We start from the raw sequence: 57,671 nt of genomic DNA on the forward strand, positions 1-57,671 counted from the left end.
CAAAAGCGGTATGTCGGTGAGGTTGTCTGGATATCGTCCGTGCCATCTACCCCTCGGGCGTCCGGCCCCCCGCGCGGCGGCGCGGGTGCCGGCGCCTTGGCGGCGGCCTTGGGAGCGGGCGCCTTCTTGGGAGGCTGCGGAATCGCGGTGTCCGACTCCTTGCTCAGCTCGGGCTTGCCCGCCTCGGGCGCGGCGGCCGGAACCTTCGCGGTCGCCGCGTCGGCGGCGGGGATCTGCGCGGTCTCGGCGGCGCCGGAACCACTGTCGGAACCGCTCCCAGGGGCTACGGCCTCGGCCTTGGTGGTGGCCTCGTCTTCGGTTGTCTTGTCCTGGGCGGCGTCATCCGACATGGATCGATCCCCACCTTTCCCGGCGCGCTGCGGACGCGCCGTCTCGGTTCAGTTCAGCGAGTATGCCGGAACCGGCGGCCATCGCCGCCGGTAGCCGGATTTTTGCACCGCTGCGCGGTGGAGTTCTGTTATTTGATGGGCGGCAGCGTCCGCTCGCTCGGATCGGCGCCGGCCGGCGGAAGTGCGCCGTTGTCCGGCACATTCGGCCGCGGGGCGTTGCCCGAGCCACGGATCTGGGTGCCCGCGTCCGGATTGACGCAGTAACCGGTCCACTTCGGCAGTGAACCCTCGGTCGCGGCTTCGTTGCGCACCTTGGCGGTGGGGTATTCGCAGCTCGGTCGCGGCCAGATATCCAGGATTGTGTAGAACTCGCCGTCATGGGCGGGTACGCCCATGGCCGAGGTGCCCACCACGAGCGAGGGGAACAACGCTCGCAGCGCCGGAGCCCGCAATTGCGCGGCCTTGGTGACGGCGGCGAAATTGGCGGCCAGGCTGCTCATCGGGTCCGCGGTGCGGTCCAGGACCGCACCGAGCGACTCGAACTGCCCGGGTGCCTGCTCCAGGATCGTCTGGAGCTCGGCGTTGGCATCGTTGAACTGCCGGAACAGAACGGACGAGTTACGAGTCAGCGTACCCAGATCCGGCTGCGCGAGCGAGGTCGTGGCGTTGATGGTCTGCAGATTGCGGATCAGGTTGGTCGTCTGCGGCAGCAGATTGTCCAGACCGGTGGTGGCCAGGCTGATCCCGTCGATCAGCGAGCGCAGCTGATCCGGGCCCCCCGACAGGGCCGTGTCGAGCTCGGTCAGGATGACGCTGAACTGATCCGGGTTCACCTGCGCGATGAGCTCGCTGGCGTTGTCGAGCACCGACCACACCGGGGTCGGCGTCTTGACCTTCTCCTTGTCGAACTGCACGACCGACCCGTTGTCCAGGAACGGCGCGCCGTCCGAGGCGGGACGGAAGTCGATGTACTGCTCACCGGCGCCGGACAGCGCGCCGACCGACACCACGGTGTCCTTGGGAATGCGGTACTTCGAATCGATTTCGACGGTCGCCGCCAGCGCCGAGCCCTTGTCCACCAGCTTGATCTCGGTGACCTTGCCGACGCGGTAGCCGCGCAGGGTCACGTCGTTGCCGGCCTGCAGCCCGCCGGATCGGTCGAGATTGACCGTGACCCGGTAGGTTTCGCGGGTCGGGTTGATCCGCATGACGCTCACGGCCAGGTACGCCGCGCCGAGCAGCAGGATCAGGACCAGGGCTCCGTTGGAGACCAGGTTCTTGTGGTTCTTCACCCAGTTCACCGGTGGCCCCCGTTGATTCTGCCTTGGACGATCTGCAGCACCTGGATGAGGCTGCCGGCGAAATCGTTGAGATCGCGGAGATCCTGCCACTTGCTGTTGGCCGGATCGGTGAGCGCGCCGATGTCGAGCATGCTCAGGGTCGCGCCGACCGCGAGCGTGTTGCCCTTGAACGAGGCGTCGGCCAGCGGCCGGATCTCGTGCAGGGCGTCGAGCATCGGGCCGAAGTCCTGTTCTGTGCGCGCGAGGGCGTTCATCAGCTGGTGCACGTTGTCGAGCAGGCTGGCCAGCTGATCCTGGGTGGTGTTGGCGTAATCGCCCAGGGCCGCACTGGTTGTGGACACCTTGGTCAGCAGTTCGCCGATGGCCTGGTTGTTCTCGGCGATGGCGCCGATCATGCCGGGCAGCGTGTCCGCGACCTGGCCCAGCTCACCGCGATTGGTCTCGAGCGTGTCCGCGAGCGCGCCGAAGTTGGCGAGCACGTTGTCGATGTTCTGGCTGTTGGCGTTGAGACTGCCCACGACGCCGGTCATCTCGGTGATCAGGTGCGCGAGTTGCGGACCCTTGCCACCCACGATGGAGTCCATCTCCGCCATGAGCTTGGACAGGCTCGCGATGCCACCGCCGTTGAACAGCAACGACACCGAGAGCAGCAGCTCTTCGACGGTCGCGCCGGCCGAGGTCTGGGTGAGCTCGTCGCCGTCCTTCAGGGGCGTGCCCGCCACGTCGGACTTGGGCTTGGACACCGCGACGAAGACGTCACCGAGCGGGGTGGCCTGGCGCAGTTCGGCGGTGGAGTTGGCGGGTAGCTCGATGTCCTTGCGGATGTCGAGGTCGACGATCGCCTTGAAATCCTTCGTCGTGATCTTGGTGACCACGCCGACGTCCGAGCCGCCGATCTTGACCTTCGCCTGATCGGGCAGGTTGAGCGCGTTGTCGAACACCGCGTGCACGGTGTAGGTGTCATCGCCCGCACCGGGTTTGGGCAGCGGCAGGCTCTCCACGGTCAGGCCGCAGCCCGACGTGGCGAGCGCGGTGGTGGCCGCCAGGGCCACCACGACGCGGCGGGTCCGGGTGCTCGCCCGCAGCTGGGCCACGAATCGATTGTTCATCGCGTCAGTCCCAACATCGCGGCGGTCAGACCGAAATCGGGTCCCATGTCCTCGATCTTTCCGGTGCGGCAGCCGTCCGCCTTCATCTGCACCCGCTCACAGAACAGGCTGATGATCTCGCCGGACAGCGCGGTGCCGATCAGGCCGTGCAGGCGGATGAAGCCCTTCTCCCGGTTCACCGAACGGTCCAGGTTCTGCATGAGCAGCGGGGCCACGTCCACGACCTCGGTCACGCCGGCCGCGTTGTCGCGCAGCTGCTGGGTGACCGCGGTGAGTCCGGTGAGCGTGCCGTTGAGCTGGTCGGCGTACTGCGAGAACGCGCCACTGGTGTTGCCCAGGAAGCCGTTCAGCTGATCCAGGGTGGCCTGCAGACCCGGGGCCTGCTCGGCGAGCAGCGAGCTCATCTGGGTCAGGCGGTTGCTGAAGTCGCGCACCGACTGGTCGTTGTCGGCCAGCATCGTGGTGAGCTCGTTCAGCTTGATGATGATGGTCGAGACGGCGTCCTTGTTGTCGACGCCGATCTTCAACGCGCCCGAGAGCGAGTTGAGCACGTCGCGCAGCTTCTCGCCGTTGCCGTTCATCATCGGGTAGAGCACGCGGCCCGACAGCGGGCCGATGCCCTCCTGGCCCTCCTGCGGCTTGAGCGCCGCGGAGAAGGCGTCGATGGTCTTGATCATGGTGTCCAGCTCGACCGGGGTCTTGGTCTGCTGGACGGTCAGGTGCGCGCCGTCCTTCAACTTCTCGCCGCCGGTGTAGCGCGGGGCGAGCTCGATGTGCCGGTCGGTCACGATGGACGGCGAGATCAGTGCCGCGACAACGTTCTTCGGCAGTTCGACGCCCTTGTCCACGGTCATGTGGACCTCGACGTACTGGCCCTTGGGCACGATCTTGTCGACCTTGCCGACCTCGAGGCCGAGGACGGTGATCGGGTTGCCCTCGAACATGCCCGCGATATTGAGGAAGTCGGCGGTGATGTGCTGGGTCTGCCCGACCGCGTCCTTCACCCCGAGCGGGACGACGGAGCAGCTGGCCACCGCCAGCGTCGCCGCACCGACCATGGCGGCCTTGGTGATTCGGGCGAAGCTTCTGGATGTCATTTCTGCACGCACCCCTCGATCACCTGGACGGAGCACAGCCAGTTGTCCGGGAACAGCCACGGCAGCGCGACCTCGCCGTAGTTGCCGTTGCCGAAGACGTTGTTGAACTGCCGCACCGCTGGCGGCATGATCTGCAGCAGCCGGTCCAGGTTGTCCTTGTTCTTCTGCAGACCGTCGGCCATGGTGTTCAGCTGGATCAGGGTCGGGCCGAAGAGATCGTTGTTCTCGGTTCCGATGGCCTGCAGCTGCCCGCTGAGCGCGGCGATGTTGTCCAGCAGGGTGCGCAGCAGCGTCTGGCGCTCCATGACCCGGCTCGCGATCGCCTCACCCTGGGTGATGACCAGCAGCACGCTGTTGCGGTTGTCGCCCAGGATGCGGGTCACCCGGTCCAGGTCCTTGAGCAGCTGATCGACCGCGTCCTTGCGATCGTTCATGGTCTTGGCCAGCGCGCCGATGGAGTCGAGCGCCTGCACCGTGAGCTGCGGGGTGTCGCCCAGCTGCTGGTTGATCAGATTGAGCGATTCGGCGAGCTTGACCGTGTCCAGGTTCTCGAACTTCGGCGTGCCCTCCTGCACCACATCGGACAGGTTGTACGGAACCGAGGTGTTGGACTTGGGGATTCGCTTGCCCGGCAGGCCGGAACCGTCGCCCGGGTCCAGGTCCAGGAACCGCGCGCCCAGCAGCGTCGCCATCTTGATGGAGGCGCGGGCATCCGGGCCCAGCTTCACATCGTCGTTGATGGCGAGGGTGATCAGCACGTGGTCGCCCTCGAGCTCGGCGCCGGCGACCCGGCCCACCGAGACGCCGGACACGGCCACCTTGTCACCGACCTTGATGCCCGCGGTCTGCGCGAACTCGGTCTTGATGCTCTGCTCGCCGACACCGATCATCTTGAACACGCTCGACGCCAGCAGCAGGCCGACGACGACCGCGGCGCCGAGCACGCCGAGCCAGAAATTGCGGTTGGATTCGAAGCGGGACTTCAGTTTCGCCATCATGGCCGGCACACCGCCGAGTGGTTGTTGCCGCCGATCTGACTGAACAGACCGCGCGGGAAGAGGACTCCGTAGAGCGAGACATCCAGGGTGCACAGGTACGCGTTGGCGTATGCGCCGTTCTGGGTGAACTTGCCGACGTCGGAGAGGATGCCGGGCAGATCCACCGCGACCTGGTCCAGCTTGTCGCCGTTGGCGAGCAGCAGGGTCAGCGCGTCACGGGTGGAGGTCTGCGCCAGGGCCAGCTTGGGCTGGATCAGCCCCATCATGCCGACCAGGGCGGTCGTGGCGTCGGCGATCTGCACCGTCGAGGCCTGCAGCGACTGGCCCTGCTCGTACAGCCCGCCGATGAGCGAACGGGTCTGGGTCACCAGGGTTTCCAGTTCGTCGCCGCGCTTGGCCAGGCCGGACATCACGCCGGACAGGTTGGTGATCACGTCCGAGAGGATCGCGTCGCGCCGCTGGAAGTCGCTCGCCAGCGCCGCGGACTGGGTGATGAACGCGGACAGCGAGACGTTGTCGCCCTGCAACGCCTGGATGAAGGTGTTGGACAGGTTGTTCACCTGCTCCGGCTGCAGCACCTCGAACAGCGGCTGGAAACCGTTGAGCAGCCCCGAGATGTCGAACGACGGCTCGGTGCGCTCGAGCGGAATCGAGGCCTTGTTCTTGAGCGGCGTGTGATCGCCGCCCTTCTTGTCCGGGGCCAGCGCGATGTAGCGCTGCCCGATCAGGTTCTGGTACCGGACCAGCGCCTTGGTGTCGCCGAACAGCGTCTGATCGCGCTGCACGATGAAGGTGACCTTGGCGTCGTTCTTCTTGTCCAGCTCGATGGTCTCGACCTTGCCGACGCGCACGCCCGCCATGCGGACGTCGTCGCCCTCGCGCAGGCCGAGCACATCGCTGAAGGTGGCCGTGTAGGTGTTGGTCTTCCCGTCCACGGTGCGCGCCAGCGTGTTCCAGATGACCGTGGTCACCAGGATCGCCACCACGGCGAAGAGGGTGAAGCCGATCAGCGGTTTGCGAATGCTCATCGACCGGCCCCGGTTTCGGTCACTTGCAACGTTCCACCCCTAAGGATCGAGCTGAGCAGCAGGTACTCGCCGGCGGTCGGCCGCCGGCCCAGGATCTGGGTGATGGCGTCGTCGGAGTTGTAGGAGATCGGACCGGCGGCCGGGGCCGCGGCGGGCGCGGCAGCGGGTGCCGCGGGTGCGGCCGGCGGCACCAGGTTCGGGAACAGGCCCTGCAGCGGGGTGCCCGCGAAGGGGTTGCCCGCCTGCGGATCCGGCTGGGTGATCTCCCCGCCGGTGGTCAGGCCCGGCAGGCCCGCCAGGCCCGGCGGCAGCGTGAACGGGCCCAGCCCGGCGGCCGAGTCCAGGGCCTTGGGCCGCATCGACTCCGGCAGCGTGCCCGGATCCGAGACCAGCGGCGCGGTGCCACAGCTCGGGGCGGCCAGCTCGCCGTAGCGCGGGCAGTCGTCCCGGGTCCACGGCTTGTACGGGGTGAAGGTCAGGCCCAGGTTCCAGACCATCTGCCGCTGCGGCCCCCAGGTGAAGGTCGTCATCAGCTTGCGGACCGACTCGTTCAGGTTCTTGATGGCCAGCGGGATCGCGTTCGGGTCGTCCGAGAGCGCGCCGAACAGCTCGCTGGTGCCCGAGGTGACCTGCTTGCCCACATCGGGATTGCGCGCGAAGAGGGTGTTGACCTTGTCGACGGTCCCCGACGCACCCGCGATGAGCGAGATGAGCTCGCCGCGGCGGTCGGAGATGGTCTGCGCGGTCTTCACCGAATCCGCCAGCACGCCCATGAGTTCGGGCGCGGACTGGTTCAGCGCGTGGAACGAATCGGAGAAGTCGGTGAGCATGACGCCCAGATCCGGAATCGACTCGTCCACCGCGAGCAGCCACCGGTCCACGCGCTCGATCGTCGAGCCGGGCATGCGGCCGCTGCCGTCCAGCGCGTAGGACAGGGTGCCCAGCACCCGGCCGAACTGGATGGGATCGATCTTGCTGAGGATGTTGCGCACCGTGGTGAGCGTGTCCTGCAGTGCGATCGTGCCTTTGGAGCGGTCCTCCTCGATCTGCGACCCCTCCTTCAGGTGGGCGGCGTCGCTGCCGTTGTAGACCAGTTCCACCGAGGTGACGGCGAAGAGGTTGGACGGCACGACGCGCGCCGTCACGTTCGCCGGGATGCCGTCGGTGAACTCCGGCTTCATCTCGATGTGCACTTCTTGCAGCTCGCCCTTGGCGGCCACCGAGACGTCCTTGACCGCGCCCACGAGCACGCCGCGGAACTTCACGTCGGCGTTCTCGGGCAGCCCGTCACCGGTGGTGGTGAGATTCGCGGTGACGTTGATCTTTTCGACGAAATAGCCCTTGTACCGGGCCATCAGGAATCCCAGAATGATCGCGAAGACCACGAGTCCCGCGACACCCGCTATGAGCAGCTGTCGCATCGTCGGTCCGCGCCCGCTCGGATCGATGATCATCGTGTGCGCCCCCTATCCCGAGATCCGGATACCGGGGTCGACGCCCCAGATCGCCAAGGTCATGAACAGGTCCGCGAATACCACCGCGATGATGCAGAGCTTGATCGCGCGACCGGCCGCCACACCCACGCCCTCGGGGCCGCCGGAGGCGAAGAACCCGTAGTAGCACTGGATGAAGGTGGTGATCGCGACGAAGATGATCGCCTTCGCCAGTGAGTACAGCACATCCTGGGGTATCAGGAACTGATAGAAGTAGTGCTGGAACGTGCCGGACGCGGTGCCGCCGATCAATTGCACGGTCAGCGAGCAGGAGATGTAAGCCAGCGGCAGCGCCAGGCAGTACAGCGGCACGATGGCGATCATGGCCGCGATCATGCGGGTGCTCACCAGGTATGGAAGCGGCCGGATCGCAACCGATTCCAGCGCGTCGACCTCCTCGGAGATGCGCATGGCGCCCAGCTGCGCGGTGAAGCGGCAGCCGGCCTGGGCCGCGAAGGCGAGGGTGGCGAGCATGGGCCCGAGTTCACGCGTGGTGGCGAACGCGGAGATGGCGCCGGTGAGCGGGCTGAGTCCGAGCAGGTTCAGCGAGGTGTGGCCCTGGATGGCGACGGTCATGCCGCCGAACGCCGACAGGATGAGCACGACGCCGATGGTGCCGCCGCCGACCACGAGATTGCCGTTGCCCCAGGTGACGTCGGACAGCAGTCGCCAGACCTCTTTGGGGTAGTGCTTGAACGCCATCGGCATGGAGCCGACCGAGCGCAGGAAGAAGAAGACCTGATGCCCGATGCGCGCCAGGAAGTCTCGGGGCGAGTTGGCGACGCCCCGGATGCGTTGGAACGGCCGCAGCAGCGGCGGTACATACGTTGCTGACACGACTCAGACCATCTGTGGTGGGAACAGGGAGTTGTAGACCTGCGTGAGGATCAGGTTCACGCCGAAGAGCATCACGGCGGACATGACGACCGCGGTGTTCACCGCGTTGGCGACGCCGCCCGGGCCGCCGCGCGCGTTGAGGCCGGCGTCGCAGGCGATGATCGCGGCGAGCACGCCGAAGATGAGCGACTTGAGCAGCGCGACGAACAGGTCGGTCGTGATCGCGAACGAGGCGAAGGTGCCGATGTAGGAACCGGGGGTGCCGCCCTGGGCGAAGATGTTGAACACGTAGCCGGTCAGGAAGCCGACGAACACCACGAAACCGCAGAGCAGGACCGAGACCAGCATGGCCGCGCCCAGTCGCGGGGCGACCAGGCGGCGCATGGGATCCACGCCCATCACCTTCATGGCGTCGATCTCCTCGCGGATGGTGCGCGAGCCGAGGTCGGCGCAAATCGCCGAGCCGACCGCGCCCGCGATCATGAGCGAGGTGACCAGCGGCGCGCCCTGCTGAATGATGCCGAGGCCGTTGGCCGCACCGATGAACGAGGTGGCGCCGACCTGCCCGGCGACCGAGCCGACCTGGATCGAGACGATGACGCCGATCGGGATGGCCACCAGCAGGGTGGGCGCCGCGGCGACATTGGTCATGAAGGCGCACTGCCGGATGAACTCCGCGAACGGGAAGCGCTTGCGGAAGATCGCGATGAAGAGCTCCGCGATGGCCGACACGCCCATGGCGATCATTCGCCCGCCGGTCTCCAGGGACCGCTTGGGGTGATCATCCCAGTAGCCCTTGGCCCAGTCGACCGCACCACTCACCTTCGACCCGGCTGGGCTCCCCTGCCCGTCCTGGCTCTTGGTCAACTGCACTGACTACCCCTCTCGACGCCGGGATACCCGCCTCCGACGACTGTTTGCTTGACGCACCTTACTACGGAGTTAGGAAAAACACATCACGCTCTTGTGGTTCCGGTCATAGAGCCGGATCACTTTCATAGAACGACTGTGAACAGCCACGTCACGGTTGGTTTTCGTCACAAAGAACCAGGCAGAAGACTAGAACTTGTTCTAATTCCGACTAACCGTCCAGCAGTTTTACGGAGAGGCGAACGAGACCGGTATGAATTAAATGGAAAGAAATTCTCGTAATTCAATAGCTAATACGTATTATTCCGCGCTCCTCATCCAACTAGGTGCGAACCAAAACTTCGCGCAGGACACGGCTCGGCAACATGCGGCAGTACAAGCGGCCCAGTGGGACGAATACTGACAGGATGAGGGACGCAGGTTGGTCCTAAGCGGCTTCCGAACTTTCTGGAGGGACATGATCAGGAAACTCGCCGGGGCGGCAGGGGTCTTCGCCGTCGCCCTGAGTACGGCGTTGCTGGGCACCGGGGCCGCGAACGCAGATCCCGCGCCGGCAGTGATCGGCGGCGGCTCCGGGATCATCATCGACGACATGTTCGAGTGCACCGTCACCACCATCGGTCACGACGGCGCCGGACGCCTGGTCGGGCTGACGGCCGGGCATTGTGGTGACGCGGGCGCCGAGGTGTACGCCGAGAAATCACGGGGCACCGGGCTGATCGGCAAGTTCGTCTACTCCAATCACGATCTGGATTACGCGGTCATTCAGTTCGACCCGGACCGGGTTGTTCCGGTGAATCGCGTGGGCAATGTCGCCATCACCGGCATCGGCGGTCCCCCGGGATTCCCGATGATCGTCTGCAAGGAGGGCCGGACCACCGGCAATACCTGCGGCATTTCCTGGGGCGACGTTTTCAACAGCAGCATCGAGACCTGGAGTCAGATGTGCGTCGTCGAGGGTGACTCGGGCGCGCCGGTCGTGGTCGGCAGCACGCTGGTGGGCATGGTGAACGCCTACCTCGCGGTGGCCTGCTTCGGGCCGGAGGTCGGCACGAACATGTCGACGATCATGAGCGACATCAATGGGCGCGGCGGGATCGGCTCGGGGTACTACCCGATCTGATTCGCGGCGAGAACGACGGAGCGGGGCGGGGATCCAACCGGATCCCCGCCCCGCTCGCGTTCGCGGCTCTCACTCCGCCGATCTCACAGGGCCGCGACGCACACCACGAGTTTGCGTTCGGGATAGGTATAGCCCCGGCCGCCCACCGTGCAGTCGTCGGCGCTGGACGTGCCCTTCACGATGGCCAGCACCCGGACCGCGTCCTTGCCGGTCCTGGCCGCGCAGTCGATGCGCGCCGGATTGTCCGAGCCCAGGTCCATGCAGTCGCCGACGACCCAGTCGATGTCGAGGCACAGCGCGCCGGTCTCGACGCCGGCGATGGTCCGGAAATAGGCCTGATCGGCGTCGCGCGGGCACTGATCGTTCGTGGGCGCCTTGGCGATCACCTTGTAATTGGCGTCGGTCGCGCCGCAGGTCGCCTTCACGATGGTCGCGTCGGTCATGGTGCCGCCCAGCCGCACGCAGTCCCCGACCGCGGCGTCGAAGCCGGTGACCCCGCCCTTGTCGTTCCGGTCGGCGGCCTGTTCGGCCGGGGTCTTGGGCACCGGCCGGGTCGGGGGCGGCGAGGTCGGGGGCGGGGGCGGATCGGCGGCCAGCGAGGCCAGCGGGCTGCCGTCGGAGATATCGCCGCAGCCCGCCAGGAGCGGGGTTGCGGCGGCGATCACCGCGGCGGCGATCCGGGCGGAAATCTGCTGACGCGACACGCGTTCGTCCTAAATTCGAGGTACACCGGGCCCTGCTTCAATGCCCATGCATACACCACGCCCGTCGGCACCGTCGACCGGCGCGTCCACGGTCGAGGGCGGCGCTCGAACCGCCCCGCAGGTCAACTCGTATAGGGGAGCATGAACAGCGCCGCCGGACCGGCCGGGCCCGAAACACCTTCGCCGCCACGCGAACCGCGGTTCGTGCCGTTGCACGCGGCCGCGGCGGGGCTGGATCTCGAGCGGTACTTCCGGTGGCGGCGGGCGCGCGAGGGCGATCCGTTCCGCATGCGGTTCCCGGGGCTGGGATCCGCCGTGTTCACCGGGAGCCCGGCGGGCGCGCGCGAGGTGTTTCGCGCGCCGGTGGAACTGCTGGAACCGCCGCTGCCCAATCCCATCGAGCCCATGGTGGGCGCGGGGTCGCTGATCCTGGCGCGCGGGGTGCGGCATCGGAACGGGCGGACGCTGCTGATGCCCGCCTTCCACCGGGCGCGAATCAGCGCGTACGGCAGTGCGATTCGCGACGCGGCGCGGGCGGAGATCGCGGGGGAGCGGACCGGGCGGGCGTGGACGCCGGGCGCCCGCGTGGACGCGCGGGACGCGGCGCGCGCGATCACCCTGCGTGTCATTCTCACCGCGGTGTTCGGCATCGAGGACCCGGACCGCCGGGCGGAGTACACCGCCGCCACCACCGCGTTCCTGACCGCGTTCGGCGGGCCGCTGTTCCTGGTTCCGGCCCTGCGGCGCAGGATGTTCGGGGTGACCGGGTGGGAGCGGTTCACCGCGGCGCGGGATCGGGTGGACGCCCTGCTCGACGGCGAGATCGCGCGGCGGCGCGCCGACATCGACGCCGGGGCGAAAGACGCTGGCGGACAGGACATTCTGGGCATGCTGCTCGCGGCCCGGTACGACGACGGCGCGCCGATCGGGGATCTCGAACTGCGGGAGCAGTTGCGCACCCTGCTGGTCGCGGGGCACGAGACCACCGCGACCGCCCTGGTGTGGGCGCTGTACCGGCTGCACCGCGCGCCCGCCGTGCTGGAGCGCCTGCGCGCCGAACTGGCGGCGGCCGGGCCCGAGGCGGATCCGGCCGAGCTCGCCGCACTGCCCTACCTGGACGCCGTCTGCCAGGAGACACTGCGCATGCACCCGCCGGTGCCGATCGTCCTGCGCAGGCTCACCGGTGACTACGCCCTGCGCGGGACGCCCGTGGTGAGCGGTGACACCATGGGGCTGTCGGTGCAGCTGTTGCACTCCGATCCCGAGGTGTGGCCCGAATCGCACCTTTTCCGCCCCGAGCGCTTCCTCGAACGGCGTTACAGCCCATTCGAATTCGCACCGTACGGCGGTGGTCACCGGCGATGCGTGGGCGCGGCGCTGGCCGATTACGAACTGCGGGTGGTGCTGGCCACGGTGCTCGGCGCGGTGCGCCTGCGGCTCGCGCCGCGCTTCGCGCGCGGGCGCGTTCTACTGACCGTGCCGCACAATATCGCCCTCGGTCCGCGTGCGGCCATCACCTTCGACATACCCGAACCCTGATACGACTCCAGTGATCTCCCTCACAACCATGTTTGGCCCGACGTGAGCGGGGGTGGCGGCCGGACGACCGGATCGTTTCTCGAATCGCCGGTGCGAACGGCACATACACACCCGCGGGGCCGAACGCGAGCGGTTGTGTGTCACAGAGCACACCTGCCGGTTCGTATGAATAACTCGCGCAACTCAATTGGCAGGCCGCGCGGCGGCATGTAGGAATGGATGGTCAGACACGACTGATTTCGTCAGTTGGAGCAACGCGCCGCGTACACCCCAGCGGGTTGCTCCCCAACCGCCGCCACGCGTTTCTCAACGGTCATCCACGGCTACCGGGCACGAGCCCGCCGTGCGCACACGATCCCGGAGAGGCGGCAACGGAAGGATCATCGCTGTGCGCGTTACCCGGTTCGGAATGCTCTCCCTCGCCACCGTCGCGGCGGCCGGGGCCGTAGCGGCGGCGCCCGCCCAGGCGGCTCCGCTCTGGCCGGGCGGCCCCGAGGTCCCGGGCGTGCCCTCGGCCGTGATGCCGCAGCCCGTCCCGGGCGATCTGCCCACCGCGCCGGGCGCGAGCTCCCCGCTGCCGCCCGCGGACTTCACCGCCCCGAACATCAGCCCCGGTGACGGTGAGGTGGTCGGCGTCGCGCAGCCGATCATCATCAACTTCAAGGAGCCGGTCGGTGACCGCGCGGCCGCCGAGAAGGCGATCCGCATCACCTCCACCAACAAGGTCGACGGCCACTTCTACTGGCGCAGCGACAGCCAGGTCCGCTGGCGGCCGGAGAACTTCTGGCCGGCCGGGTCCAAGGTCACCGTGAAGGCGGGCGGCACCGAGACCGCGTACGAGATCGGCGACGAGTTCATCGCCACCGCCGACGACGCGACCCACCAGATCGTGGTCACCCGCAACGGCGAGGTCGTGCGCACCATGCCCACCTCCATGGGCAAGAAGGGGCACGAGACCCCCAACGGCACGTACATCGTCAGCGAGAAGAACCGCAAGATGATCATGGACTCCTCGACCTACGGCGTCCCGATCACCGCCCCCGAGGGCTACAAGCTCGAGGTCGAGTACGCGACCCGCATGTCCAACAGCGGCATCTTCGTCCACGCCGCCCCGTGGTCGGTGGCGCAGCAGGGCGTCTCCAACGCCTCGCACGGCTGCCTGAACGTGAGCACCGAGGACGCGAAGTGGTTCCAGGAGAACGTGAAGAAGGGTGATCCGGTGCTGGTGCAGAACACCGCCGGCGGCACCCTGAGCACCAGCGACGGCTGGGGCGACTGGAACTAGGAGGTTCCGGTACGCGGCAAGACATCTCGAATGCCCCGCCCTGTATGGGCGGGGCATTCGGCATCAATGGGGGAGTGCGGGAGGCGTGCCCCGCGCATGCGGCGCCCATGAGCACGGACGAAATTCGAGCGCGGCGCCGCCGGAGCCACGGCGCCGACCACCCGCGGACCGGCTGCCGACGGTCCCATGCCTGCGGCCGGGTAGCGCTCCGAGTCAGGTGTTATCCGTTTCCGGCATGAAAGGGACTGGGCGGCCGTACTATTCGTCCCATGTCCGCGCCACCCGCGGGTGCTGCTGATGAACGGTCGGTGGCGCCTGCGCGCCGACTATTCAACCGACCAGCATCTAGACGTAACCGGCTATTCGCTCGCAACCGTCACGCTGCGCGGGTGCGATCCGAGACCGAGAGAGTGCTGCCGCGGCCGCGGTCCCGTGGGCTGCGGGGGCGGCCCTGGACGGACTACGCGCTGTTCCTGGTGCTGGTCGGACCCAACCTGATTCTGCTGTCGCTCTTCGTGTATCGGCCGCTGCTCGACAACATCCGGCTGTCGTTCTTCGACTGGAACATCTCCGACACCACCGCGACCTTCGTGGGTGTCGACAACTATGTCGAGTGGTGGGGGCGCGACGATTCATGGCAAATCGTCGGCAATACAGTGATTTTTACGCTCGCGGCGGTCGTCGGCAGTATGGTGCTGGGGTTGGCGCTGGCCCTGCTGCTGGACCGGAAGCTGTTCGGGCGCAATGTGGTCCGATCCGCTGTCTTCGCGCCGTTCGTCATCTCCGGCGCTGCCATCGGCGTCGCCTTCCAGTTCATCTTCGATCCCGGATTCGGCCTGGTGCAGGACGTACTGCACCGGCTGGGCGTGGAGAAGGTGCCGGACTTCTACCAGAATCCGCGCTGGGCGCTGTTCATGATCACCCTCACCTACGTGTGGAAGAACCTCGGCTACGCCTTCGTCATCTATCTGGCCGCGCTGCAGGGCGTGCGCGCGGATCTCATGGAGGCCGCGGAGATCGACGGGGCGAGCCGGTGGACCACCTTCACCCGGGTGCTGCTGCCGCAGCTGCGCCCGACCACCTTCTTCCTCTCGATCACGGTGCTGCTCAACTCGCTCCAGGTCTTCGACATCATCAACGTCATGACGCGGGGCGGGCCGCTGGGCACCGGCACCACCACCATGGTCTTCCAGGTCTATCGCGAATCGTTCGTCAACTTCCGGGCCGGCTACGGCGCGACGGTGGCCACCATCATGTTCCTGGTGCTGCTCACGGTGACGCTGATCCAGGTGCGGGTCATGGATCGGGGTGAGCGATGACCACGGCGACACCGGGTCCCGCGACGCTGAGAACGGCGCTGAACAAGCTCGACAACACCCGCTGGGCAACGATTTTCGGCTACGCCGCCATGGTGTGCGTGCTGATCATCGTGGGCGTGCCGCTGCTGTGGATCCTGCTCACCTCGTTCAAGGAACGCGGCGACATCTACACCCAGCCCGCGGTGTACTGGCCGCGCAGCTGGCACGCGGAGAACTACGGGGAAGCGACCACGGTACTGCCGTTCTGGACCTTCCTGCGCAATTCGATCGTCATCACCCTGGCCATCTCGACGGTCAAGTTCGTGCTCGGCGTGCTGAGCGCGTACGGCCTGGTGTTCCTGCGGTTCCCGGGCAAGACGGTGCTGTTCCTGGTGATCATCGCCGCGCTCATGGTGCCCAACCAGATCACCGTCATCTCGAACTACGCGCTCATCGCGCAAATGGGCTGGCGCAACACCTTTCAGGGCATCATCGTCCCGCTGTGCGGAGTCGCGTTCGGAACCTTCCTGATGCGCAACCACTTCCTGTCGCTGCCGCACGAGGTCATCGAGGCCGCGCGCATGGACGGCGCGGGCTGGTGGCGGCTGCTGACCCGGGTGGTGCTGCCCATGTCCGGGCCGACCATGGTGGCGTTCGCGGTGGTCACGCTGGTGAACGAATGGAACGAGTACCTGTGGCCGTTCCTGATGGCCGACGACGCGCGGGTCGCCACCCTGCCGGTCGGGCTGACCCTCCTGCAGAACACCGAGAACCCCAGCGTCACCGATTGGGGACCGGTCATGGCCGGGACCGTGCTGACGATGCTGCCGATTCTGGTGGTCTTCCTGGCGCTGCAGCGCCACATGATCAAGGGCCTCACCTCCGGTGCGGTCAAGGGCTGATGCCGAGCGAACGCAAGTCCCCGAAGGAGATTCCCGTGTCCGATTCACGTTTTCCCGCCCTGTCGCGGCGGGGATTCCTGGGCCTGGCCGGCGCGGCCGGGGCCGGGCTCGCGCTGACCGCCTGCGCCGGGACCGGTGGCGGCGGCAAACAGGACGGCGACGCCAACACCATTACCTTCTGGTCCAATCACCCCGGCACCTCCAAGGACCTCGAGGCCGAGCTCATCACGCGCTTCCAGGCGAAATACCCGGACCTGAAGGTCGAGCTCATCGACGCGGGCAAGAACTACGAGGAGGTGTCGCAGAAGTTCAACGCGGCGCTCTCGGGCGGCGAGCTGCCGGATGTGGTTGTGCTGTCCGATGTCTGGTGGTTCAACTACGCGCTGAACGGCACCATCGAACCGCTGGACGGCCACTTCGCCTCGGCCGGGGTGAACGCCGCGGACTACGTGGATTCGCTGCTCACCGACTACAAATTCAACGGCAAGCACTACGCGCTGCCCTACGCGCGTTCCACCCAGGTCTTCTACTACAACAAAGACGCCTGGTCCAAGGCCGGGCTGCCGGACCGCGGCCCGGAGTCCTGGGCCGAGTTCGACGAGTGGGGCCCCAAGCTCCAATCCACGCTCACCGGTGAGAAATTCGCGCACGGCTGGGGTGATGCCAAGGCGTACCTGGCCTGGACCTTCCAGGGTCCGATGTGGACCTTCGGCGGCGGCTACTCCGACGAGTGGAAGCTGAAGTTCAACGACCCGAAGTCGATCGCGGCCGGAAACTTCCTGCGCGACATGATCAATGTGAAGAAGTACGCGAGCGTGCGCCCGCAGATCGCGGTCGAGTTCGGCAACGGGCTGATCGCCTCCACCATCGCCTCCACCGGCGATCTGAAGAGCATCAAGCAGAACGCGGCGGGCAAACTGGAGTTCGGCACCGCGTTCCTGCCGCACCCGAACGGCGCGGGGGCGACCACCGGCGGTGCGGGACTGGCGATTCCGTCGCGCATCTCGGACAAGCGCAAGGAGAACGCGCTCAAGTTCATCGAGTTCATCACCAATCCGGCCAACACCGCGTACTTCTCGCAGGGCACCGGGTACATGCCGGTCCGCAAGTCCGCGCTGCAGGATCCCAGCGAACTGGACTTCCTCGCGAAGAACCCGAACTCCAAGACCGCGATCGACCAGCTGGCGCTCACCAGATCCCAGGACTACGCCCGCGTCTTCATTCCCGGCGCGGACCAGATCATCGGCACCGGCCTGGAGCAGATCGGCCTCCAGAACCGGGACGCGGCAGCCGCTTTCGGCGATATCACCACTCAATTGCAGAACATTCTCGACCGGCAGATCACCCCCAAGCTGCCGAAGTAGCGTGCTGCCCCAGTAACCGGCCAGGAGAGGCATCCGCATGGCGACCGTTCAATTCGAGGGCGCGACCCTCGCCTACCCGGGTGCACCGGACCCGGCCGTGGCCGACCTGAACCTGGACATCGCCGACGGCGAGTTCCTGGTGCTGGTCGGCCCGTCCGGGTGCGGGAAATCCACCAGCCTGCGGATGCTGGCGGGTCTGGAAGCGGTGAGTTCGGGTCGCATCCGGATCGGCGGTCAGGATGTGACCGGACTGCCGCCGCGCGCCCGGGACGTGGCCATGGTGTTCCAGAGCTACGCGCTCTATCCGAACATGACGGTGGCGCAGAACATGGGCTTCGCGCTGCGCAACGCCGGAATGAACAAGAGCGACACCATGGTTCGCGTCCGCGAAGCGGCCGCCATGCTGGAACTGGAAGACCTGCTGGACCGCAAGCCCGCCAAGCTGTCGGGCGGCCAGCGCCAGCGGGTGGCCATGGGCCGCGCGATCGTGCGCCGCCCGCAGGTCTTCTGCATGGACGAGCCGCTCTCCAACCTGGACGCGAAACTCCGGGTCAGCACCCGATCTCAGATCGCCGCGCTGCAGAAACGCCTGGGCACGACCACGGTCTACGTCACCCACGACCAGGTCGAGGCCATGACCATGGGCCACCGGGTGGCGGTGCTGCGCGACGGGCGGCTGCAACAGATCGCGGCCCCGCGCGAGCTGTACGACGACCCGGTGAACACCTTCGTGGCCGGATTCATCGGGTCACCCGGCATGAATCTGCTGACCGCCCCGGTGCGGGACGGTGCGGCGCTGCTGTCGGAGCTGCGAATCCCGCTCCCGCGCACCGTCACCGGCGAACGCGTGGTGGTCGGCATCCGCCCCGAGTCCTGGGAGGTGACCACCGACCCGGCCGGCGCGCTGCCGGTGGAGGTCGAGCTCCTCGAGGAACTCGGAGCGGAGTCGTTCCTGTACTCCCACGGCGTGACCGGCGACTGGTCCAGCCGCTCGGGCCGCGTCGTCGCCCGCGTGGACCGCCGCTTCTCGGTGGCCCTGGGCGACCGCCTGTATCTGCGCCCCAAGCTCGAGGAGATCTTCTACTTCGACGCCGCCACCGAGGAACGGATTCGAGTCGAGTAGCGCGCCGCGCGTGGGATTCGGCGCGGTTCACGCTCGGGCGGGGTGCGCGGAATCCATTCGGCAGCACGCGGAGGTGGGTGAGACACCGGCAGCGCAGGACAGCGGCCCGTACCCCGGCAGGGGTACGGGCCGCGTATGTCGTTGCCTACCAGATTTTTACGCGCTGCTCCGGATCCAGGTACAGGGCATCGCCCGGCTTCACGTCGAAGGCGGTGTGGAAGGTGTCCAGGTTGCGGACCACGCCGTTGCAGCGGAACTCCGGCGGGGAGTGGGGGTCCACGGCGAGGCGGCGGATCGCCTCCTCGGGTCGGGCCTTGGTGCGCCAGACCTGCGCCCAGCCGAAGAAGACGCGCTGGAGGCCGGTGAGACCGTCCAGGACGGGGGAGTCGCCGTTCTCGACCGAGATCTCGTAGGCCGACAGGGCGATCGACAGGCCGCCCAGGTCGCCGATGTTCTCGCCGATCGTGAACTCGCCGTTGACCTTGTGATCGTCGGACAGGTCCTTGGGGGAGAACTCGTCGTACTGATCGATCAGCGCCTTCGTGCGCTTGCCGAACTCGGTGCGATCGGACTCGGTCCACCAGTCGACCATGTTGCCGTCGCCGTCGTACTTCGAACCCTGATCGTCGAACCCGTGGCCGATCTCGTGGCCGATGACCGCGCCGATCCCGCCGTAGTTGGCGGCGTCGTCGGCGTTCATGTCGAAGAACGGCGGCTGCAGGATCGCGGCGGGGAACACGATCTCGTTCATGCCGGGGTTGTAGTAGGCGTTCACCGTCTGCGGGGTCATGAACCATTCGCCGCGGTCCACCGCGCCGCCGAGCTTGTCCAGATCCCGATCGTGTTCGGCCGCGTAGCCGTTGCGGTAGTTGCCGACCAGGTCGGCGGGGTCGACGACGATGGCTTCGTAGTCGCGCCACTCGTCCGGGTAGCCGATCTTGGGCGTGAACTTCTCCAGCTTGGCCAGCGCGGCCGTGCGGGTATCGGGGCTCATCCACTCCAGGTCGACGATGTTGCGGCGGTACGCCTCCTGCAGATTCTCCACCAGTTCCACCATGCGGGCCTTGGCGGCGGGCGGGAAGTGCTGGGCCACATACAGTTTGCCGACGGCCTCGCCGAGCAGGTCCTGCACCAGCGAGACGCCGCGCTTCCAGCGCTCGCGATTCTCCGGCGCGCCGGTGAGGGTGCGGCCGTAGAAGTCGTAGCTCGCCTCGACCAGGTCGTCGGTCAGGTACGGGGCGCGCGCCTTGACCACGCGCCAGGCCGCCCACGCCTTCCAGTCGTCGAGCGATTCCGAGGCCCACAGTTCGGCGAAGACGCGCACGAAATCGGGCTGGCGCACCACCAGTTCGGCGAACAGTTCGGCGCCCGAGCGCTCGACGCCCGCGGCCAGCGCCGAAGTCCAGGCCGCCCAGTCGAACTCGGGATGGCCGGCGACCAGGGCGTCGAACGTGGTGAGGTTGTAGCTCTTCTCGGCGTCGCGCCGGCGCACCACGTCCCAGTGCCCGGCCGCGAGCTTCGCCTCCAGCGCGTACACGCGCTCGGGGTCGTGGTCGATGCCCGCGAGCTCGAAGACCCGGGCGATGTGGGCGCGGTACTTGTCGCGGATCTCCGCGTACTCGTCCTTGTGGTAGTACGACTCGTCGGGCAGCCCGATCCCGGACTGCGTGGCGTGCACCAGGTAGCGGCTGGAGTTCTTGTCGTCGGTGTCGACGTAGAAGGCCAGCGCCCCGCCCACGCCGGTGCGCTGCAGGCGGCCGATCAGCGCCGCGAACTCGCCGCGGTCGGCGACCGCGGCGACCTCGGCCAATTCCCCGGCGATCGGGCTCAGCCCGGCCGCGGCGATGGCAGCCTCGTCCATGAAGCTGGTGTAGAGGTCACCGATCTTGCGCTGTTCGCTCCCGGGCGCGGCGCCGGAGGCCGCGGCGTCCTGGATGATCCGCTGCACGTCCAGCTCGGCCTGGTCGTAGAGCTTGCGGAACGCGCCGTCCACCGCCCGATCCGACGGTATGTCGTAATTGTCCAGCCATTCGCCGTTGACGTGCGCGAACAGGTCGTCCTGCACCCGTACTCCCGCATCGCGGAACGACAGGTCGAGACCGGAGGGATTGTTCAGCTGCGAAGTCACGATCCCCAGTATGCCGATTTCCGCCCGGGGGAGCCCGGCGGATCGTCCGGTGTTCGCGCTACGCGGATTCGGGCACGCGATCGAATTCGCCGTCGCGGGCGCCGGCCAGGAACGCCTCCCACTCGCCAGGGGTATAGACGAGCCCGGTATCACCGTGCCGGAGCGCGGTGTGGCCGCCGGCGGCGGGCCGGGCGATGAGGGTTCGGGCGGCCGCCCGGTCCGAAGCCGGCGCGCTCGCGCCGCGCAGACCGTCGAGAAAGCGCATCCATTCGGCGGCGGACACGGTGATGATCGGCTCGTCCGCCGGGCATCGCGCCGGATCACGCCGGAACTTGCTGTCCCGGATGAACACCGCGCCGCCGTCGAAACGGACCTCGACACATTGATTCCCATTGTTGGTGCGGGACGATGTGAACCATCCGGTGGATTCCGGAAGGTATTTCGCGGTGCTGTCCATGAGGGACATTTTACCGTCTCGCATCTGTCTCCTACCCTTGCGAATAAGTTGTGATCAACTCCAAAGACTCTGCACGACTGAGTGATTGGTCAAGTGCACGCACGAATGCAAAACCCAGATCGCGAATCTGATCCGAATCGTCCACGGCGCCACCGAAAACCGAGCTCTCGGCCCAGCCGAACGTGGGTAGCGACTCCGAAGCGAAATCCAGCAGATGGAAACTGGAGCCGCCGAGAATTCCGCCGCGGGTGGCCGCGAACGGAATGACCCGCACCGTCACCGAATCCAGCTCCGCCAGCAGGCGCGCCAGATGTTCGAGCTGACCGCGCAGCACCTTGGTACCCCCGATCTGCTGCAGCAGCGCCGCCTCGCCGACCACCGCCGTCACCTCCAGCGGCGTCTCGTCCCGCAGCCGCTCCTGACGCCGCATGCGCACGGCCACAAGCTGTTCCACCTGCACCGGGCGGATCATGACGTCGGCACTGATCAGGGCTCGGGTGTATTCCTCGGTCTGCAGCAGGCCCGGGATCACCAGGCTGTCGTAGCTGCGAATGCTGTCCGCGCCGAACTCCATGCCGTAATAGCGTTGCAGCTCCGGCCCGATGAGCGCGGAGGACTTCGCCCACCAGCCGCGCTCCTTGCTCTGCGCGAGCAACGCCAGCAGTTCGCCGCGCTCCTCGCCGTCCACCTCCAGCAGGGCGAGCACCGGTTCGATGGTGCTGGCGGTGAGCACCCGTCTGCCCTTCTCCACATGCGACCAGTTCGCCGGGGTGAACCCGGTCCGTTTGGCGAACGTCGCCGAATCGAAGCCGCGCTGCTCGCGCAGCTCCCGTAATCGCAGGACCAACTCCCACCGGGCGACGGTGGGCGAGACGGGTGCCATGTGAGCCGATGCTACCCCCGGAACTCACCGGCGTGTGACTATTGTCATACCGATTGCGGCAGAATAGGGTCGGTAGCAGGAGGTTCGCCATGAGCGCGCTGGACCCGTCCTCGTACACCGACACCCAGGAAGCGCTGGCCCGCTGCCGCCGCTACCGGAAAGAGCACGGACTCTACGGCATCGTGGACTCCGCGCTCGGCCGCATCATGCTGGAAATCGGCGCCGTCGGCGCCGTCACCATGCCCGCCGACCTCGGCGCACGCGTTCGCGACCACCTCCGGAAACGCGCGCGCTGCGGACCGATCATCGGGCATCCGCGGGCCGGGCGCTGGACGTTCCTCACCGGGCCGACCGACGACTCGTACCTCGACATGGTCCTGTTCTCGGACCTTTTCAGCGAGTGCGCGGCGGTGGCGCTGCCCGGTAGCCACATCGTGCTGCCGTCACCGACGGACGAGCACACCGGCTACCGGGTCTGGATCTGCCCACCGGACGGGGACTTTCGGCCCGAACTCGCGGAAGTGGTGAACGCGACCCGCGCGTGCAAGCCCGTTCAGCACTAGCGACCCCGCGTCAGGGCGTCGGCGTGGGTTCCAGCGTGATGCTGAACCTGTCCTCGATCCGATCCTTGTAATCCCGTTCGCACTGATCGAGTTTGGTCTGATCGCCGCCCGCGTTGCTGATGCAGTCCAGGAAGTCGCCGCCGCCGCTGTCCTCGAAGAACTTGTAGCCGACGACGCCGATGACGGCCGAGGCGATCAGGCCCAGCAGGCCGAGAATCAGGCCGGTGACGGCCATTCCGAAACCGCCGGCCCGGCCCTTGCGGGCCTTCACCATCGCGATCACGCCGAAGGCGATGGCCAGGATGCCGCCGAAGATGCCGCCGACGATCGTCCAGCAGAACAGCACCGCGATGATGCCGAAGACCAGGGCGGCGATGGCCAGGCCCTTGCCCTTGGGCGATTCCTGCCAGTACTGGCCGCCGGGCGGCGGGTAGTTCCCGGGCGGGGGCGCGGGGTACTGACCCGGATACTGCCCACCCTGCGGGTTGTATTCGCTGGGCGGTGGGGGCGGGTACGACATGGGGGGACGTCCTTCCGTGGGTGGTGCTCCCGGTATCGCGGACGTACGAGCCGACCGTTAACGCGCCCGATTCGTCCCTTTTGGTGCGATCATCACGAATCGCTATTGATGCTATTGCCCGCCCAGGCGCGCGTGCATCTCCCACACCAGAATTTCCGACGGCAGGTTCGCGGTGACCCGCTGCCCGCCGCTGCGCACCATGCGCACCGCGTCGCCCGCGTACAGGGTGCCGACGCCCTCCAGCTCCACCTCGCCGCGTGCGAGGAAAAGATGCAGGTAGGGCGCCTCCGGTAGTCGAACCTCGGAACCCTCACCGAAACCGGGCATCCGAGCCACGTGCATCGCCGAATGACTACTGCCGATCGCGATGGCCGTGCGATCGCGATACCGCGGCAAACCCGAGGCCACCGTCACCAGACCACCGCCCGCCAACTCGGCGTCCACCTCGAGCTGCTGATAGCCCGGGGTCGTGCCGGGCTCGTCGGGCACCACCCACATCTGCACGAAATGCACCGGCTCCTCGTGCTCGGGAGCCGTGCTCGCCCGCCAGGAATCGTTCTTCTCCGAATGCAGGATGCCCGAACCCGCCGACATCCGCTGCGCCAGACCCGGATAGATGACCCCGTTGTGACCCAGCGAATCCTGATGCACCAGGCTGCCACTCAAAACCCAGGTGACGATCTCCATATCCCGATGCGGATGGGTTTCGAATCCCTCCCCGGGCAGGACGATGTCCTCATTGTTGACCAGCAACAGTCCATGATGCGTGTTGTCGGGATCGTAATGTTCCCCGAAGGAGAACGAATGCTTCGAATCCAGCCAGGCGACACGGGTTTTCATGCGGTCACCGGCACGATGGACGTTGATGTGTGGTGTCGTGAGCGTGGACACCGCCGTACTCCTCTCACCGGCGTACACCGATCAGAATCCAGGGTAGGGGCACATTCGGCGACCCAACCTGAATTCCCGGTAAATTCTAGCGTGCGGACAGCAACACCCCGCACGCCCCAGACCAGGCACTTCACTCTCGGACACCGATTCGGGCAAATACCCGGCGATTCGGCGCCGTCGCGAGTACCCCGCCAGCGGGGTTCGGTCGGCGACCGTATCATGATGTGCCGCAAGTGAAACCGGAGGGAGAGCAAGGGGATGCGACCCGACGTATTAGCGGGCATCGAACGCGAACTCCGGCAGCAGGCCAGTAGCGAGGGGATCAACCACTTCGTGGTGGGCGTCGCGGTATTCCGCGGCGGAAAACTCCTGGTCGTAAGGCGTGTCGCCGACGACTGGCATGGGGGTAAGTATGAACTTCCGGGCGGTGGCGTGGAACCCGGCGAAAGCTTCGCCGAATGCGTCGAACGCGAACTCTTCGAAGAAACGGGACTCCGAATCCTGCGTATCACCGAAGTACTCGGCGGATTCGACTACGCGACCCGCACCAAATCGCGGGTACGCAAATACAGCTTCGTCGTGGAGGCCGACGCGGGCGACGTACTGCTCTCGCCCGGCGAACACGATGAATTCCAGTGGATCGACGCCGACAGTCTCGACAATCTCCCCATGGCCGAGGACATGCGCGCCGCGGTATTCGCTCTGGTGACCACGCACCCCGCCCGGTGAGCGCACCGGACACCCGCCCCGCCTGCGAACCGGCGGGGCGCACCCGGCTGTCCCGATTCCGGGCCGCGGCGAGCGACGCCCGCACCGGACTCCGCGAGAATCCGGGCACGCTCCGGCTCAGCATCGTCCGGCTCACCGGGCAATTCGGCGACGGCATGTTCCAGGCCGCGCTCTCGGGCGCCATCCTGTTCAATCCCGAACGCGAGACGGATCCGCTCGCCATCGCGGCCGGATTCGCGGCGCTGCTGCTGCCGTACTCGGTCATCGGGCCGTTCGCGGGCGCACTGCTCGACCGATGGGATCGGCGCCGGGTCCTGCTGGTGGCGAACGTGCTGCGCGGAGCGCTCATCGCGCTCACCGCGGCCGGACTGCTGGCCGGCGCGCCCTCGCCGCCGCTGCTGGTGCTGGCGCTGGCCGTCATCGGCACCTCCCGCTTCATCGGGGCGGGGGTCTCGGCCGCGCTGCCGCGGGTGCTGGACAAACACTGGCTGGTGCCGATGAACTCGGTGCTGGTCACCATTTCCTCGGCGTGCGCGTTCCTCGGCGCCGGAATCGGATTCGGGATCATCGGGGTGATCGGGGCGGGCGACACCGCCTCGGCGATCGCGGTGGCGGTGAGCGCCTCGGGGTCGGTGCTGGGCGGGCTGGCCGCCGCCGGGTTCCGGCCGCACGTGCTCGGACCGGACCGCGTGGGCGGCGCGCCACCCGACAGCGACCACGCTGACCTGGACCCGGCCCGCGGCGCGCCGCGCTCGGACGCCCGGAGTTCGGTGCGCGCCATCGCCGCCGGGTTGCGGCGCGGCGCGGGCGCGGCCTGGCATTCGCGCGAGGTCACCACCGCCCTGCTCGGCATCGGCGCGCACCGCATGGCGCTCGGCATGAACGCCCTGCTGGTCGTGCTCGTGCTGCGGCGCGGGAACTGGAACGAGGACGCCGCCTACCTGGCGCGATTCAGCGCGGCCATCACCGCCACCGGGGCGGGAATGCTGGTCGCGGCGCTCGTCGCGCCCTGGGTGATTCCACGCTGGGGGAAATCGCGAACGGTGGTGGCGGCCCTGGGTTTCGCCATCGTCGTCCAGCTCGCGCTCCTCACGCCGATCACCCTGGCCACCGGCGCGGGGGAGCGGCGCGCCGAAACGTGTTTCCTGGCGGGGCTGTTCCTGCTCGGCATCGCGGGGCAGACCATCAAGCTCACCGGCGACGCCGCCATGCAGATGGATATCGACGATCTGCACCGCGGGCAGGTGTTCGCGCTGCAGGACACCATCTTCAACATGAGTTACGTCGGGGCGCTGGCGCTCACCGCGGTGTGGATTCCCATCGACGGGCGCGCGCCCGCCGCGGTGCTCATCGCGGCGGGGATCTACGCGCTGGGCATCGCCGCCATCGCGCTGAACTCGCGCCGCACGCCCTGAAACTTGCGCCGGTCGGCCCGCGTGTTCGCCGGGCGGCCGCGCCGGGAGTTCATCGGACGGTTGCGGCGGGCGGTCGTCGGGCGGTCGCGTTCATCGGGCGATCGCCTTCGCCGGCGCTTGTCAGGCAATCGCGTTCGCCGGCGCTCGTCGGGCGATCGCCTCGCGTGTTCGCCGGGCGGTCGCCCCGCGTGTCCCACGGCCGGTCGTCCGGCGTGTTCGTCTCGGCTCGATCACAACCGGCCGACAACGTGTTCCACCCGGCGCGGGCTCCGCGAACCGGCGGCTACCGTGGGAGCGAATCGCTCTCGGTGCACGTCCGGACGAGGAGAAGTACGCCGTATGGGATTTCGACCCGGTTCGCGCTCGGAAATCCCGGCGGCGCTGCTGTGCACGGGCGTACTGACCGTGGGCACGTTGCTGCTGCCCGCGGCCCCGGCCCAGGCGCGCAGTCACCCGTGGGCGCCGCCGCCGGTGAACAGCTGCGGCGAAACCGGATTCGATCCGCTGCGCCGCGACCCCGAGCCCGGGGCGCCCGTGCCGCCGCCCCCGCCGCCGGACCCCACCATCCGAATCCAGTACCCGCTACCGGAATTGGTGCCGGTGCCGATGCCGGGGCCGCTCCCCGACAACACGCGCATCGACCCGGCGCCGCTGCCCGCCGATCCGTGTGTGAACCCCTGCCCGGACATTCGCGACAACAAACCGCCGCCGCCCGACCCGGAACCCGGACTCGCGCCGGGCGTCCCGGACGCGCCGCCCGCCAACGGCGGCTCGTCGGGGAGCGGACCGCTGCCGCAGCTGCCGCGCCTGGAATTCCAGCCCGACATCGAACCCATTCCCGTTCCGGTGCCGGGCGGACAAGCGCCCGAACCGCAACCCCTTCCGCCCGCCGCGGTGCAGCCGCCGGAGTTCGCGCGGGCCGTCGCGCCGCTGCCGCTGCCCGCCGTCGAATCGGTCGAACTGGTCCAGCAGGTCACCGGGCGCGGATCCGAGAATCGCACCGATATGCGCTGGTCCGTGGACGGCACCGACCTGGGGCTCATGTGGGAGCACCGGCCGGGGGAGGTCGCGGTGGTCTTCGGCGACACCTTCGGCAAAGGATGGGAGCCGCCGGGCGCCGGCACCGGGGACCAGGACTGGCGCAGCAACGTCATCGCCTACAGCACCGATCGCGACCTGAGCGACGGACTCGCGCTGGACACCTTCGTCCAGGACAGCCGCTGCCACGCCGCCGAGATCCTGGACGCGCGGCGGCTGAAGAACCTCGAGGTCACCACCATTCCGACCTCCGGCTTCAGCGTCGGCGACCGGCAGTACCTGAGCTACATGTCGGTCGCCCGGTGGGGTATGCCCGGCATGTGGTGGACCGGGCACGGCGGCCTCGCCTGGTCCGACGACCACGGGCGCACCTGGACCAAATCGCAGTGGGCGCGCTGGGAGAACTTCTTCGGGCTCGGCCGATTCCAGGTGGTGGCCATGGTGCCGCGCGGCGACTGGGTCTACATGTTCGGCACGCCCAACGGGCGCATGGGCACGGTCGGGCTCGCCCGGGCGCCCGCCGACCAGGTGCTGAACAAGACCGCCTACCAGTACTGGATCGGCGACACCTGGACCGCCGCCGCCGGACCCAACGAATTGCTCGCCACCCCACTGGTTTCCGGCACCGCCAGCGAGCTCTCGGTGCACTACGACCCCGGCAGCGGGCGCTGGCGCATGGTCTACCTCGACCTGCAGCGGAACCAGATCGTGCTGCGCACCGCCGCCGAACCCCAGGGCGCGTGGACCGAACCGGTCCCGCTCGCCGACCTCGACGACTATCCCTCCGCGTACGGGGGGTTCATCCACCCGTGGTCCACGGCCACCGACCTGTACTTCATGATGTCGGCCTGGGACAGCTACAACGTGTATCTGATGCGGGCGCGGCTGCGGCCGGAGGAGTGAGTCCCGGCCCGCGCCCGGGACTTTGTGCGACGCGGCCGGTTTCGCACGGTGCCGGGGCGCGCGTGTGCGGGGGGCGGCGCCGGGGTCAGTAGTAGGGGAGGAAGCGTAGGGGCTGGCCCGGGCGGGCCTGGGCGACGGCGTCCACGTCGGCGGCGAGCACCACGGCGATCACCGGGTAGCCGCCGGTGATGGGGTGGTCGGCGAGGAAGACGACCGGCTGGCCGCTCGGGGGGACCTGGACCGAGCCCAGAGCCATACCCTCGGTGGGCAATTCGCCGGATATCGCGCGTTCCAGGGCGGGGCCGGTGCGGCGGTCCAGGCGCGCGCCGATGCGGTCGGTGTCCGAGGAGACCGACCAGTCACCGCGGAAGAGCGCGGCCGGGTCGGCGAACCAGTCCGCGCGCGGACCCGGAATCGCCCGAACGGTGACGCGCCCCGCCGGGGGCGGAGCCACCGGGGCAACGTCGACGACCGGATACTCGCGCGGCGGCGCGCCGATCGGCAGGATGTCGCCCGCCCGCAACGGTTCCGGGCCGAGGCCGGACAGCGTGTCGCGACTGCGCGAACCGAGCACCGCGTCCACCGCGAGCCCGCCGCGCACCGCGACATAGCTGCGCAATCCCGCTGTCGCCCAGCCCAGCCGGAGCCGCTGCCCCTCCTCCAGCCGCAGCACGCTGGCCGCACCCACCGGACGCCCGTCGACCGTCGCGGGCGCGGCCGCCCCGGTCACCGCGACGGTGAGATGCCGCTCGGCGACCACCTCCAGCCCGCCCAGCAACACCTCGATCCCCGCCGCCCCCTCGGGATTTCCCACCAGCCGGTTGGCCAGCCGCAACGACCCCCGGTCCGCCGCCCCCGCGACCCCGACCCCGGAGTCGAACCACCCCGGCCGCCCGAGATCCTGCACGGTGGCCAGCGGCCCGACCTTCTCGACCCGCAGTCCCGCGCTCATCGCCCCGCCTCGATATCGACGAACCGGACGCGCGTACCCGCGCGGACGAGGGCGGGCGGGTCTTGATCCACGTGAAACATCACGGCCTCCGTCGTGCCGATGAGCTGCCAGCCGCCGGGACTGCGCCGGGGATAGACCGCGCTGTAGCCGCCGGCCAGCGCCACCGCACCCGCCGGGATGGCGGTGCGCGCGCGGTCCCGGCGGGGGACCGACAGGCGGCTGTCGGCGGACTCGAGATAGCCGAAGCCGGGGGCGAATCCCGCGAAGGCGCACCGCCATTCGACCCCGGTGTGCTGGGCGATCACCTCGGCCTCGGTGATACCCAGGAGCCGCGCCACGGCGGGCAGGTCCTCGCCGTCGTAGCGCACCGGGATGACTACCGGCTCGGCGTCCGCGCCGTCGGCCGCTCGTGTTCGGCCACCCCGCAGCGGCGAATCGGCCTCCTCCGCAGCCGAATCCGCGGCCCTCGGACCGAAGTCGGCCGCCGGGGGAGTGCGGTCGCCGGTGCCGAGTGCACGCGCTCGCCCGGTGTTGGCACGCCCGCCCGCACCCGCGACCGCCGACACCCGGGCCTCGGCGTCCAGACCGCGCAGCAGGGCGTCCAGTCGGCGGCGGACCGATTCCACGGCGGCGGGGGAGACGAGGGTGACCAGCACGGTCTCGGCGGCCGGCAGGACGTCTTGAACCCCCGCCGGGCGCGGGCGCAACGCGGCGACCAGGTCGGCCACCATCGATCGCACGGGTGGGATCACCAGCAACGCGCTGTCGCCCGCGCGGCGGATCTCGCCCGCCTGCTCGGCATCCGAATCGCTCATGGCGTGCTCATTCCCGTGCGTGCGACCGGACGATCGAGCCGCCGAGCCTTCGTCGCCGAAACACCCACGACATCGCCGGGCGCCTCCGGCCGCGACTGCGGGTCCGGCGCGAGAGGGGAGGGGTGGGACGGCGTCGGGGGTGTGGAGTAGGCGCTCACGGCGCACCTCCTCAGGTGAAGGGCCGGACCGGGATCCGGGACTCGTCGAGGGCGGTGCGGATCCGGCGGGCCATCTCCACCGCGGCGGGGGTGTCGCCGTGAACGCAGATGCTGGCGGCCTCGACCGCGACCGTGTCGCCGTCGACGGTGACCGCCTTGCCGTCGCGGGCGATCGACAGGGCCTGGGCCAGGGCCGCATCGGGGGTCAGGACCGCACCGGGCTGGGAGCGGGGAGCCAGGAGGCCGTCGGGGGTGTAGGCGCGGTCGGCGAATCCCTCACCGAGAAAACGAGTTCCCGCGGCGTCGGCCGCGAAAGCCATCTCGGTGTTCGCCGGGCCCAGCAGGGCCAGGTCGGGATCGAACTCGCGCATCGCCGCCACGATCGCGTCCGCGAGCGCTCGATCGGCGGCGGCCGCGTGATAGAGCGCGCCGTGCGGTTTCACGTAGCGCACGCGCTCCCCGGCCGCCCGCGCGAACGCGTCCAGACTGCCCAGCTGATACAGGGTTTCGTCGCGCAGCTCGGCCGGAGCCACCGCCATCGCCCGGCGGCCGAAGCCCGCCGGATCGCGGTAGGCGATGTGCGCGCCGATCCGCACCCCGCGCGCCGCGGCCAGCGCACAGGTGCGGCGCATGATCACCGGATCCCCGGCGTGGAAACCGCAGGCGATGTTCGCGCTGGTGACGACCTCCAGCATGGCGGCGTCGTCGCCCATCCGGTACGCGCCGAACCCCTCACCCAGGTCGCTGTTCAGATCCACGCTCATCCGGCCTCCCAGCAATTCGTCCTCGGGTCGCAGCTCCGATTGTGAAGGGGGGCGCGGCCCCGGACAAGAAAAGGGGTGCGGGCGGGGTGCGCCCGGGTGTGTCCTGAGTCACCGCGCGGGCCCTGGCGTGCGGACGAGTGACCAGTACGCTCGAAGCAGTCATGGCCACGTATTTCGATCCGAAGGCCTGGTCCCCGCTCCGCGCGGTAGACCTGGGCCTGGACCTGGGGAAACGCCTGTTCGACCAGACGTGGGTCGACCAGTGGACCACCTTCACCACCGCCTGGATCGACCCGGTCACCGACTTCGGGGTCGGCACCGTCACCGCCCTCATGCCCGATGTGCTCATGACCCTGCTCTCGGAGGGCATCCTGAGCCGCTTCGGCGGGCAGGAGGCCAGGGCCACCTTCATGGGCAACGAGCTGCGGGCCACCCTGCACACGCTCAAGGTGCGCCGCCGGGGCGCGCATTTCCAGACCAAAACCGTTGTGACCGGCATGTATTGGGACCGGCACCGCATCGAGGAACTCACCGTCATCGCGCACGGGGTCCGGCTGGTGCCGGGCGTGCCGACCACGGTGCGGGCCGCGCAACTCGACGTCTCCGGCGTCATCACCATCGCGGCCCTGCTGGAGTGGATCAATTCCTGGCAACAGGACTGGACGGTCGAACCCGCCGGCGACGGCCTGGTGCTGGCCACCCACCGGCGCAAACGCGTGCGCGCGCTCATCGAGGCGCACATCGCCGACAACGTCCTGAACATCACCGTGCAGCGCGCGCACTGGCTCGGCGTGCGCGCACCCCGCCGCTGGACGCGACTCAAACCGATTCCGCTGTCGGAACTGCCCAATCAGGCACGGATCACCAGCGCGCACCGCGACGGCGACCACATCCACTTCGCCGCCGACCTGCCCGGCATCACCGGCTCGTTCGACCTCGCGCAGATCCGCTCGGCGATCGTCGCGGGCAGCACGCTGATCGTGTTCTGAGCCCCGGGCCCTCGAACCCGGGGTCCCCGCGCCTATTTCGCGCTCTGCCACCACTCCAGCAACGCCGCCTCCGCCTCGTCCCGCGGCAGCGGCCCGCGATCCAGGCGCAATTCCTTGAGGAACTTCCACGCCCTGCCCACATCGGGCCCCGGCTGAATGCCGAGCAGCTCCATGATGGCGTTGCCGTCCAGATCCGGGCGCACCCGCGCCAGATCCTCCTGCTCGGCCAGCTTCTCGATCCGCACTTCCAGATCGTCGTAGGTGGAACTGAGCAGCGCGGCCCGGCGCTTGTTACGGGTCGTGCAGTCCGCGCGCACCAATTTGTGCAGGCGCGGCAGCAGTTCCGCGCCGTCGGTGACGTAGCGGCGCACCGCGGAATCGGTCCACTGGCCCTTGCCGTAGCCGTGGAACCGCAGGTGCAGGTACACCAGCCGCGCCACGTCCTCGGTGAACTGCTTGGGATACTTCAAGGCGCGCATGCGCTTTCGCACCATCTTCGCGCCCACCACCTCGTGATGGTGGAAGCTCACCCCGCCGCCCGACTCGTTCTTCTTGGTGGGCGGCTTGCCGATGTCGTGCAGCAGCGCGGCCCAGCGCAGCACCAGGTCCGGATCGCCCTGCTCCTGATCGATGGCCTGGCGCAACACCGTCAGCGAATGCTGGTAGACGTCCTTGTGCTGGTGGTGCTCGTCGATCTCCAGCTGCATGGCGGGCACCTCGGGCAGCACCTGCGCGGCCAGCCCGGTCTCGACCATGATGTCGATGCCCTCGGTCGGATGCGCGCCGCCGATGAGCTTGTCCAGCTCCGCGCGCACCCGCTCGGCGGTGATGCGCTCCAGCTCCGGGGCCATGGCCACGATCGCCGCGTGCACCCGCGGCGCGAGCTCGAAGCCCAGCTGGGACACGAACCGCGCGGCGCGCAGCATGCGCAGCGGATCGTCTTGGAACGAATCCTCCGGCAGCGCGGGCGTATCCAGCACCCCGGCCAGCAGGTCCGCCATCCCGTCCAGCGGGTCCACGAACTCCAGTTCGCCGAGCCCGCCGATGCGCACCGCCATCGCGTTGACCCGGAAGTCGCGGCGCACCAGATCGCCCTCGAGGCTGTCGCCGAAGGTCACCTCCGGATTGCGCGAGACGCGGTCGTAGTTCTCGCTGCGAAAGGTCGTGATCTCGAGCTGCTGCCCGTCCTTGGCCAGGCTCACCGTGCCGAAGGCCAGACCGCCGGTGTCCCACAGGTGATCGGCCCACCCGCGCACGATGTCCTGCACCGCCTCGGGCCGGGCGTCGGTGGTGAAGTCCAGGTCGGTGCCGAGCCGCCCGAGCACCGCGTCGCGCACCGTGCCACCCACCAGATAGAGCTGATGACCGTGCGCCGCGAACATCTCCCCCAGCGGGGTCAGTACATCGGAGAGCCGGCCCACGGTGATCGCCGCCGAGGCCAGCAATCGGGTACGGCGATCCACGCTTGCTTCCTCGGACTGCTGCGAAACCACGAAAACGCAGCTTACGGGAATCGCGTCCGGCCGCCGCTCCCGGACGCGTGACAAGCGTCCGGAAGGGCACGGGACGACGGGGCGGTCGCGGTGAAGCGGTGATTAGAGGCCGTCCCGCTAGACTGACGCAGTGTCTCCGGCCGATCGCGCGAACAGTCGACGCCGCCAGCCCCGGCGCCGTGGTTCGGCCGGTAGTGCGGCGAAACCTCGCATGCGCACGGTCCGGGAGACCTCGGCCGGTGGACTCGTGGTCGACGGCCTCGACGGCCCGAGCGAGAAGCGTTGCGCGGCACTGATCGGACGCACCGACCGGCGCGGCCGGCTGCTCTGGTCCCTGCCCAAGGGACACATCGAAGAAGGCGAAACCGCTGAACAGACGGCGATTCGCGAAGTCGCCGAGGAAACCGGCATCAACGGCAGCGTGGTCGCCGAACTGGGCAGCATCGACTACTGGTTCGTGACCGAGGGCCGCCGGGTACACAAGACCGTGCACCATTACCTGATGCGATCCCTCGGCGGCGAACTCTCCGACGCCGACGTGGAGGTCACCAAGGTGGCCTGGGTTCCCTTGAGCGAATTGGACTCCCGTCTCGCCTACGCCGACGAACGGCGCCTGGCCGAGGTCGCGAACCGGCTGATCGACCGGATGGAGAACGGCAGACAATGACGTGTGCGGGGTCCGGGGGGCCTGAGCAAGACACCGCGGCGGCACACCCGACTCGACCGAGAACGCTGCACCGCTGGATTCTGTCGTTCGCCGCGGTACTGCTGTCCGTCCTGGTGGCGTGCCCGCCGTTCGCGACGGCACAACCGACGGGCAACGGTTCCGGCGCGCCGAGCGGACCGAAATTCCTGAAGCTGTCCCTGGATTCGGTCACGCCCACGGCGATCACCGCCGCCAGTGATCCGTACTTCGTCGTCTCGGGCACCGTCACCAATATCGGTGACCGCCCGGTCGACGACGTCAGCGTGCGCGTACAGCGCGCCGCGCCCGTGAACAGCCCCAGTGGGCTGCGCACCGCGCTGCGCCTGGACCAGATCAACTACGACGTCGCCGGTGAATTCCAGGACGTCGCAGAGCAATTGACGCCCGGCCAGCGGAAACAGTTCAGCCTCACCGTCGCCCTGCGCGCCGGGGCCGAAACGCCGAGCGACATCTCCGCGCTCGACATCACCGCGCCCGGGGTCTACCCGCTGCTGCTGAACGTGAACGGCGAACCCGCGTACGGCGGGCAGGCCCGGCTCGACGACGCGCGCTTCCTGCTGCCCGTGCTCGGCGTGCCCGCCGCCACCGATCCCAAGAATCCGGCGCCGGCGGTTCCGCCGGCCGTGGACGCGCCGCCGGTCGCCACCACCTTCATCTGGCCGCTGGCCGACCGCCCGCGCCTGGTCGCCGGCCGCCCCGGCTCGCCCGAGGCGGGCCAGGCGCTGCTCACCGACGACGACCTGGCCGCCTCGCTGACCTCCGGCGGCCGCCTCGATCAGTTGCTCTCCGCCCTCGAGACCGCGCTCACGCCGGACGCCGGTCGAGACCGCAACCTGCGGAACGCGCTGTGCCTGGCGGTCGACCCGGACCTGCTGCTCACCGTCACCGATATGACCGACGGCTACCGGGTGCTGGCCAGTCCGTCGGACCCGGACGGGTCCACCCGATCCGGCGGCGGCGCGAGCGCGGCCAAGTCCTGGCTGGACCGGCTGCGCACACTGGCGCCCGGCCTGTGCGTGGTCGCGCTGCCGTTCGCGCAGGTCGACCCCACCGCGCTGGCCGCCACCGGCGATGTCACCCTCGCCGAACGCGCGCTGAACGAACCGGCCAATCTGGTCGATTCGATCCTGTCGGTGAAATCCGTGCGCGGGGTCGCGCTGCCGGACGCGGGCAGCATCGACACCGAGGCCGCCGGACTGTTCGCGCAGCACGGATTCACCACCGCGGTCCTGGCCGACAACGCCGTCACCAACGGCACCGTGCGCCCGGAGATCACCACCGTCAAGAGCCCGGACGCGACCCTGGAACCGGTGAACCCCGACATCGTGCGGCTGGCGAGCGTGCCGCTGCCCGCCACCGGAACGACCCCGCCCGCCACACCGGAACTGCGCGCCGCGACCTTCGACATCTGGGCCGCCACCGCGCTGGCCGCGGTCGGGTCGCATCCGCCGACCCCGCCGTTCACGCCGGACCAGGTCCGCTACGACGTCACCAACGACTCCCGCGCGGCGCGCCTGCAGGACGCACTCGGCGCACTGTCCTGGTCCGCGCTGAATCCGCAGCCGGGACAACCCCGTTCGGCCCTGCTCATGCCGCCGCAGCAGTGGGGGCCCAACCGCGACGAGGCGGGCGCGCTGCTCGGCCAGGTCAACGAACTGCTGCGCGCCGGCCTCGCCACCCCGCGCTCGTTCACGGACCTGCTGGCCCAGCCCCCCGACCCGCAGCCCTTCGAACTCGACTACCTCGCCGCGGCCGCCGAGGAAGCGGTGCCCACGCACTTCGCCGAACCGGTTCGCCAGCAGGCGCATCGGCTCACCGAGCTGATGAGCGCCCTGGTCGACGTCCCGCAGCAGGAACTGAGCCCGCGCGCCTTCCTGACCCCGCTGCGCGACGACCTGATCCGCGCGCTCACGCTGTCGGATCGCCGCGCCGGGGGCGCCCAGGCCGACATCAACGCACAGCGCCGCGTCGATCAGACCACCCGCTGCGTGGACGACCTGTTCGTGTCGGTGACCGTGCTGCCGCCCGGCGGCGTCTACACCCTGGCCTCGGAACAGAGCCCGCTGCTGCTGGTGGCCCGCAACGACCTGCCCGTGGCGATCCGCGTCGAGTTCCGGATCGACGCGCCCGCCGACACCACCATCTCCGACATCGGCGAACAGCAGCTGCCCGCCAAGGGCACCCGCTCGTTCCAGATACCGACCGAAGTCTCCGAGAGCCGGAGTCTGAAGATTCCGATCGCCCTCACCACGCCGGACGGCGTGCCGCTGGGCGACGAGGTCAAGGTTTCGGTGCGCTCCAACGCCTACGGTCAGGTGTTGGCGATCATCACCGCCGCCGCCGGCGCGCTACTGCTCCTGCTCGCCGGACGCCGGCTCTGGCACCGCTTCCGCGGGCAGTCGGATCCGGCCGACGAGGGTTTCGACGCGGAGACCCGGCGCCGGGTGAACCGATTCCGGCGGGCGCGCAAGCGCGAGTTACACAAGCAGGAGGCGCGGTGAGCCCGCTCAGGAAAGAGGAGGCACGGTGAGCGAATACGGCGACGGACCGCGTTCCTCCGGCCGGCCCGAGGACGGACCACCCCCCGCCCGCCGGACGCCCTCCGCGCCGTGGGAGCGGGGCGCTCCGCCGCGGCGTGAGCCACCGCGACCCGCGCCGCCGGGATCCGGTCCCGGCGGCCGCGGCGCGCTGCCGCCCCGGATCCCGGGGAATCCGCCCGGGGCGCCCGGTCGCCCGCAACCGGGTCAACCGTCCGGTCCACCACGCGAACGCGGCCCCCGGCCCGCCGAGGACGGACCCGTCATGCAGCGGCCCGCGATGCCGCAGCGGCCCGCGCCGCCGAAACCGCCACCGGGCCGATCGAACCCGCCGACCCAGCCGCCCCGCGGCGACCGGCCGCCCGCGCCCGGCCGAGCACCCGCGCGGCCCGCGCCCAACCCCGACGACCGCTATCACTGGGGCCACCGCGACGCCGGCCCGAACCGGCCCGCGGGCGGACCCGGCCCGCAGCGCTACCCGACGCCGCCGCTGTCGAATCCGCAACAGCGTCAGCCGCTTCCGCGCAGCATGCCCGCCACCCGCGGCGGACCGCCCACCAGAGATCAGCCCGCGGCCGTCGAGAAACGGGACAACTCCAACGCGAAACTGGTCCGGGACTCCGGATCCATCGCCATCGCGACGCTGATGAGCCGGATCACCGGATTCGGCAAACAGCTCATGCTGCTCACCGTGCTCGGCCCGTCGATCGCCTCGGCCTTCGGCGTCGCCAACACCCTGCCCGCCATGATCTCCGAACTGCTGCTCGGCGCGGTACTCACCGCGATCGTGGTGCCCACGCTGGTACGGGCCGAGAAGGAGGACCCGGACGGCGGCGCGGCCTTCGTCCGCAGGCTCTTCACCACCGCGTTCACAGTGCTCGGCGCCGGCATGCTGCTGGCGCTGCTGCTGACCCCCCTGTTCACGCCGCTGCTCGTCCCGCACGACGGCAAGGTCGACACCGGGCTCACGACCGCCTTCACCTACCTCGTGCTGCCCGCCATCCTGCTGTACGGCATGTCGGCGCTGCTGATGGCGATCCTCAACACCCACCAGGTGTTCCGGCCCGGCGCGTGGGCGCCGGTACTGAACAACGTCGTGGTGCTCACGGTGCTGGTCCTGTACTGGCTCACCCCGGGCGAGATCACCCTGAATCCCACGAAGATGAGCGATCCGAAGCTGCTGCTGCTCGGCATCGGCGCCACCCTCGGTGTGGTCGTGCAGGTCGCCGTGCTGCTGCCGGCGATCCGGCGCGAGGGCATCGACCTGCGTCCACTGTGGGGGATGGACCCGCGGCTCAAGCGGTTCGCCGCCATGGGCGCCGCGATCATCCTGTACGTCCTGATCAGCCAGCTGGGCTGGATGGTCGCCACCCGGGTCCTCGCCCAGGTCGACGCGGCCGGTCCCGCCATCTACCAATTCGCCTGGCTGCTACTGCAATTGCCGTACGGCGTCATCGGCGTGACACTGCTGACCGCGATCATGCCGCGCCTCTCGCGCAACGCCGCGGCCGACGACACGCCCGCCGTGGTCGACGATCTCGGCACCGCCACCCGGCTCACCATGATCGCGCTGGTCCCCATCGTCACGTTCTTCACGCTGGCCGGACCGCAGATCGGCAGCGCGCTGCTGTCCTACGGCAAGTTCGGCGCCGGCGATGCCGAACGCCTCGGCGAGGCCGTGGCCTGGTCCGCGTTCACGCTGATTCCCTACGCGCTGGTCCTGATCCACCTGCGCGTGTTCTACGCCCGGGAGCAGGCGTGGACCCCGACCTGGATCATCCTCGGCATCGTCGCGGTGAAGGTCGTGCTCTCGGTCCTGTCCCCGCTCGTGGTGGACGACGAGCACGTGGTCATCGCACTCGGCGTGGCCAACGGCCTGGGCTTCGTCGCCGGCGCGATCATCGGCGGCTGGCTGCTGCACCGCAGTCTCGGCGATCTGCGCATGGCCAATGTCGGGCACACCATCACCCGGGTGGTGCTGGCCTCGGCGGCCGGCGGCGCGGTCATGCTGATCGCCGACAAGGTCATCGGCCTGCACCGGCTCTCGGACTCGTTCGGCGGCATCGGCTCGGTGGTCCGGGTCGCGCTGACCGCGATCATCATGTTCGGCGTGACCTTCGGGCTCATGCGCCTGGCGGGCATTCCGGAGATCGTGGCCATCACCGTGGCCGTGTCCCGCCGCCTCGGCATCACCCCGCCCGCACCGGATCTCGACCTCGACGGCACCCCGCTCGAGGATATCCACGAGACCTCGCTGATCCCGCGGCCCGATCTGCGCGCCGCGCCGTACTACTACCGCTTCGATCCGTACCTCGACGCGCAGACGATGGTGCTGCCGGTCATCCGTCCGGAGGCGGTTGAACCCACCGTCAAGCACGAGTTCCCGTACCCTGTTCGGCAGACGAGCGCAAGCGCCGGATCCGGCGTTCCGGCAGACTCGAACCGGAAGCCGGACAACGCCCGCACGACATGGGACGATGCTGTCCGTATGTCGCAGGACGGCGGTGCCCGTACGACATCGGATGCCGGTGGCCCGGTTCCGGCCCCGACATATCGTGCTTCGACACACCAGGGCGAAGGAGGAGCGAGGGTGAGCGACGACGCGGCGGGCGGTACCCCGGCCGCTGAATCTTCAGCGGGCGGCGGGCTCTCCACAGATGTCCCTCCGAACCCGGGCGACACGAGTGGATCCCCGGGCGGCAAAGCCGGTTCCGCATCCAGAGGCAGCGAACGCGGCCCCCGGATCGAACCGGAAGAAGCGCCCGAACAGACCGGCGCGGGCCCCGAAACCGGTGTCTACGAAGCGGTTTCCCCACTCATGCCGCCCATGCGGGTCGAATCGACCGGCAAGCGGGTGCAGCGCGGTCCCAAGCTCATGCCCGGCGCCTCGGTGGCCGGTGGCCGCTATCGGCTGCTGGCCGGGCACGGCGGCGCGCGCGGACTGAAGTTCTGGCAGGCCCTGGACGTGAAGCTGGACCGCGAGGTCGCGCTCACCTTCGTCGACGCCGACCAGACCGCCTCGGAGAACTCCGGGCACGACGGTCCGCAGGCGATCCTGTCCCGCACCCTGCGCCTGGGCCGGATCAACTCGCCCGGCCTGGCCCGCGTCCTGGACGTGGTGCGCGGCTCCTCCGGCGGCATCGTGGTCGCGGAATGGACGCCCGGTCGCTCCCTCAAGGAGATGGCCGACACCGTGCCGTCACCGATAGGAGCCGCCCGGGCCATTCGCGCCCTCGCCGCGGCGGCCGAAATGGCGCACCGCGGCGGCGGATCGCTGTCCATCGATCACCCGGACCGGGTGCGCATCAGCGCCACCGGTGACGCGGTGCTGGCCTTCCCCGGCACCCTGGGCGATTCGGACGCGCAGTCCGACGTGCGCGGGCTGGGCGCCATGCTCTACGCGCTCATCACCGCGCACTGGCCGATTCGCACCGGTGGCGTCACCGGCACCGCGGCCACCATGGGCGGACTGCCGCTGGCCGATTTCGGGCCGGACGGAACCCCGGTGGAGCCCAGGCAGATTCGGCCCGAGGTGCCCTTCGAGATCTCCGCCGTCGCGGTGCGCTCGCTGGAGTCCAACAAGGGCGTGCGCACCGCGGCCACGGTCCAGCACGTGCTGGAACAGGCCTCGGTGGTGGATCAGAAGACCGATCTGATCCCGGTGCTGCGCCTGGGCCAGCGGCCGCCGTCCGCGCCGGACGAATCGCTGGCCGATCCCGAGCTGCTGGCGGCCGAGAAGGAACGCTCGCAGCGCATGATGTGGATCCTGGTCGGGCTCGGCGTGCTCGCCGCGCTGGTGGTCGGCGTGATCATCTGGTGGCTGCTCAGCGTGTTCGCGCCGGGCAGCTCGTCCGAGCCGCTCAACGAGCAGCGCAACATCGGCCTGACCACGTCCGCCGCGGCGCCGGCCGCCCCGGGCGCGCCGTCGTCCCCGGCCGAGGCGGCGGCGGGCGTGCCGGTGCCGGTCACCGGCGCGATGGTGTTCTCCCCGGAGGGCACCCCGGACAATCCGGGCGGCGTCGGCGCGGTGCTCGACAACAACGGCGCGACCCAGTGGCGCACCGACGCGTACTTCCAGCAGTTCCCGGCCCTGAAGAAGGGGCTGGGGGTGCTGGCGACGCTGGGCAGCCCGAGCAAGCTGACCAAGGTCATCATCGAATCGCCCTCGGCCGGAACGCAGGTCGAGATCCGGACCTCGCCCACCGCCTCGCCCACGCTCGATCAGACCCAGCTGATCGGGTCGGCGACGCTCGGCGACGGTCTCACCGAGATCCCGGTCAAGGCGGATCAGCCCGCGCGCTACGTCCTGATCTGGATCACCGCGCTGGGCAGCAACGGCGGCCAGCACCAGACCTCGATCTCCGAGGTTCGCTTCGAGGCTGCCCCGTAGGACGAGCTCGATCCGCGCCGCGCACCGCCTGTGCGCGCCGCGCGATCGGGCCGATCGGCACGAACTGTCCCATTCGCCCGGAATGGGGGTGCGAGCTGGGCTTTTACCGCGCGAACCACCGCTGCCGAATCGGCATCCTCGATACGATCTCGAGTACTCACCGGCAGGGGAGATCCCGTCCGCCCGGCTCGTCCGATCCGGCCGGCGGGAAGCCGACCTAGGTGGCACACGGCCGGCCGTGGAGGTCGTGGCCACCCCCTTGGGGGTTGCATTGTCTGCTGCGCACCACTACGGGCACGACGGGTCCGGGGCTCGCACCCCGTACACCGGCACGGCCGTCCGGGCCCGCCCCCGCGTGACCGAAGCCTCCGACCACGATCTGCTCAGCGCACACGCCACCGGCGAACGGCACGCCTTCGCCGAGCTGATGCGCCGGCACCGCGACCATCTCTGGCAGACCGCGCTACGCGCCTCCTACACGCGCGAGGACGCCGCGGATTCGCTACAGGACGCCCTGCTGTCCGCGCACCGCGGCGCGGCCGCCTTCCGCGGGGAGTCCGAAGTGCGCAGCTGGCTGCATCGCATAGTCGTCAACGCGTGCCTCGATCGGATACGTCGCAACAAGCTGCGGCACACGGTACCGTTGTCCGACGAGTCGCTAGCCGAACCCCTTTATGCCCGCGACGATTTCGCGAATCTGGAGACCGCGCTGGTCGTCGACGCCGCACTCTTCCTGCTGCCCGCCGATCAGCGCACCGCCCTGGTCGCCGTGGAGCTGGAGGGCTATTCGGTCGCGGACGCCGCCGCACTCCTCGGCGTTCCCCCCGGAACGATCAAGAGTCGCTGCGCGCGCGGCCGGCGGCGACTCGAAGCACACCTGAACTCGATCGACACCTGACTTTCCGCCGAATTCCCACACCCGGGTCCTTCTGGAGGGGCGATGAACGACAAGGCCGAGCACGTCGGCACGGGACATATCGGAACGGGGGCCGGGACCATACCCCGCCCGCCCTTCAGTACCGAGCTCCTGGCCGACCTGCACGCCGGGAACCTGCCCGAGCATCTGGCCGACCAACTCTGGCCCGCGGTCCACCGCGATCCGGACGCCGCACGCTATCTGCGCTCACTGGACGCGGTGAACACCCGCCTGCGCGATCTCGGGCGGGACGACTACCTGCTGCACCCCATGCCCGACGAGGTGACCGACCGCCTGGAACGCATGATCGACGACCTGTCCGCCGCGGTCCCGCCCCGGCCCGTCGCCACCGTGCACCGGCTCCCGATGCGGCACCGGCCCGCCGGTGCGGCCGAATCCGCACCGCCCACGACGCCCAGCACCGCGCCCATCCCGGTCCTGAACGGCTCGGGCATCTACGACACCGGCAGGCTGGACCCGCGCGAACTCGGCGACGCACCACCGGAACCCGAGACCGACGAGGACTTCGATCCGCAGGCCGGGCGCAGCACCGGGCGCCCGTCCCGGCGCTGGCGCTGGCTCACCACGGCGGCGGCCGCCACGGCGCTGCTGGCCGGCGGGGTGGTGGCCGTGGACGCGGTCCGCACCCGCGACACCGGCGGCACCGCCGTCCCGATCGCCGAAACCCGCCTGGCCGCCGACACGCCGCCGACGGTCATGCTCGGCGCCATGGGCAGGCACGAGCTCAGCGGCCCGCTCGCCGTCGGCACCGCCTTCCCCGACTGCCTGCGCGCCGCCGGGCTCGATCGCCCGGTCCTGGGCGCACGCAGCGTGGTGTTCGGGGGCGAACAGGCGGTCCTGGTCCTGCTGGCCGGAACACCCGCCCCGCGGATCACCGCGGTCGTGCTGGCCGCGGACTGCGCGGCGGGCGCCGCACGGGTGCTGGCCACCACCGATATCGGCTGAGACTCGAACCGGGGACGCACCCAGCGTCATTCCTCTTTGGAATGTCCAGGGTGCGTCCCCGGCCCGTACCCCCCGAGCAACGGGAACAACAGCGTTTACGCTGTTGTTGACCGACACGCCTGACACCCGAAAAACTGCCTCGGAGGATCCTTTGAGTACCGCTGTTCGCGACCTGATCATCGTCGGTTCCGGACCGGCCGGATACACCGCGGCCGTCTACGCCGCCCGCGCGGAACTCCAGCCCCTGCTGTTCGAAGGCACCCAGTTCGGCGGCGCCCTGATGACCACCACCGAGGTCGAGAACTTCCCCGGCTTCCGCGACGGCATCATGGGCCCCGACCTCATGGAGGAGATGCGCGAGCAGGCCAAGCGGTTCGGCGCCGACATCCGCACCGAGGACGTGGACGAGCTCGACCTGACCGGCCGCATCAAGAAGGTCACCGTCGGCGGCGAGGTATACGAGGCGTACGCGGTGATCCTGGCCATGGGCTCGGCCGCCCGCTACCTCGGCGTCCCCGGCGAACAGCAGCTGCTCGGCCGCGGCGTCAGCGCCTGCGCCACCTGCGACGGCTTCTTCTTCAAGGGCCAGGACATCGTCGTGGTCGGCGGCGGCGACTCCGCCATGGAAGAGGCGACCTTCCTCACCAAGTTCGCGTCCAGCGTGACCATCATCCACCGCCGCGAAGAGTTCCGGGCCTCGCGCATCATGCTCGAGCGCGCCAAGTCCAACGAGAAGATCCGCTTCCTGCTGAACTCCGAAGTCGCGCAGGTGCACGGTGATTCGGCCGTCACCAGCCTGACCATCCGCGACACCCGCACCGGGGAGACCTCCGAACTGGCCGCCACCGGCCTGTTCGTGGCCATCGGCCACGACCCGCGCAGCGAGCTCGTGGTCGGCCAGGTCGACCTGGACGGCGAAGGCTACGTACAGGTTCAGGGCCAGTCCACCTACACCTCGCTGCCCGGCGTCTTCGCCGCGGGCGACCTGGTCGACCACACCTACCGCCAGGCCATCACCGCCGCGGGCACCGGCTGCCGCTCGGCCATCGACGCCGAACGCTGGCTGGCCGAGCAGGGCGACATCACCAGCAACACTCTCGAGCACGCCGGTCAGCCGGTGGAAGTCACCAACTAAGGAGCGATCCATGTCCGACGCCAAGACCACCGCCACGAAGACCGTCACCGACGCCACCTTCGCCCAGGACGTGCTGGCCAGCGACAAGCCGGTACTGGTCGACTTCTGGGCGACCTGGTGCGGTCCGTGCAAGATGGTCGCCCCGGTGCTGGAGGAGATCGCCGCCGCGCACGCCGACGCCCTGACCATCGCCAAGGTGGACGCGGACGCGAATCCGGAGGCCGCCAAGGACTACGGGATTCTGTCGTTGCCTACCATGGTCCTGTTCCAAGGGGGCAAGGAAGTCAAGCGGATCGTCGGCGCGAAGGGCAAGGCCGCCCTGCTGCGTGAACTCGAAGGCGTCATCTGACACCCGAGTTCGGGCGCACTCTGTAGGATTTCGACGCCGCGGCGTCCGCGATGGACCGTGAGCTCCGGCTTGCGGTCCGGTTCGCGGGGGTCACGGTAGGATGCCTGCACTCGACAGTTGCCGAAATCTGGTCCGGGTCTGAGACAATCGACCGACGCTCCGGTCGTGCGTGGTGTAAACCTCTGCACGAGTGGGTACCCGGGTTGGCGGAAGGAAAGGGCTCTTACGCATGCACCGACTTCGTCACGGCGATACTGGACCAGCCGTAGCTGAGGTTCGGAGCACCCTCGCAAGCCTCGGGTTCCTGCACGCGCACCCCAACGGCGATCCCGGCGGCCGCAACGGTGAGTACTGGAAGGATTCCGACGCGACCTTCGACCACGATCTCGACTCGGCGGTTCGCGCGTTCCAGCAGCATCGCGGTCTGCTCGTGGACGGCGTGGTCGGACCGGCCACCTACCGGGCCCTGAAAGAGGCGTCCTACCGGCTCGGCGCCCGCACCCTGATCTATCAGCTGTCCGCCCCGCTGTACGGCGACGACGTCGCCACCCTGCAGCGCCGCCTGCAGGACCTCGGCTTCTACGTGGGCCGGGTGGACGGCTTCTTCGGCCCGCACACGCACGAGGGCCTCACCTCCTTCCAGCGCGAGATCGGCCTGGCCTCGGACGGCATCTGCGGTCCGGACACGCTGCGCTCGCTCGATCTGCTGGGCGCCCGGGTCACCGGCGGCAACCCGCATCGCATCGCCGAGGAAGAGGTCGTGCACCGGGCCGGGCCGCAGCTCACCGGCAAGCGCATCGTCATCGATCCGGGCCTGGGCGGGCCGGACAAGGGCTCGGCCGTCCCCACCGAATTCGGCGACGTCTACGAGTCGGAGATCCTGTGGGATCTGGCCAGCCGGCTCGAAGGCCGCATGGCCGCAACCGGAATGGAGACCTTCCTGTCCCGGCCGTGGGGCGCCAATCCCACGGACGCCGATCGCGCGGAAACCTCCAACACGTTCGACGCCGACCTCATGATCTCGCTGCGCTGCGCGGGCAACCCGAGCACCTCCGCGAGCGGCGTCGCCAGCTTCCACTTCGGCAACTCGCACGGTTCCACGTCGATGATCGGCCAGGTGCTGGCCGGCTTCATCCAGCGCGAGATAGTGGCGCGAACCTCGTTGCAGGACTGCCGAACCCACGCGCGCACCTGGGATCTGCTGCGGCTCACCAAGATGCCGACGGTTCAGGTCGACATCGGTTATCTGACAAACGATTACGACTCCTCGGTGCTGACGAACCCGCGCATGCGCGACGTCATCGCCGAAGCCATCCTGATCTCGGTGAAGCGGCTCTACCTGCTCGGGCAGGACGATCAGCCCACCGGCACCTACACCTTCGCCGAACTGCTCGCCGAGGAACTGGCTGCGGCCGACCGCATCTGAGCCCCCTGCTCACCGCCGCCGAGCGGCCCCCGGCTCACCGCCCACGACGAAACCCCGCCTCCGGATCACTCGGGAGAGCGGGGTTTCCTCGTGCGGGACAGTCTCTTACAGGGTGACGAGCCGATTCGGCATGGTCATCGCCGCGGCCGCGAGCAGCTGATCCAGCGCGCGCTCCACGTCTTCCTTCCACAGGTGATCGCTGTCCAGTTCCAAGCGCAGGCGCGGGAACCGGTGATGCGCCGCGACCACCTTGAAGCCGACCTCCTCCAGGAAATCGGCGTCGATCATGCACGTCTCCGGCGCACACCCGGCCGCGGCCGGGGGATTGGCCGCGCGCGACGGCGTCGGAGCTATGCGTTCGAGCAGGGTCATCGAACCGAAGCGATCCGACATCGCCGTGGCCGGCGGATCCCAGCGCAGGCCGAACGCCTCGATGGCCCGCACACCACGACGCACCAGATCGCCCACCACGGCCTGAATGAGCTGCTGGGCTACTCCGTTGTGCTGATAGGGCATTTCGGCCCGCAGCGTGGTCAGCAGGACCGCGTCCGGGCTCACGGGGGAGGTGGGGAACAATCCGGCGCGCGGCACCCGGTTCGGCGGGGCGTAGATCGCGCACCCGGCGGGCTTGTCGTCGACCAGTGCGACCTGCCCGCAGGAACCCCACTCCAGCAGCACGGAAGAGAGCCAGGCCTCCTTCTCGAAGACCGGGTCACTGAATTCCCGGGAGTCCGCGGCCACCGCCGGATCGATCTCCCAGAACACACACCGCCGGGCGTGTGCCGGAAGTTTGTCGAGTCCGCCGAGGGTTAGTGCGGTAACGCTGGTCGACACCGCTCTGCTCAGCCTCCAGCTGTCTGATTCATCCACACTCACGCCGCATCAATATCCGCTCGCCAGCAAGAATAAGCGATCAAAGCAACACGCCTCTCCGGGCCTCTGTTCAGGGGTGCTGAACGCCTGCGTCACAGTGACGTTTCCTCCCCGACCCGGTGGGTGGGGGCCCGAACCTCCGATTTTCCACACTTTCGGAGCCCGGGGACGGAGCCCCTGAGACCGCTCAGCTCTTCGCTTGCTCCATCAGGCTGACGATGCGTTCGAGGTCGTCCACGGAACCGAACTCGACAGTGATCTTGCCCTTGCGCTTTCCGAGAATCACGGTGACCCGAGTATCGAAGGATTCCGACAATCGCTCCGCTACATCCTGCAGGCCCGGCATCTGGATCGGCTTACGCTTGACACTCGGGGGAGTGGCAGCGGAATCGGGTTCCCGATTGGCCAGGGTGACGGCCTCCTCGGTCGCCCGCACCGACATGCCCTCGGCGACGATGCGCGCGGCCAGCGCCTCCTGCGCCTCGGCTCCACCCTCCAGTGCCAGCAGTGCGCGGGCGTGCCCGGCGGACAGCACGCCGGCCGCGACCCGGCGCTGGACCGGAATCGGAAGTTTCAGCAGGCGAATCATATTCGTCACGACCGGTCGGGAGCGGCCGATTCGCGAAGCCAGTTCATCATGGGTGACGCCGAATTCCTCGAGCAGCTGCTGATAGGCAGCCGCCTCTTCGAGCGGATTCAACTGCACCCGATGAATGTTCTCCAGCAACGCGTCCCGCAGCAGCGACTCGTCCGCGGTCTCGCGCACGATCGCCGGGATCGCGCCCAGCCCCGCTTCCTGGCCGGCCCGCCACCGCCGCTCGCCCATGATGAGCTGATACTTCGGCGTCGCCCCGAATTCGACCTGCCGCACCACGATGGGCTGCATGAGGCCGAACTCCTTGATGGAGTGCACCAGTTCGGCGAGCGCCTCGTCCTCGAAGACCTGACGCGGCTGCTTCGGATTCGGGACGATCTGCTCGGGCGGAATCTCCCGATAGGTCGCACCGGCGTCCGCACCCGCGAGACCGTCCGCGCTCTCGACCACGTCCACCGGATCCGGAACCCGGTGCAGGAAGGCCGAAGCCGGCTGCGGCCCGGTCGGATCCAGCCCGATGACCACGTTGGCGGCGGCACTGCCCAGACCGCCCGGTGTCGCCGTGGGCCCGGTCGGGATCAGCGCGGCGAGACCGCGTCCCAGTCCACCTTTCTTCGCCTGACTCATCGGTCTACTGACCCCTTTCCTTCATCACCCACCGGATCGAACTCATCTACTACACACCAGCATCGGGCACGGCGGACGATGCGGCGGGCTGCGCCGCGCGGGAAGCCATTTCGCGACCCGCGTCGAGGTAGCTCATCGCGCCGCGCGAACCGGGATCGTAGTCGAGCACCGTCATGCCGTAGCCCGGCGCTTCGGAGACCTTCACACTGCGCGGGATGACCGAGCGCAGCACCGCGTCACCGAAGTGGCCGCGCACCTCCTCGGCCACCTGATCGGCGAGCTTGGTGCGGCCGTCGTACATGGTGAGAACGACCGTGGAGACGTGCAATTCGGGGTTCAGATGGGCCTGCACCAGACCGATGTTGCGGAGCAGCTGACCCACGCCTTCGAGCGCGTAGTACTCGCACTGGATCGGGATCAGCACCTCCTTCGCGGCGACCATGGCGTTCACCGTGAGCAGGCCGAGCGAGGGCGGGCAGTCGATCATGACGTAGTCGATGTCGTACCCGGCGAGGTTCGCCTCCTGGATGGCGGACTTCAGGCGGTTCTCGCGGGCGACCATGGAGACGAGTTCGATTTCGGCGCCGGCCAGATCGATGGTGGCCGGAATGCACAGCAGCCGTTCGCTGTGCGGGCTCTGCTGAATGGCGTCCTTCACCGAGCACTCGCCGATGAGTAGCTCGTAGCTCGACGGAATGCCGGAGTGGTGCGGGATGCCGAGCGCGGTGCTGGCGTTGCCCTGCGGATCGAGATCAACCACCAGCACGCGCATCCCCTGCATGGCGAGCGCGGCGGCCAGATTGACGGTCGTGGTGGTCTTGCCCACGCCGCCTTTCTGATTGGCGATGGTGATGACCCGCTGTTCCCGCGGCCGCGGCACGGTGTTCGCGCCGTTGGGGTGCAGCACCTGGCTGGCGCGGGACGCTTCCGCGGCGATGGGGGTTTCGGTGGGGGAGATGTTGCCGAAGGGCGTGCGGCTGAACTCTTCTGCATCGAAGGATCCGGTGTCGAGCATGCCGGGTACTCGGGACGTTGTTTCCCGTGAAACATTCGCCGGACCGTTGGACATACAGGCTCCTAACCCCGAGAACTCAAAGACACGTGGCCGAGCTGGCGCATTCCATCACTACCGCCGCACCTGGCTACCTCGACGACAGACCTACTACGAAGGCCAGCGGGCATGACGCGACGTTGCGTTGTCACCGAGAAGGTGCGAGGTGCGCGACGATCGATACCCATTCCGAAGCCGTTCCCAGCTGACGCCGCAGCCGATTTCGAGCCGCTGCCGGGCATCGCAGTCTGCGCTCACGCTCGACGAGGACTAGCTTGCCAGTACCGGACACAATACGGAAGTTGAACGGCAACTATGCGCACCCGACACGCACAACGCGCGCGAATCTCGAGTGCGCGCCGTGGTTTCCCGTGAAACATCGCGCTCCCGGAGCTCCGGCCGCATCGCTTGCCGACCGAAACGATGCGGGCGCGGAGGCCAGTGCCTCCGCGCCCGCATCGGGTGGATTGGATTGCCGCGCCGGATGAACCGCTACGGCCGCGCCGGATGAACCGCTACTTGGCGGACAGACTGCTCAGCAGTCCGGCGAGCGGGTTGCTGCCGGAGGAGCCGGTGCCCCCGCCCGGGGTGGTGGGCTTGTTCGTCACAGTGACGGTGACGGTCTTGCTGCTGATGATCTCCTGGGTCGCCTTCAGCTCGTGGCTGCCCGTGGTGCTCGGGGTCCAGGAAATGGTGGCGACGCCGTTGCTGACATTCGCCTTGCCGATCTCGGTGCCGTTGTCGCTGAAGGTCACCGGGAAGAGGAACGAGGTGGCGGTGACATCCGCGGTGATGGTGTACGCGGTGCCGACGTACAGGGTCGAGTCCGAAACGCTGATGCCCTGAACGAGCGCGTTCGCTTGGGGCGCCGCGACGAGCGCCGCGGTCGCCAGTGCGCCGAGCAGTCCAACGCCGAGTCCAGATCGCCGTGCAGTCTTCATGTGTGTGCTCCTGTGCTCCGAACCCCACTGCCATGTGGGTCATCGGGACAGTACCGACGCGCACGACGCCGCACAGCTATTTTGAAGGACCAATCTTTCAAAATAATCCGTCCCGCGGAAAACGGCGGGAAAAGACGATAGCGACGCCCACTCACCACGCAACGAACGCATCGGCCCCGGGCCGGATGACGACGCTCGCGCCACGTGACGATACGTGGGCGCGACTCCTACTTACCGGATCGACGACGCCGCTCGGCCCGGGGGAGGCGCTCGGCGCTGATCACCATCGTGGGCGTCTCCAGCACGCCGACCCCGAGTTCGATCACCTCCGCGCGACCCGCGCCCGCCTTGGTGAGCTCGTCCCGATCGCGTTCCAACTCCTCGACCGCGCTGATCCCCTTGAGCGCCAGCATCCGGCCGTGGTCGCGAACCAGCGGCATGGACCAGCCCGCGAGTTTGGCCAGCGGGGCGACCGCGCGCGAGGTGACCACATCGGCGCCGCCGGCTTCCTTCTTCACCCCGGGCTGTTCGGCGCGGCCGCGGACCACGGTCACGTCCAGTCCGGCCGACTCGATGAACTCGGCCAGAAAGACCGTGCGGCGCAACAGCGGTTCCACGAGGGTGATGCGCAGATCCGGTCGCGCGATGGCGAGCGGGATGCCGGGCAGGCCCGCGCCGCTGCCGATGTCGACGACCGTCGAGCCCTGGGGGATGAGTTCACCGATCACCGCGCAATTGAGAATGTGGCGATCCCACAGCCGGGGTACCTCACGCGGTCCGATCAGTCCCCGTTCGACGCCCGCGCCCGCGAGCGCGGCGTAGTATCGCCGGGCCAGATCCAGCCGGTCGCCGAAGACCACCGCCGCCGAGGCGGGCGGTTCGACGAGAGCCGAAGCGGTCACTTCGGTGTCAGGTTCCACGTGAAACATCCTTCTGTGGGGGAGCGGTCAACGGGCGCGGCGCGAGTGTTCGGAACACGCGGCGCTGAACATCATCTGCGGCTGCACAAAGCGTAGGGCCCCCGGTCGACTCGACGCGGGGGCCCTGGCTTCAACGGGTGCGTGTCACTCGGGCAGCACCACGACCCGCCGGTTGGGCTCGACGCCTTCGCTCTCGCTGATCACGCCGTCCTGGGCGGCGACCGCGTCGTGCACGATCTTGCGCTCGAACGGGGTCATGGGGGAGAGCGCCTCGCGCTCGCCCGACGCCTGGACCCGCTTGGCGGCCTCGGTGCCGATCTCACTCAACTCCGAGCGGCGCTTGGCCCGCCAGCCCGCCACATCCAGCATCAGCCGGCTGCGCACACCGGTCGACTGCTGCACCGCGAGCCGGGTCAGTTCCTGTAGCGCGTCCAGCACCTCGCCGCGCCGGCCGACCAGCTTGGCCAGATCCTTGCCGCCGTCGATGCTCACGATGGCCCGGTCGCCTTCGACGTCGAGGTCGATATCACCGTCGAAGTCGAGGACGTCGAGCAACTGCTCCAGGTAGTCGCCCGCGATCTCACCCTCTTCGATGAGGGCTTCCTCGGCGTCCACCACGGGCTCCGCCGTGGCCTCCGATGCCGCCTCCGGTGCCGCCGTCGCAGCCGTCACAGTGGGGTCCCCTCCGTCGGTTTCAACAGTCATGGTTGGTTCCTTCATCTGGAGTTGTCGGCGCGATGCGCCTCAGTAGGCAAGAGCGACTCAGCGTCGGCGCTTCTGATTGGCGCGTCCCCGATTGCCGGACCGCTTCTTGTTCGCGGTCGACTTGGCCCCGTTCTGCGTGGCCTTGGGAGCGGCGCCGTTCTTGGCGGCGGTGTCGGAGCCTTCGGCGGTGACGGCGTCCGCGACATCCTGCTTCTTACGCACATCGACCGGCTTGGCGCCCGGCTTCGGCGCGTTCTGCGCGCGCCGCTCCAGTGCCTGCTCCTTCTTCTCCTGCTCTTCGCGCTCCATGCGGCCGAAGACCAGGTGCTGCTGCGCGTAGGTCCAGATGTTGTTCGCGACCCAGTAGATGAGGATGGCGATCGGCAGGAACGGGCCACCGACGAGCACGCCGAGCGGGAAGACCCACAGCGCGAGCTTGTTCATCATGGCGGCCTGCGGGTTGGCCGCGGCCTCCGCGCTCTGGCGTTCCACCGAGGCGCGCGCGTTGAAGTGCGTGGCCAGACCGGCGATCACCATGAGCGGCACCGACACCGCGATGATGGCGACCTTGCTCGGCACCCCGCCGTATTCGGCGAAGGACTGCAGCACGGCGGCGGGTTCGGTGATGAAGCCCGAGAGCGGGGCGCCGAAAAGCCGTGCGGTCAGGAAGGATTGGACGTCGCCCGCGCTGAAGATGTAGTTCGGCGTGTGGGCGTTGTCGTACGGCGACATGCCGAGCTGACCCCAGCCGGTGCCGGTGCGGTTGAACGAGCGCAGCACGTGGAACAGACCCAGGAAGACCGGCACCTGCAGCAGCACGGGCAGGCAGCCCATGAGCGGGTTGAAGCCGTGGTCCTTCTGCAGCTTCTGCATCTCGAGCGTCATCTGCTGACGATCGTTCTTGTACTTCTTCTGCAGTTCCTTGATCTGCGGCTGCAACTCCTGCATCTGCCGCGTGGTCCGGACCTGCTTCACGAAGGGCTTGTACAGCACCAGCCGGAGCGTGAAGACGAGGAACACCACGGCCAGCGCCCAGGCGAAACCACTGTCGTCGCCGAGGGCCCACCCGAAGACGCGATGCCAGAACCACAGAATGGCCGACACCGGGTAGTAGATGAAATCGAGCACGGCGTTATGTACTCCCGTCGTTCGTATCGCCGGTCACCGCGGACGGCGACCCTTCATTGGCTGATGCCGCGTGCCGGCGACGCGAACGTTCCGGTACGGGGTCCCACCCACCAGGGTGCCAGGGCGCACATTTGGCCAGTCGCACGGCCGCCAGTCCGAGTCCGACGAACAGTCCCCGGGTGCGCAGGGCGGTCACGGCGTACTCGCTACAGGTGGGCGTGAACCGGCACACCGGCATGCGGGTGGGGGAGATATAGGTCCGATACAGCTCGATGAGGAATATCAGAGCTTTGGCCGGGAAGCGGGCAGCGGCGCGCCCCAGGGCGCGAGCTCGGCTCAGCGCGCTCATGAGCGGGTGCCTGCGCCGGGATCGGCGCTCGCTTCACCCGTGCCGGCGAGTTTGCGCAGCCCGCCTCTGACTTGCCGTTCGAGATCGGCGGAGGAGGCATCGGCGGCGCCCGGCAGGGCGCGCAGCACGATGTCCATGGAGTCGGGCAGTTCGGCCGCGATACTCGCGCAGATATGACGCAGGCGGCGGGCCACCCGGTGGCGTACCACCGCCGGACCCACCGCCTTGCTGACGATCAAGCCGAAACGCGGACCGCCCACCCGTATGGATGGAACCGATCCGCTCGACTGATGGTCGTGTAGCAGTACGTGCACAACGAGATCCCGCCTCCCGATCCGCCGGCCCTGGCGTACCGTCCGGGAGAAGTCGGTACGCCGGTGCAGCCGATACGGCTCAGGCAACACCTGAGCCGCCGACGCAGTGCGGGCGGGGGAGCGACCCGGGATACGACGAGCCGGAGTTCCGGCTCCACGGCGAGCCGTGCATACGTCGCCGCATCTCGGGGTTGTCGAATCAGGCCGTGAGAGTCTTGCGGCCCTTGCCACGGCGCGCCGACACGATGGCGCGACCCGCACGGGTACGCATCCGGAGACGGAAGCCGTGGACGCGCGCCCGACGACGGTTGTTCGGCTGGAACGTCCGCTTGCCCTTGGCCACGGTCAACACTCCTCTAGGTGGTGGACGGCACGATGCCGCCCGAAGCTTTATCGGTAAATCAGTGTGCACGACGCTGGATCGATGAGATCCCTCGGTGCATACCCCTTTGTTTCGGCACGGGCAGCAGACAGCCGCCACCGCACCATAGGGTGACTGTAGAAGGGTACTGATCTGCTGGACGAGGGTCAAACTCGGGGTAAAGCACGGGATCTCGAGCCCAGCGCGGCCGTTGCCGGCCCCGGCCCGAGGCCCGCCACGCCCATCGTCCCGGGTTCGCCACGCGGCTCATCCTGCGGGTTGGTGCGCACGCGCTGTGTTCATGTACGGTCCTTATCTGCGTCAGAGACCGCGGGTTAAGTTGCCAGCCATTAGCTGAAGAACCGCAGGTCCGCGCCGAATTATGGCAATCCACCGGGATGCGACACGCATCCCCAGGTTGTCCACATCTGTGGATAATTGTGTGGAAAGACCCCTGAAGTGGCATATTCGTGGAGCCGACGGTGCCCGCCGACGCTTGGTTTGGGGAAACCGAGCAGTGCCTGCCCGTTTGCTCCAATCGACCTTGCTCCGGGGAGGACTACGTTCGTGGACGACGAGCAGAATGTGCTGACCGCTGTCTGGCCGGAGGTGATCGCAGAGCTTGCGAGCGGTTCCGCCGACGGTGAGATCCAGCCGGTCAGCAAGGCTCACAAGGCGTGGCTCGGCATTATCGAACCCATCACCTTCGCACAGGGATTCGCCCTGCTCTCGGTGCCCGGAACCATGGCGCAGGAGGTTGTGGAAAGAGATCTTCGCGAGCCCATTCTGCGATCGCTGGCCCGGCGCGGACTTCAGGTCGAAGGGCTCGGCGTGCGTATCCGCGCCCAGCAGAACTCCCCGGTGGATCGGGCCCCGAGCGCGCCCCGGCACGCCCGCATGACCTCCCGCCCCGAACGCCCGCGTGAGACCGATCACGCACCCGGCGGCTACCAGCCGGCGCCGCCCGCACCGGTCCCGGCGGACCGCCCCGCGCCGCACTACCAGGCACAACCGGAGTACCCGGCCGGCCGCTACAACGCTCCACAGGACTACCCGACCGAGTACGGCGAACGCGAGACCTATCCACCTGTGGAATTCGGGCAGCCGCCGATGGCCGAAGAGTTGCCACCGCCGCCCGCACCCGAGCCGCAGGCCCCGCCGCGGCGGCGGGAACCGCATCGCGCCCCGGCCATGCCCCCGGGGCAGGAGTCGTTGTTCTCGCCCGAGCCCGACCCGGAACCCACGCCGCTGCCCGCGCCGCCCGCGCGCCGGCCCGTCGACGAGGATCACCACGACGACGAGGAGCCGGTGGTCAACGCCCGCAACTCGTGGCCGTCCTATTTCCCCAGCAAATCGCCCGAGCGCGAGACCCCGCAGCCGCCCTCGGCGAACAGCCTGAACGCGAAGTACACCTTCGAGACGTTCGTCATCGGCGCGTCCAACCGCTTCGCGCACGCCGCGGCGGTCGCCATCGCGGAGGCGCCGGCCCGCGCCTACAACCCGCTGTTCGTTTGGGGCGCTTCGGGTTTGGGCAAGACACACCTGCTGCACGCGGCCGGCCACTACGCCCAGCGCCTGTTCCCGGGCATGCGGGTGAAGTACGTGTCCACCGAGGAGTTCACGAACGACTTCATCAACTCGCTGCGCGACGACCGCAAGGTCGCCTTCAAACGCCGCTACCGCGAGACCGACATCCTGCTGGTGGACGACATCCAGTTCATCGAGGGCAAGGAAGGCATCCAGGAGGAGTTCTTCCACACCTTCAACACCCTGCACAACGCGAACAAGCAGATCGTGGTCTCCTCCGACCGGCCGCCGAAGCAGCTGGCCACGCTGGAGGAGCGGCTGCGCACCCGCTTCGAGTGGGGCCTGATCACCGACGTGCAGCCGCCGGAGCTGGAGACCCGCATCGCCATCCTGCGCAAGAAGGCGCGGATGGATCGGCTGGACGCACCGCACGACGTGCTCGAACTCATCGCCAGCCGGGTGGAGCGCAACATCCGCGAGCTGGAGGGCGCCCTCATCCGGGTGACGGCCTTCGCCTCGCTCAACGGCCAGCCGCTGGACCTGGGCCTGGCCGAGATGGTGCTGCGCGATCTCATGCCCGACACCGCGACCATGGAGATCACCGCGGCCACGATCATGGCCGTGACCGCGGAGTACTTCAATACGACGCTGGAGGAGCTGACCGGTCCGGGCAAGGCGCGCCCGCTGGCCCAGGCCCGTCAGATCGCCATGTACCTGTCCCGCGAGCTCACCGACCTATCGCTCCCCAAGATCGGGCAGGCGTTCGGCCGCGACCACACCACGGTCATGTACGCCGAGAAGAAGGTGCGCAAGGAGATGACCGAGCGGCGCCGGGTGTACGACCAGGTGCAGGAACTCACAGCCCGAATCAAGCAACGTTCGCGCTGATCCACAACTAACAGGCCCCCACGTCCGCTGACGTGGGGGTTTGTTGTTTTCGGGGTTGGGGATTCCTCGAGGAGTCCTCGAGGAAAGCCTGTGGAATCCTCGAGGAATCCTCGAGTTGTGCACGGGTTCATGCACAGGGCTCGATCCACAGGGGTGCACAACCGGTTGTCCACAGTTCCCACAGGTTCGTTCATCCTCGAGGTCTGACCTGGGGTGATGGGAGTTGTGCCCTGTGGATTCCTCGAGGACTCCTCGAGGAGTCCTCGAGTAAACTCCGGGTTGTCCACCGATTCGCTCCCATGTGAGCAGGTGGGCCCGAAACCGGGGAGCAACTCGAGGATGACTCGAGGATGAATGTGGAAACTCGCCGTGCTTCCACAGCCACTCCGCGTTCATCCTCGAGACACCCTCGAGACATCCACACGCCGCCACACCCTCGGACCTGCGGAAACCGGGGAAGTCCACAGTTTCCACACCGCCTACTACTACTTCAGTTCTCTCTAATTAGATTTCTCTTTTAAAACAGGTGTGTGGAAACTCGGTCTGGGAGTGAACGGTTCGGCGGGCAGTCGCTCCCGACTCGAACGAGGCCCGGAGAAGGACGGGGACGATTCGTCCACACGCATCCACACCCGCACGCCGCACATCGACACCCACTCGCCACGACCGCCGGAGTCCATACCGCTTTCTCGCTCATGACGGCCGGTCCGTTTCACTCGCGCGTCCGTGACCACTTCGAACGCCTCGATCGCGGTTCCCCGACTCGGTGGGAGGGTCGGCGCGCGTGCGCGAACGATGCGCGGGTACGGTTCCATGTCGGCCCCCTGTGCGAGACTGCGTAGGCGGCTTCCGGGGGAGAGGGCTTGTTGCCCCCCTGAGAAATTCGCAGACCACGATCTATCGAGACTGGGAGAGGACAGCCGGGCGATGGAGCTTGCAAGCATGAAGTTTCGGGTTGCTCGCGAGGACTTCGCCGAATCCGTAGCCTGGGTGGCCCGCAGCTTGCCGTCGCGGCCTCCGGTCCCCGTGCTCGGCGGTGTACTCCTCGTGGCGGACGAAAGCGGTCTGACCGTTTCGGGATTCGATTACGAGGTCTCCGCGCAGATGCGGGTGGCCGCCGAGGTGGCCGGGCCCGGACAGGTGCTCGTCTCGGGCCGCCTGCTGGCCGACATCACCAAGGCGCTCTCGAACAAGCCCGTGGACGTGTCGGTGGACGGCACCCGGGTGCTGATCGCCTGTGGCAGCGCGAAGTTCTCGCTGCCCACCATGCCGGTCGAGGATTATCCCCAGCTTCCCGAACTTCCTCCCCAGACCGGTGAACTCGGTGTGGACGTGTTCTCCGCCGCCGTCGCGCAGGTGGCCGTGGCCGCCGGCCGCGACGACACCCTGCCGATGCTCACGGGCATCCGGGTGGAGATCGAGGGCCCCAAGGTCGTCCTGGCCGCCACCGACCGCTTCCGGCTCGCCGTGCGCGAGCTGGAGTGGAATCCGGGCCGCGCGGACGTGGAGACCTCGGTGCTGGTCCCGGCCCGCACCCTGTCCGAGTCCGCCAAGACGCTCGGCGCCTCCGATCAGCCGGTGCAGCTGGCGTTCGGCACCGGCAGCGACGGGCTGCTCGGCATCGTCAACGGCGGCCGCCGCACCACCACGCGCCTGCTGGACGCCGAATTCCCCAAGTTCCGCCAGTTGCTCCCCAAGGAGCACACCTCCATCGCCACGCTGACCGTGAGCGCGCTGACCGAGGCCATCAAGCGTGTGGCCCTGGTGGCCGAGCGCGGCGCCCAGGTGCGCCTGGAGTTCTCCGAGGAAGGCGTGATGCTCTCCGCCGGCGGCGACGACGCCGGTCGC

General features: G+C 68.6%; 50 protein-coding genes and 1 pseudogene (1 of these 51 running past the window's edge). 22 read left to right on the top strand and 29 right to left on the bottom strand.

The window, feature by feature from the left end:
• From ABZ319_RS21940 to ABZ319_RS21980, 9 genes and pseudogenes are all read right to left on the bottom strand, one after another.
• Window positions 1-350: pseudogene (locus ABZ319_RS21940) on the bottom strand (hypothetical protein); the annotation flags it as partial.
• Between the two features lie 128 nt (window positions 351-478).
• Window positions 479-1,642 carry an MlaD family protein gene (locus ABZ319_RS21945; protein WP_354988315.1) on the bottom strand — a complete coding sequence of 388 codons (1,164 nt, stop codon included), beginning with the start codon at window positions 1,640-1,642 and terminating at the stop codon, window positions 479-481.
• A 5-nt stretch (window positions 1,643-1,647) separates the two neighbouring features.
• A complete protein-coding gene (locus tag ABZ319_RS21950; RefSeq protein ID WP_354988316.1) occupies window positions 1,648-2,760 on the bottom strand; it encodes an MlaD family protein in 1,113 nt (370 codons plus the stop codon).
• Entirely contained in the window at window positions 2,757-3,857 is a 1,101-nt protein-coding gene (locus ABZ319_RS21955) for an MCE family protein (RefSeq protein ID WP_354988317.1), read from the bottom strand. The genes ABZ319_RS21950 and ABZ319_RS21955 overlap by 4 nt, the downstream gene beginning before the upstream one ends.
• Entirely contained in the window at window positions 3,854-4,852 is a 999-nt protein-coding gene (locus tag ABZ319_RS21960) for an MCE family protein (RefSeq protein ID WP_354988358.1), read from the bottom strand. Before ABZ319_RS21960 ends, ABZ319_RS21955 begins: the two co-directional genes overlap by 4 nt.
• Window positions 4,852-5,883, bottom strand: coding sequence for an MlaD family protein (locus ABZ319_RS21965; RefSeq protein WP_354988318.1), 1,032 nt, complete (start codon window positions 5,881-5,883; stop codon window positions 4,852-4,854). The genes ABZ319_RS21960 and ABZ319_RS21965 overlap by 1 nt, the downstream gene beginning before the upstream one ends.
• On the bottom strand, window positions 5,880-7,337 hold the full coding sequence (locus tag ABZ319_RS21970) for an MCE family protein (protein ID WP_354988319.1): 1,458 nt from the start codon (window positions 7,335-7,337) through the stop codon (window positions 5,880-5,882). Before ABZ319_RS21970 ends, ABZ319_RS21965 begins: the two co-directional genes overlap by 4 nt.
• 12 nt (window positions 7,338-7,349) lie before the next feature.
• Entirely contained in the window at window positions 7,350-8,213 is an 864-nt protein-coding gene (locus ABZ319_RS21975; protein ID WP_354988320.1) for an ABC transporter permease, read from the bottom strand.
• Between the two features lie 3 nt (window positions 8,214-8,216).
• Complete coding sequence (locus ABZ319_RS21980; protein ID WP_354988359.1) at window positions 8,217-9,035, bottom strand: ABC transporter permease; 819 nt, start codon at window positions 9,033-9,035, stop codon at window positions 8,217-8,219.
• A gap of 505 nt (window positions 9,036-9,540) precedes the next feature.
• Between ABZ319_RS21980 and ABZ319_RS21985 the strand changes: the two genes are divergently transcribed.
• The gene (locus ABZ319_RS21985; RefSeq protein WP_354988321.1) at window positions 9,541-10,206 is read left to right on the top strand and encodes a S1 family peptidase; all 666 of its coding nucleotides are present in this window, start codon (window positions 9,541-9,543) and stop codon (window positions 10,204-10,206) included.
• An 83-nt stretch (window positions 10,207-10,289) separates the two neighbouring features.
• Here ABZ319_RS21985 and ABZ319_RS21990 read toward each other — a convergent pair whose 3' ends face one another.
• A complete protein-coding gene (locus tag ABZ319_RS21990) occupies window positions 10,290-10,910 on the bottom strand; it encodes a hypothetical protein (RefSeq protein ID WP_354988322.1) in 621 nt (206 codons plus the stop codon).
• Between the two features lie 141 nt (window positions 10,911-11,051).
• Between ABZ319_RS21990 and ABZ319_RS21995 the strand changes: the two genes are divergently transcribed.
• The 6 genes from ABZ319_RS21995 (at window position 11,052) to ugpC (ending at window position 18,421) form a co-directional block, all read left to right on the top strand.
• Entirely contained in the window at window positions 11,052-12,449 is a 1,398-nt protein-coding gene (locus tag ABZ319_RS21995) for a cytochrome P450 (protein WP_354988323.1), read from the top strand.
• A 409-nt stretch (window positions 12,450-12,858) separates the two neighbouring features.
• Entirely contained in the window at window positions 12,859-13,734 is an 876-nt protein-coding gene (locus tag ABZ319_RS22000; RefSeq protein WP_354988360.1) for an Ig-like domain-containing protein, read from the top strand.
• 410 nt (window positions 13,735-14,144) lie between these two features.
• Window positions 14,145-15,053 carry a sugar ABC transporter permease gene (locus ABZ319_RS22005; protein ID WP_354988361.1) on the top strand — a complete coding sequence of 303 codons (909 nt, stop codon included), beginning with the start codon at window positions 14,145-14,147 and terminating at the stop codon, window positions 15,051-15,053.
• Between the two features lie 89 nt (window positions 15,054-15,142).
• Window positions 15,143-15,934, top strand: a complete 792-nt coding sequence (locus ABZ319_RS22010; RefSeq protein ID WP_354988362.1) for a carbohydrate ABC transporter permease — start codon at window positions 15,143-15,145, stop codon at window positions 15,932-15,934.
• Entirely contained in the window at window positions 15,934-17,298 is a 1,365-nt protein-coding gene (locus ABZ319_RS22015; protein ID WP_354988324.1) for an ABC transporter substrate-binding protein, read from the top strand. The genes ABZ319_RS22010 and ABZ319_RS22015 overlap by 1 nt, the downstream gene beginning before the upstream one ends.
• A 37-nt stretch (window positions 17,299-17,335) precedes the next feature.
• Window positions 17,336-18,421 (top strand): sn-glycerol-3-phosphate ABC transporter ATP-binding protein UgpC, encoded by a 1,086-nt coding sequence (gene ugpC, locus ABZ319_RS22020; RefSeq protein ID WP_354988325.1) that lies wholly within the window; start codon window positions 17,336-17,338, stop codon window positions 18,419-18,421.
• 145 nt (window positions 18,422-18,566) lie between these two features.
• Here the strand turns inward: ugpC and ABZ319_RS22025 are convergent, their stop codons facing one another.
• The 3 genes from ABZ319_RS22025 to ABZ319_RS22035 are packed head-to-tail and all read right to left on the bottom strand — an operon-like array spanning window position 18,567 to window position 21,889.
• Complete coding sequence (locus tag ABZ319_RS22025) at window positions 18,567-20,549, bottom strand: M13-type metalloendopeptidase (protein ID WP_354988326.1); 1,983 nt, start codon at window positions 20,547-20,549, stop codon at window positions 18,567-18,569.
• A gap of 58 nt (window positions 20,550-20,607) precedes the next feature.
• On the bottom strand, window positions 20,608-21,006 hold the full coding sequence (locus tag ABZ319_RS22030; RefSeq protein WP_354988327.1) for a DUF397 domain-containing protein: 399 nt from the start codon (window positions 21,004-21,006) through the stop codon (window positions 20,608-20,610).
• A 31-nt stretch (window positions 21,007-21,037) separates the two neighbouring features.
• Window positions 21,038-21,889, bottom strand: coding sequence for a Scr1 family TA system antitoxin-like transcriptional regulator (locus ABZ319_RS22035; protein WP_354988328.1), 852 nt, complete (start codon window positions 21,887-21,889; stop codon window positions 21,038-21,040).
• Between the two features lie 89 nt (window positions 21,890-21,978).
• Between ABZ319_RS22035 and ABZ319_RS22040 the strand changes: the two genes are divergently transcribed.
• Window positions 21,979-22,452: a hypothetical protein gene (locus tag ABZ319_RS22040; protein ID WP_354988329.1), complete on the top strand. Its 474-nt coding sequence runs from the start codon at window positions 21,979-21,981 to the stop codon at window positions 22,450-22,452.
• A 10-nt stretch (window positions 22,453-22,462) separates the two neighbouring features.
• Here the strand turns inward: ABZ319_RS22040 and ABZ319_RS22045 are convergent, their stop codons facing one another.
• Together ABZ319_RS22045 and ABZ319_RS22050 are read right to left on the bottom strand one after the other, a co-directional pair.
• Window positions 22,463-22,972: a DUF4190 domain-containing protein gene (locus ABZ319_RS22045; protein ID WP_354988330.1), complete on the bottom strand. Its 510-nt coding sequence runs from the start codon at window positions 22,970-22,972 to the stop codon at window positions 22,463-22,465.
• A gap of 111 nt (window positions 22,973-23,083) precedes the next feature.
• Window positions 23,084-23,863 carry a pirin family protein gene (locus ABZ319_RS22050; protein ID WP_354988331.1) on the bottom strand — a complete coding sequence of 260 codons (780 nt, stop codon included), beginning with the start codon at window positions 23,861-23,863 and terminating at the stop codon, window positions 23,084-23,086.
• Window positions 23,864-24,121: 258 nt separating this feature from the next.
• Here ABZ319_RS22050 and ABZ319_RS22055 point away from each other — a divergent pair, with 258 nt between their 5' ends.
• From ABZ319_RS22055 to ABZ319_RS22065, 3 genes are all read left to right on the top strand, one after another.
• Window positions 24,122-24,592: an NUDIX domain-containing protein gene (locus ABZ319_RS22055; RefSeq protein WP_354988332.1), complete on the top strand. Its 471-nt coding sequence runs from the start codon at window positions 24,122-24,124 to the stop codon at window positions 24,590-24,592.
• 47 nt (window positions 24,593-24,639) lie between these two features.
• Window positions 24,640-26,007 (top strand): MFS transporter, encoded by a 1,368-nt coding sequence (locus ABZ319_RS22060; RefSeq protein WP_354988363.1) that lies wholly within the window; start codon window positions 24,640-24,642, stop codon window positions 26,005-26,007.
• A 339-nt stretch (window positions 26,008-26,346) separates the two neighbouring features.
• Window positions 26,347-27,948, top strand: a complete 1,602-nt coding sequence (locus ABZ319_RS22065) for a DUF4185 domain-containing protein (RefSeq protein ID WP_354988333.1) — start codon at window positions 26,347-26,349, stop codon at window positions 27,946-27,948.
• A gap of 85 nt (window positions 27,949-28,033) precedes the next feature.
• Here the strand turns inward: ABZ319_RS22065 and ABZ319_RS22070 are convergent, their stop codons facing one another.
• The 3 genes from ABZ319_RS22070 to ABZ319_RS22080 all read right to left on the bottom strand — a co-directional run bounded on the left by ABZ319_RS22070 (window position 28,034) and on the right by ABZ319_RS22080 (window position 30,637).
• On the bottom strand, window positions 28,034-28,900 hold the full coding sequence (locus ABZ319_RS22070) for a biotin-dependent carboxyltransferase family protein (protein ID WP_354988334.1): 867 nt from the start codon (window positions 28,898-28,900) through the stop codon (window positions 28,034-28,036).
• Complete coding sequence (locus ABZ319_RS22075) at window positions 28,897-29,715, bottom strand: carboxyltransferase domain-containing protein (protein WP_354988335.1); 819 nt, start codon at window positions 29,713-29,715, stop codon at window positions 28,897-28,899. The genes ABZ319_RS22070 and ABZ319_RS22075 overlap by 4 nt, the downstream gene beginning before the upstream one ends.
• 169 nt (window positions 29,716-29,884) lie before the next feature.
• A complete protein-coding gene (locus ABZ319_RS22080) occupies window positions 29,885-30,637 on the bottom strand; it encodes a 5-oxoprolinase subunit PxpA (protein WP_354988336.1) in 753 nt (250 codons plus the stop codon).
• A 161-nt stretch (window positions 30,638-30,798) separates the two neighbouring features.
• Here ABZ319_RS22080 and ABZ319_RS22085 point away from each other — a divergent pair, with 161 nt between their 5' ends.
• Entirely contained in the window at window positions 30,799-31,626 is an 828-nt protein-coding gene (locus tag ABZ319_RS22085) for a hypothetical protein (RefSeq protein WP_354988337.1), read from the top strand.
• A gap of 32 nt (window positions 31,627-31,658) precedes the next feature.
• Here the strand turns inward: ABZ319_RS22085 and ABZ319_RS22090 are convergent, their stop codons facing one another.
• Window positions 31,659-33,089, bottom strand: coding sequence for a CCA tRNA nucleotidyltransferase (locus tag ABZ319_RS22090; RefSeq protein WP_354988338.1), 1,431 nt, complete (start codon window positions 33,087-33,089; stop codon window positions 31,659-31,661).
• Window positions 33,090-33,249: 160 nt separating this feature from the next.
• On the opposite strand from ABZ319_RS22090, the gene ABZ319_RS22095 reads away from it, so the two are divergent.
• From ABZ319_RS22095 to ABZ319_RS22130, 8 genes are all read left to right on the top strand, one after another.
• Complete coding sequence (locus tag ABZ319_RS22095) at window positions 33,250-33,786, top strand: NUDIX hydrolase (protein WP_354988339.1); 537 nt, start codon at window positions 33,250-33,252, stop codon at window positions 33,784-33,786.
• Window positions 33,783-36,326 carry a DUF6049 family protein gene (locus tag ABZ319_RS22100; protein WP_354988340.1) on the top strand — a complete coding sequence of 848 codons (2,544 nt, stop codon included), beginning with the start codon at window positions 33,783-33,785 and terminating at the stop codon, window positions 36,324-36,326. Before ABZ319_RS22095 ends, ABZ319_RS22100 begins: the two co-directional genes overlap by 4 nt.
• Before the next feature lie 301 nt (window positions 36,327-36,627).
• Window positions 36,628-40,752: a murein biosynthesis integral membrane protein MurJ gene (murJ, locus tag ABZ319_RS22105; RefSeq protein WP_354988341.1), complete on the top strand. Its 4,125-nt coding sequence runs from the start codon at window positions 36,628-36,630 to the stop codon at window positions 40,750-40,752.
• A 355-nt stretch (window positions 40,753-41,107) separates the two neighbouring features.
• Entirely contained in the window at window positions 41,108-41,650 is a 543-nt protein-coding gene (sigM, locus tag ABZ319_RS22110; RefSeq protein ID WP_354988364.1) for an RNA polymerase sigma factor SigM, read from the top strand.
• A 42-nt stretch (window positions 41,651-41,692) separates the two neighbouring features.
• Entirely contained in the window at window positions 41,693-42,634 is a 942-nt protein-coding gene (locus tag ABZ319_RS22115; protein ID WP_354988342.1) for a hypothetical protein, read from the top strand.
• Between the two features lie 151 nt (window positions 42,635-42,785).
• Window positions 42,786-43,769, top strand: coding sequence for a thioredoxin-disulfide reductase (trxB, locus tag ABZ319_RS22120; protein WP_354988343.1), 984 nt, complete (start codon window positions 42,786-42,788; stop codon window positions 43,767-43,769).
• 10 nt (window positions 43,770-43,779) lie between these two features.
• Window positions 43,780-44,118, top strand: coding sequence for a thioredoxin (gene trxA / locus ABZ319_RS22125; RefSeq protein ID WP_354988344.1), 339 nt, complete (start codon window positions 43,780-43,782; stop codon window positions 44,116-44,118).
• A 229-nt stretch (window positions 44,119-44,347) separates the two neighbouring features.
• Window positions 44,348-45,544: an N-acetylmuramoyl-L-alanine amidase gene (locus ABZ319_RS22130; protein ID WP_354988345.1), complete on the top strand. Its 1,197-nt coding sequence runs from the start codon at window positions 44,348-44,350 to the stop codon at window positions 45,542-45,544.
• Between the two features lie 105 nt (window positions 45,545-45,649).
• Here the strand turns inward: ABZ319_RS22130 and ABZ319_RS22135 are convergent, their stop codons facing one another.
• The 10 genes from ABZ319_RS22135 to rpmH all read right to left on the bottom strand — a co-directional run bounded on the left by ABZ319_RS22135 (window position 45,650) and on the right by rpmH (window position 53,390).
• On the bottom strand, window positions 45,650-46,378 hold the full coding sequence (locus ABZ319_RS22135) for a GNAT family N-acetyltransferase (protein ID WP_354988346.1): 729 nt from the start codon (window positions 46,376-46,378) through the stop codon (window positions 45,650-45,652).
• 226 nt (window positions 46,379-46,604) lie between these two features.
• Window positions 46,605-47,639: a ParB/RepB/Spo0J family partition protein gene (locus ABZ319_RS22140; protein ID WP_354988347.1), complete on the bottom strand. Its 1,035-nt coding sequence runs from the start codon at window positions 47,637-47,639 to the stop codon at window positions 46,605-46,607.
• 49 nt (window positions 47,640-47,688) lie between these two features.
• On the bottom strand, window positions 47,689-48,708 hold the full coding sequence (locus ABZ319_RS22145; protein ID WP_354988348.1) for a ParA family protein: 1,020 nt from the start codon (window positions 48,706-48,708) through the stop codon (window positions 47,689-47,691).
• 497 nt (window positions 48,709-49,205) lie between these two features.
• Entirely contained in the window at window positions 49,206-49,631 is a 426-nt protein-coding gene (locus tag ABZ319_RS22150; RefSeq protein WP_354988349.1) for a hypothetical protein, read from the bottom strand.
• A gap of 227 nt (window positions 49,632-49,858) precedes the next feature.
• Window positions 49,859-50,560 (bottom strand): 16S rRNA (guanine(527)-N(7))-methyltransferase RsmG, encoded by a 702-nt coding sequence (rsmG, locus tag ABZ319_RS22155; RefSeq protein ID WP_354988350.1) that lies wholly within the window; start codon window positions 50,558-50,560, stop codon window positions 49,859-49,861.
• A 135-nt stretch (window positions 50,561-50,695) separates the two neighbouring features.
• Window positions 50,696-51,256 carry a protein jag gene (locus tag ABZ319_RS22160; RefSeq protein ID WP_354988351.1) on the bottom strand — a complete coding sequence of 187 codons (561 nt, stop codon included), beginning with the start codon at window positions 51,254-51,256 and terminating at the stop codon, window positions 50,696-50,698.
• Window positions 51,257-51,313: 57 nt separating this feature from the next.
• Window positions 51,314-52,384: a membrane protein insertase YidC gene (yidC, locus tag ABZ319_RS22165; RefSeq protein WP_354988352.1), complete on the bottom strand. Its 1,071-nt coding sequence runs from the start codon at window positions 52,382-52,384 to the stop codon at window positions 51,314-51,316.
• Between the two features lie 4 nt (window positions 52,385-52,388).
• Window positions 52,389-52,733 carry a membrane protein insertion efficiency factor YidD gene (yidD, locus tag ABZ319_RS22170; protein ID WP_354988353.1) on the bottom strand — a complete coding sequence of 115 codons (345 nt, stop codon included), beginning with the start codon at window positions 52,731-52,733 and terminating at the stop codon, window positions 52,389-52,391.
• On the bottom strand, window positions 52,730-53,137 hold the full coding sequence (rnpA, locus tag ABZ319_RS22175) for a ribonuclease P protein component (RefSeq protein ID WP_354988354.1): 408 nt from the start codon (window positions 53,135-53,137) through the stop codon (window positions 52,730-52,732). The genes yidD and rnpA overlap by 4 nt, the downstream gene beginning before the upstream one ends.
• Before the next feature lie 109 nt (window positions 53,138-53,246).
• Window positions 53,247-53,390 carry a 50S ribosomal protein L34 gene (gene rpmH / locus ABZ319_RS22180; protein ID WP_209885332.1) on the bottom strand — a complete coding sequence of 48 codons (144 nt, stop codon included), beginning with the start codon at window positions 53,388-53,390 and terminating at the stop codon, window positions 53,247-53,249.
• Window positions 53,391-53,975: 585 nt separating this feature from the next.
• Here rpmH and dnaA point away from each other — a divergent pair.
• Both dnaA and dnaN read left to right on the top strand, forming a co-directional pair.
• Complete coding sequence (gene dnaA, locus ABZ319_RS22185) at window positions 53,976-55,823, top strand: chromosomal replication initiator protein DnaA (protein ID WP_354988355.1); 1,848 nt, start codon at window positions 53,976-53,978, stop codon at window positions 55,821-55,823.
• 927 nt (window positions 55,824-56,750) lie between these two features.
• A protein-coding gene (gene dnaN, locus ABZ319_RS22190; RefSeq protein WP_354988356.1) for a DNA polymerase III subunit beta crosses the window boundary here: on the top strand, window positions 56,751-57,671 show its 5' portion. Its footprint extends 249 nt past the window's final position; only the first 921 of its 1,170 coding nucleotides appear in the window; it begins with the start codon at window positions 56,751-56,753; its stop codon lies off the right edge, out of view.

This window comes from Nocardia sp. NPDC005978 (assembly GCF_040614455.1).
Classification (GTDB): Bacteria; Actinomycetota; Actinomycetes; order Mycobacteriales; family Mycobacteriaceae; genus Nocardia.

Bases quoted from the DNA above. Each gene is read 5' to 3' on its own strand.
- ABZ319_RS22045 (WP_354988330.1), bottom strand. From the start codon at position 22,972: ATGTCGTACCCGCCCCCACCGCCCAGCGAATACAACCCGCAGGGTGGG.
- ABZ319_RS22065 (WP_354988333.1), top strand. From the start codon at position 26,347: ATGGGATTTCGACCCGGTTCGCGCTCGGAAATCCCGGCGGCGCTGCTG.
- ABZ319_RS22115 (WP_354988342.1), top strand. From the start codon at position 41,693: ATGAACGACAAGGCCGAGCACGTCGGCACGGGACATATCGGAACGGGG.
- ABZ319_RS21950 (WP_354988316.1), bottom strand. From the start codon at position 2,760: ATGAACAATCGATTCGTGGCCCAGCTGCGGGCGAGCACCCGGACCCGC.
- ABZ319_RS22145 (WP_354988348.1), bottom strand. From the start codon at position 48,708: ATGTCCAACGGTCCGGCGAATGTTTCACGGGAAACAACGTCCCGAGTA.
- ABZ319_RS22040 (WP_354988329.1), top strand. From the start codon at position 21,979: ATGAGCGCGCTGGACCCGTCCTCGTACACCGACACCCAGGAAGCGCTG.
- rsmG (WP_354988350.1), bottom strand. From the start codon at position 50,560: ATGTTTCACGTGGAACCTGACACCGAAGTGACCGCTTCGGCTCTCGTC.
- ABZ319_RS22055 (WP_354988332.1), top strand. From the start codon at position 24,122: ATGCGACCCGACGTATTAGCGGGCATCGAACGCGAACTCCGGCAGCAG.
- ABZ319_RS21970 (WP_354988319.1), bottom strand. From the start codon at position 7,337: ATGATCATCGATCCGAGCGGGCGCGGACCGACGATGCGACAGCTGCTC.
- ABZ319_RS21995 (WP_354988323.1), top strand. From the start codon at position 11,052: ATGAACAGCGCCGCCGGACCGGCCGGGCCCGAAACACCTTCGCCGCCA.
- ABZ319_RS21965 (WP_354988318.1), bottom strand. From the start codon at position 5,883: ATGAGCATTCGCAAACCGCTGATCGGCTTCACCCTCTTCGCCGTGGTG.
- ABZ319_RS22160 (WP_354988351.1), bottom strand. From the start codon at position 51,256: ATGACTGTTGAAACCGACGGAGGGGACCCCACTGTGACGGCTGCGACG.
- ABZ319_RS21955 (WP_354988317.1), bottom strand. From the start codon at position 3,857: ATGACATCCAGAAGCTTCGCCCGAATCACCAAGGCCGCCATGGTCGGT.
- ABZ319_RS21985 (WP_354988321.1), top strand. From the start codon at position 9,541: ATGATCAGGAAACTCGCCGGGGCGGCAGGGGTCTTCGCCGTCGCCCTG.
- ABZ319_RS22075 (WP_354988335.1), bottom strand. From the start codon at position 29,715: ATGAGCGATTCGGATGCCGAGCAGGCGGGCGAGATCCGCCGCGCGGGC.
- ABZ319_RS22100 (WP_354988340.1), top strand. From the start codon at position 33,783: ATGACGTGTGCGGGGTCCGGGGGGCCTGAGCAAGACACCGCGGCGGCA.
- ugpC (WP_354988325.1), top strand. From the start codon at position 17,336: ATGGCGACCGTTCAATTCGAGGGCGCGACCCTCGCCTACCCGGGTGCA.
- ABZ319_RS22000 (WP_354988360.1), top strand. From the start codon at position 12,859: ATGCTCTCCCTCGCCACCGTCGCGGCGGCCGGGGCCGTAGCGGCGGCG.
- ABZ319_RS22150 (WP_354988349.1), bottom strand. From the start codon at position 49,631: ATGAAGACTGCACGGCGATCTGGACTCGGCGTTGGACTGCTCGGCGCA.
- ABZ319_RS22030 (WP_354988327.1), bottom strand. From the start codon at position 21,006: ATGGACAGCACCGCGAAATACCTTCCGGAATCCACCGGATGGTTCACA.
- ABZ319_RS22015 (WP_354988324.1), top strand. From the start codon at position 15,934: ATGCCGAGCGAACGCAAGTCCCCGAAGGAGATTCCCGTGTCCGATTCA.
- ABZ319_RS21960 (WP_354988358.1), bottom strand. From the start codon at position 4,852: ATGGCGAAACTGAAGTCCCGCTTCGAATCCAACCGCAATTTCTGGCTC.
- ABZ319_RS22035 (WP_354988328.1), bottom strand. From the start codon at position 21,889: ATGGCACCCGTCTCGCCCACCGTCGCCCGGTGGGAGTTGGTCCTGCGA.
- trxA (WP_354988344.1), top strand. From the start codon at position 43,780: ATGTCCGACGCCAAGACCACCGCCACGAAGACCGTCACCGACGCCACC.
- ABZ319_RS22085 (WP_354988337.1), top strand. From the start codon at position 30,799: ATGGCCACGTATTTCGATCCGAAGGCCTGGTCCCCGCTCCGCGCGGTA.
- ABZ319_RS22130 (WP_354988345.1), top strand. From the start codon at position 44,348: ATGCACCGACTTCGTCACGGCGATACTGGACCAGCCGTAGCTGAGGTT.
- ABZ319_RS22070 (WP_354988334.1), bottom strand. From the start codon at position 28,900: ATGAGCGCGGGACTGCGGGTCGAGAAGGTCGGGCCGCTGGCCACCGTG.
- yidD (WP_354988353.1), bottom strand. From the start codon at position 52,733: ATGAGCGCGCTGAGCCGAGCTCGCGCCCTGGGGCGCGCCGCTGCCCGC.
- murJ (WP_354988341.1), top strand. From the start codon at position 36,628: ATGCAGCGGCCCGCGATGCCGCAGCGGCCCGCGCCGCCGAAACCGCCA.
- ABZ319_RS22010 (WP_354988362.1), top strand. From the start codon at position 15,143: ATGGTGTGCGTGCTGATCATCGTGGGCGTGCCGCTGCTGTGGATCCTG.
- ABZ319_RS22080 (WP_354988336.1), bottom strand. From the start codon at position 30,637: ATGAGCGTGGATCTGAACAGCGACCTGGGTGAGGGGTTCGGCGCGTAC.
- ABZ319_RS22140 (WP_354988347.1), bottom strand. From the start codon at position 47,639: ATGAGTCAGGCGAAGAAAGGTGGACTGGGACGCGGTCTCGCCGCGCTG.